This window comes from Salmonella sp. SJTUF15581, from assembly GCF_043356775.1.
In the GTDB taxonomy this organism is placed as follows: Bacteria; Pseudomonadota; Gammaproteobacteria; order Enterobacterales; family Enterobacteriaceae; genus Salmonella; species Salmonella enterica.
This window is the reverse complement of record NZ_JBEUJY010000022.1, coordinates 1-57671: the sequence shown is the minus strand read 5'-3', so window position 1 is coordinate 57671 and position 57671 is coordinate 1. Positions and strand designations below refer to the sequence as shown.

The 57671-nt window shown below is 52.1% G+C and carries 52 protein-coding genes, 2 tRNA genes and 4 other RNA genes (1 of these 58 running past the window's edge); 22 read left to right on the top strand and 36 right to left on the bottom strand.

The genetic code is table 11. From position 1 onward, the window contains the following. Positions 1–36, bottom strand: partial view of a potassium/proton antiporter gene (locus ABVN36_RS23510; protein ID WP_000338376.1) — the 5' end (the start) only. The gene continues 1698 nt to the left of window position 1, outside the view; the window shows 36 of its 1734 coding nt (coding positions 1–36); it begins with the start codon at positions 34–36; its stop codon lies off the left edge, out of view. 96 nt (positions 37–132) lie between these two features. Continuing rightward, the gene (gene ldcA / locus ABVN36_RS23505; RefSeq protein ID WP_023138860.1) at positions 133–1047 is read right to left on the bottom strand and encodes a muramoyltetrapeptide carboxypeptidase; all 915 of its coding nucleotides are present in this window, start codon (positions 1045–1047) and stop codon (positions 133–135) included. 170 nt (positions 1048–1217) lie between these two features. Between ldcA and emtA the strand changes: the two genes are divergently transcribed. Next, the gene (emtA, locus tag ABVN36_RS23500) at positions 1218–1829 is read left to right on the top strand and encodes a membrane-bound lytic murein transglycosylase EmtA (RefSeq protein WP_000776974.1); all 612 of its coding nucleotides are present in this window, start codon (positions 1218–1220) and stop codon (positions 1827–1829) included. A gap of 13 nt (positions 1830–1842) precedes the next feature. Here the strand turns inward: emtA and ycgR are convergent, their stop codons facing one another. Further along, positions 1843–2577: a flagellar brake protein YcgR gene (gene ycgR / locus ABVN36_RS23495; protein ID WP_000017415.1), complete on the bottom strand. Its 735-nt coding sequence runs from the start codon at positions 2575–2577 to the stop codon at positions 1843–1845. 168 nt (positions 2578–2745) lie between these two features. Here ycgR and ABVN36_RS23490 point away from each other — a divergent pair, with 168 nt between their 5' ends. Further along, positions 2746–3000, top strand: a complete 255-nt coding sequence (locus ABVN36_RS23490; RefSeq protein WP_000511323.1) for a GlsB/YeaQ/YmgE family stress response membrane protein — start codon at positions 2746–2748, stop codon at positions 2998–3000. Positions 3001–3062: 62 nt separating this feature from the next. On the opposite strand, the gene ABVN36_RS23485 is transcribed toward ABVN36_RS23490, so the two are convergent. From ABVN36_RS23485 to hyaA, 11 genes are all read right to left on the bottom strand, one after another. Next, complete coding sequence (locus tag ABVN36_RS23485; protein ID WP_000612818.1) at positions 3063–4775, bottom strand: alpha,alpha-trehalase; 1713 nt, start codon at positions 4773–4775, stop codon at positions 3063–3065. Positions 4776–4988: 213 nt separating this feature from the next. Continuing rightward, positions 4989–6263, bottom strand: coding sequence for a Glu/Leu/Phe/Val dehydrogenase (locus ABVN36_RS23480; protein WP_001526439.1), 1275 nt, complete (start codon positions 6261–6263; stop codon positions 4989–4991). Between the two features lie 394 nt (positions 6264–6657). Further along, entirely contained in the window at positions 6658–6747 is a 90-nt protein-coding gene (gene cbdX, locus ABVN36_RS23475) for a cytochrome bd-II oxidase subunit CbdX (protein ID WP_000270301.1), read from the bottom strand. Between the two features lie 12 nt (positions 6748–6759). Then, positions 6760–7896, bottom strand: a complete 1137-nt coding sequence (gene appB / locus ABVN36_RS23470) for a cytochrome d ubiquinol oxidase subunit II (protein WP_000888110.1) — start codon at positions 7894–7896, stop codon at positions 6760–6762. An 11-nt stretch (positions 7897–7907) separates the two neighbouring features. Then, positions 7908–9452 carry a cytochrome bd-II oxidase subunit 1 gene (gene appC / locus ABVN36_RS23465; protein WP_023138859.1) on the bottom strand — a complete coding sequence of 515 codons (1545 nt, stop codon included), beginning with the start codon at positions 9450–9452 and terminating at the stop codon, positions 7908–7910. A 74-nt stretch (positions 9453–9526) separates the two neighbouring features. Beyond that, positions 9527–10375: a hydrogenase expression/formation protein gene (locus ABVN36_RS23460; protein WP_000063377.1), complete on the bottom strand. Its 849-nt coding sequence runs from the start codon at positions 10373–10375 to the stop codon at positions 9527–9529. Continuing rightward, on the bottom strand, positions 10372–10776 hold the full coding sequence (gene hyaE / locus ABVN36_RS23455) for a hydrogenase-1 operon protein HyaE (protein ID WP_001262580.1): 405 nt from the start codon (positions 10774–10776) through the stop codon (positions 10372–10374). The genes ABVN36_RS23460 and hyaE overlap by 4 nt, the downstream gene beginning before the upstream one ends. Next, positions 10766–11362: a hydrogenase 1 maturation protease gene (gene hyaD, locus ABVN36_RS23450; protein WP_000993801.1), complete on the bottom strand. Its 597-nt coding sequence runs from the start codon at positions 11360–11362 to the stop codon at positions 10766–10768. The genes hyaE and hyaD overlap by 11 nt, the downstream gene beginning before the upstream one ends. After that, positions 11359–12090, bottom strand: coding sequence for a Ni/Fe-hydrogenase b-type cytochrome subunit (hyaC, locus tag ABVN36_RS23445; protein WP_000147031.1), 732 nt, complete (start codon positions 12088–12090; stop codon positions 11359–11361). Before hyaC ends, hyaD begins: the two co-directional genes overlap by 4 nt. Positions 12091–12108: 18 nt before the next feature. Then, positions 12109–13902: a Ni/Fe-hydrogenase large subunit gene (hyaB, locus tag ABVN36_RS23440; RefSeq protein ID WP_000070982.1), complete on the bottom strand. Its 1794-nt coding sequence runs from the start codon at positions 13900–13902 to the stop codon at positions 12109–12111. Then, positions 13899–15017: a hydrogenase 1 small subunit gene (gene hyaA / locus ABVN36_RS23435; protein WP_001058316.1), complete on the bottom strand. Its 1119-nt coding sequence runs from the start codon at positions 15015–15017 to the stop codon at positions 13899–13901. The genes hyaB and hyaA overlap by 4 nt, the downstream gene beginning before the upstream one ends. 494 nt (positions 15018–15511) lie before the next feature. Between hyaA and ABVN36_RS23430 the strand changes: the two genes are divergently transcribed. Further along, on the top strand, positions 15512–16777 hold the full coding sequence (locus ABVN36_RS23430) for a DUF4427 domain-containing protein (RefSeq protein ID WP_023138858.1): 1266 nt from the start codon (positions 15512–15514) through the stop codon (positions 16775–16777). A gap of 482 nt (positions 16778–17259) precedes the next feature. Here the strand turns inward: ABVN36_RS23430 and ABVN36_RS23425 are convergent, their stop codons facing one another. The 4 genes from ABVN36_RS23425 to pth all read right to left on the bottom strand — a co-directional run bounded on the left by ABVN36_RS23425 (position 17260) and on the right by pth (position 20924). Continuing rightward, a complete protein-coding gene (locus tag ABVN36_RS23425; RefSeq protein WP_023138857.1) occupies positions 17260–17715 on the bottom strand; it encodes a hypothetical protein in 456 nt (151 codons plus the stop codon). 38 nt (positions 17716–17753) lie between these two features. Beyond that, positions 17754–18374, bottom strand: coding sequence for a hypothetical protein (locus tag ABVN36_RS23420; protein ID WP_000376815.1), 621 nt, complete (start codon positions 18372–18374; stop codon positions 17754–17756). A 757-nt stretch (positions 18375–19131) separates the two neighbouring features. After that, entirely contained in the window at positions 19132–20223 is a 1092-nt protein-coding gene (gene ychF / locus ABVN36_RS23415; RefSeq protein WP_000505850.1) for a redox-regulated ATPase YchF, read from the bottom strand. Between the two features lie 116 nt (positions 20224–20339). Beyond that, positions 20340–20924, bottom strand: coding sequence for an aminoacyl-tRNA hydrolase (pth, locus tag ABVN36_RS23410; RefSeq protein ID WP_000985595.1), 585 nt, complete (start codon positions 20922–20924; stop codon positions 20340–20342). 275 nt (positions 20925–21199) lie between these two features. Here pth and ychH point away from each other — a divergent pair, with 275 nt between their 5' ends. Continuing rightward, on the top strand, positions 21200–21478 hold the full coding sequence (ychH, locus tag ABVN36_RS23405) for a stress-induced protein YchH (RefSeq protein WP_000823878.1): 279 nt from the start codon (positions 21200–21202) through the stop codon (positions 21476–21478). A 44-nt stretch (positions 21479–21522) separates the two neighbouring features. On the opposite strand, the gene dauA is transcribed toward ychH, so the two are convergent. The 4 genes from dauA to lolB form a co-directional block, all read right to left on the bottom strand. Then, complete coding sequence (gene dauA, locus ABVN36_RS23400; protein WP_001037181.1) at positions 21523–23208, bottom strand: C4-dicarboxylic acid transporter DauA; 1686 nt, start codon at positions 23206–23208, stop codon at positions 21523–21525. Between the two features lie 124 nt (positions 23209–23332). Then, positions 23333–24280: a ribose-phosphate diphosphokinase gene (gene prs / locus ABVN36_RS23395; protein WP_001518537.1), complete on the bottom strand. Its 948-nt coding sequence runs from the start codon at positions 24278–24280 to the stop codon at positions 23333–23335. A gap of 265 nt (positions 24281–24545) precedes the next feature. Continuing rightward, the gene (gene ispE / locus ABVN36_RS23390; RefSeq protein ID WP_023138856.1) at positions 24546–25397 is read right to left on the bottom strand and encodes a 4-(cytidine 5'-diphospho)-2-C-methyl-D-erythritol kinase; all 852 of its coding nucleotides are present in this window, start codon (positions 25395–25397) and stop codon (positions 24546–24548) included. Further along, on the bottom strand, positions 25394–26017 hold the full coding sequence (gene lolB / locus ABVN36_RS23385) for a lipoprotein insertase outer membrane protein LolB (protein ID WP_000174481.1): 624 nt from the start codon (positions 26015–26017) through the stop codon (positions 25394–25396). The genes ispE and lolB overlap by 4 nt, the downstream gene beginning before the upstream one ends. Before the next feature lie 313 nt (positions 26018–26330). On the opposite strand from lolB, the gene hemA reads away from it, so the two are divergent. The 6 genes from hemA to kdsA are packed head-to-tail and all read left to right on the top strand — an operon-like array spanning position 26331 to position 31634. Next, positions 26331–27587, top strand: coding sequence for a glutamyl-tRNA reductase (hemA, locus tag ABVN36_RS23380; protein WP_000173208.1), 1257 nt, complete (start codon positions 26331–26333; stop codon positions 27585–27587). 40 nt (positions 27588–27627) lie between these two features. Further along, a complete protein-coding gene (gene prfA / locus ABVN36_RS23375; RefSeq protein ID WP_000804703.1) occupies positions 27628–28710 on the top strand; it encodes a peptide chain release factor 1 in 1083 nt (360 codons plus the stop codon). Next, positions 28710–29543, top strand: a complete 834-nt coding sequence (prmC, locus tag ABVN36_RS23370) for a peptide chain release factor N(5)-glutamine methyltransferase (protein WP_023138855.1) — start codon at positions 28710–28712, stop codon at positions 29541–29543. The genes prfA and prmC overlap by 1 nt, the downstream gene beginning before the upstream one ends. Continuing rightward, complete coding sequence (sirB2, locus tag ABVN36_RS23365) at positions 29540–29929, top strand: invasion regulator SirB2 (protein ID WP_023138854.1); 390 nt, start codon at positions 29540–29542, stop codon at positions 29927–29929. Before prmC ends, sirB2 begins: the two co-directional genes overlap by 4 nt. 3 nt (positions 29930–29932) lie before the next feature. Further along, complete coding sequence (gene sirB1 / locus ABVN36_RS23360) at positions 29933–30742, top strand: invasion regulator SirB1 (RefSeq protein WP_001257065.1); 810 nt, start codon at positions 29933–29935, stop codon at positions 30740–30742. 37 nt (positions 30743–30779) lie between these two features. Beyond that, positions 30780–31634 (top strand): 3-deoxy-8-phosphooctulonate synthase, encoded by an 855-nt coding sequence (gene kdsA, locus ABVN36_RS23355; RefSeq protein WP_000811046.1) that lies wholly within the window; start codon positions 30780–30782, stop codon positions 31632–31634. 53 nt (positions 31635–31687) lie between these two features. Here kdsA and chaA read toward each other — a convergent pair whose 3' ends face one another. Beyond that, positions 31688–32788, bottom strand: a complete 1101-nt coding sequence (gene chaA / locus ABVN36_RS23350) for a sodium-potassium/proton antiporter ChaA (protein ID WP_000148418.1) — start codon at positions 32786–32788, stop codon at positions 31688–31690. 266 nt (positions 32789–33054) lie between these two features. Here chaA and chaB point away from each other — a divergent pair, with 266 nt between their 5' ends. Further along, positions 33055–33285 (top strand): putative cation transport regulator ChaB, encoded by a 231-nt coding sequence (gene chaB, locus ABVN36_RS23345; RefSeq protein ID WP_001146392.1) that lies wholly within the window; start codon positions 33055–33057, stop codon positions 33283–33285. A 79-nt stretch (positions 33286–33364) separates the two neighbouring features. On the opposite strand, the gene ABVN36_RS23340 is transcribed toward chaB, so the two are convergent. Then, positions 33365–33718, bottom strand: a complete 354-nt coding sequence (locus tag ABVN36_RS23340; protein WP_001179791.1) for a DsrE/DsrF/TusD sulfur relay family protein — start codon at positions 33716–33718, stop codon at positions 33365–33367. Positions 33719–33894: 176 nt separating this feature from the next. On the opposite strand from ABVN36_RS23340, the gene ABVN36_RS23335 reads away from it, so the two are divergent. Further along, positions 33895–35319 carry a YchO/YchP family invasin gene (locus tag ABVN36_RS23335; RefSeq protein ID WP_023138853.1) on the top strand — a complete coding sequence of 475 codons (1425 nt, stop codon included), beginning with the start codon at positions 33895–33897 and terminating at the stop codon, positions 35317–35319. Here ABVN36_RS23335 and narL read toward each other — a convergent pair whose 3' ends face one another. Both narL and narX read right to left on the bottom strand, forming a co-directional pair. Beyond that, positions 35320–35970, bottom strand: coding sequence for a two-component system response regulator NarL (gene narL, locus ABVN36_RS23330; protein ID WP_001064598.1), 651 nt, complete (start codon positions 35968–35970; stop codon positions 35320–35322). It abuts the gene before it with no gap. After that, the gene (gene narX, locus ABVN36_RS23325; RefSeq protein WP_000476244.1) at positions 35963–37759 is read right to left on the bottom strand and encodes a nitrate/nitrite two-component system sensor histidine kinase NarX; all 1797 of its coding nucleotides are present in this window, start codon (positions 37757–37759) and stop codon (positions 35963–35965) included. The genes narL and narX overlap by 8 nt, the downstream gene beginning before the upstream one ends. A gap of 340 nt (positions 37760–38099) precedes the next feature. Here narX and narK point away from each other — a divergent pair, with 340 nt between their 5' ends. The 6 genes from narK to ABVN36_RS23295 all read left to right on the top strand — a co-directional run bounded on the left by narK (position 38100) and on the right by ABVN36_RS23295 (position 48315). Beyond that, positions 38100–39497, top strand: a complete 1398-nt coding sequence (gene narK / locus ABVN36_RS23320; RefSeq protein WP_000019848.1) for a nitrate transporter NarK — start codon at positions 38100–38102, stop codon at positions 39495–39497. Between the two features lie 387 nt (positions 39498–39884). Further along, entirely contained in the window at positions 39885–43628 is a 3744-nt protein-coding gene (locus ABVN36_RS23315; protein WP_112324628.1) for a nitrate reductase subunit alpha, read from the top strand. Next, positions 43625–45160, top strand: a complete 1536-nt coding sequence (narH, locus tag ABVN36_RS23310; protein ID WP_023138851.1) for a nitrate reductase subunit beta — start codon at positions 43625–43627, stop codon at positions 45158–45160. Before ABVN36_RS23315 ends, narH begins: the two co-directional genes overlap by 4 nt. After that, positions 45157–45867, top strand: a complete 711-nt coding sequence (gene narJ / locus ABVN36_RS23305; protein ID WP_000571667.1) for a nitrate reductase molybdenum cofactor assembly chaperone — start codon at positions 45157–45159, stop codon at positions 45865–45867. The genes narH and narJ overlap by 4 nt, the downstream gene beginning before the upstream one ends. Continuing rightward, complete coding sequence (gene narI, locus ABVN36_RS23300) at positions 45867–46544, top strand: respiratory nitrate reductase subunit gamma (RefSeq protein WP_023138850.1); 678 nt, start codon at positions 45867–45869, stop codon at positions 46542–46544. Before narJ ends, narI begins: the two co-directional genes overlap by 1 nt. 241 nt (positions 46545–46785) lie before the next feature. Further along, positions 46786–48315, top strand: coding sequence for a tetratricopeptide repeat protein (locus ABVN36_RS23295; protein WP_079917305.1), 1530 nt, complete (start codon positions 46786–46788; stop codon positions 48313–48315). Between the two features lie 102 nt (positions 48316–48417). Here the strand turns inward: ABVN36_RS23295 and ABVN36_RS23290 are convergent. The 8 genes from ABVN36_RS23290 to ABVN36_RS23255 all read right to left on the bottom strand — a co-directional run bounded on the left by ABVN36_RS23290 (position 48418) and on the right by ABVN36_RS23255 (position 50840). Next, positions 48418–48549, bottom strand: a non-coding RNA gene (locus ABVN36_RS23290) — RtT sRNA. Positions 48550–48593: 44 nt separating this feature from the next. Next, positions 48594–48724: non-coding RNA, RtT sRNA (locus ABVN36_RS23285), on the bottom strand. 44 nt (positions 48725–48768) lie between these two features. Then, positions 48769–48853: transfer RNA gene (locus ABVN36_RS23280), tRNA-Tyr, on the bottom strand. A 34-nt stretch (positions 48854–48887) separates the two neighbouring features. Further along, positions 48888–49019: non-coding RNA, RtT sRNA (locus ABVN36_RS23275), on the bottom strand. Between the two features lie 44 nt (positions 49020–49063). Beyond that, positions 49064–49148, bottom strand: a tRNA-Tyr gene (locus tag ABVN36_RS23270). Positions 49149–49176: 28 nt separating this feature from the next. After that, a non-coding RNA gene (locus tag ABVN36_RS23265) (RtT sRNA) lies at positions 49177–49318 on the bottom strand. 170 nt (positions 49319–49488) lie between these two features. Beyond that, positions 49489–50331 (bottom strand): formyltetrahydrofolate deformylase, encoded by an 843-nt coding sequence (gene purU / locus ABVN36_RS23260; RefSeq protein ID WP_001191156.1) that lies wholly within the window; start codon positions 50329–50331, stop codon positions 49489–49491. A 50-nt stretch (positions 50332–50381) separates the two neighbouring features. After that, positions 50382–50840: a YchJ family protein gene (locus tag ABVN36_RS23255; RefSeq protein WP_001540172.1), complete on the bottom strand. Its 459-nt coding sequence runs from the start codon at positions 50838–50840 to the stop codon at positions 50382–50384. A gap of 110 nt (positions 50841–50950) precedes the next feature. Here ABVN36_RS23255 and rssA point away from each other — a divergent pair, with 110 nt between their 5' ends. The 3 genes from rssA (at position 50951) to galU (ending at position 54071) form a co-directional block, all read left to right on the top strand. Next, entirely contained in the window at positions 50951–51856 is a 906-nt protein-coding gene (rssA, locus tag ABVN36_RS23250) for a patatin-like phospholipase RssA (RefSeq protein ID WP_001230575.1), read from the top strand. Positions 51857–51946: 90 nt separating this feature from the next. Beyond that, positions 51947–52960: a two-component system response regulator RssB gene (rssB, locus tag ABVN36_RS23245; RefSeq protein ID WP_000193432.1), complete on the top strand. Its 1014-nt coding sequence runs from the start codon at positions 51947–51949 to the stop codon at positions 52958–52960. 202 nt (positions 52961–53162) lie between these two features. After that, positions 53163–54071, top strand: a complete 909-nt coding sequence (gene galU / locus ABVN36_RS23240) for a UTP--glucose-1-phosphate uridylyltransferase GalU (RefSeq protein WP_000729450.1) — start codon at positions 53163–53165, stop codon at positions 54069–54071. 132 nt (positions 54072–54203) lie between these two features. Here galU and hns read toward each other — a convergent pair whose 3' ends face one another. Next, positions 54204–54617 carry a histone-like nucleoid-structuring protein H-NS gene (gene hns / locus ABVN36_RS23235; protein WP_001287383.1) on the bottom strand — a complete coding sequence of 138 codons (414 nt, stop codon included), beginning with the start codon at positions 54615–54617 and terminating at the stop codon, positions 54204–54206. Between the two features lie 662 nt (positions 54618–55279). Between hns and tdk the strand changes: the two genes are divergently transcribed. Further along, positions 55280–55897 carry a thymidine kinase gene (tdk, locus tag ABVN36_RS23230; RefSeq protein WP_000068097.1) on the top strand — a complete coding sequence of 206 codons (618 nt, stop codon included), beginning with the start codon at positions 55280–55282 and terminating at the stop codon, positions 55895–55897. Between the two features lie 196 nt (positions 55898–56093). On the opposite strand, the gene ABVN36_RS23225 is transcribed toward tdk, so the two are convergent. Further along, the coding region (locus tag ABVN36_RS23225; RefSeq protein ID WP_393921111.1) for an iron-containing alcohol dehydrogenase at positions 56094–57671 on the bottom strand (1578 nt) is incomplete at its 5' end.

The following is a 57671-nucleotide window of genomic DNA, read 5'->3' as shown; positions in this document are numbered from 1 at the left end:
TAAAATAAATAGACTAATAATTGTTGCAGCATCCAACGTTTTATATCTCCTGACTCACACGACTTCGTATTATTTAACATTAACATAATAACGGCCAGGGCAGCGTTTTACTTAGCCTGTCGGGGACTTTTTTTACAATTGCAGCGTAGGATGTCCAGATAAAGTGAGTTGAGTCCCCTGGCGCGTATTTTTAAGCGTCGCGTTTGCCCCGATAGGGAGCGTCACCGTACGCTGTTCATGCCCGAAGTCGAGACCGGTAATCAGCGGAACGGACAGACGGGAACGTAAAAACGCGTAGACGCTCTCCAGAGAATAGCCGGCGTCATACTCGTTGGGCGCCGCGCCGCTAAAGCTGCCGAGAACGATGGCGCTCTGGCGGTTTAAAATTCCGGCGTACTCCAGTTGCAAAAGCATACGCTCCACCCGGAAAGGATGCTCATTGACATCTTCCAGCACTAAAATTCCTTTATCGATAGTCGGCATCCAGGGCGTACCGATAAGGGAAATCAACATCGCCAGATTTCCGCCCCATAAGGTGCCTTGTACGTCGCACTGAGGGCCGTCGCCTTGCCACTCTACGGTAAATTGCGCCTTGCGTAGCGCCAGCCAGAAATGTTGCTCGGTGAACGTATTCAGCGTTTCGGAGCCAAAATTTGCCGCCAGCATAGGACCGCTAAAGGTGATGACATTGGCCTGCGCCAGGAGTCCAGCCTGAATCGCCGTAAAATCGCTATGACCGCAAATCAGTAAGGGATCGCGCTGTTGCCGGGAGGCGAGCGCCTGCCAGTCGATACGATCCAGCAAGCGGCTGGCGCCATAGCCGCCGCGAACCGGCATGACGATCGTATCCGGCGAAGTTAGCGAGGCCAGCGAATTAACATCGGCCAGCCGTTCCGCGTCCGTACCGGCAAAACGCTGATAGCGGCGACGAATCACCTCGTCATTCTCCACCTGATGACCCGCGTCAGTCAGGCGCTGAACGCCGCGTAACGCGGCCTGTTGGTTAATACAGTAGCCCGAGGGGGCGATTAAATGAAACAGAGACATGGTAATTCCTTGCTGACAATAGAATGCAAATGTATATCATGCCGCATATATTAGGCGATGTCCCTCGTTGTGCGACGTTTCTGGATGCGCACCAGGGAGGCAACCTAAGTGCCTGGCCGGGGCGGTATGACCTCTTCGGCAGATAAGTTACGGCTATAAGGATAGATGACGTGAAATTAAGATGGTTTGCTTTTTTGGTAGTAATACTGGCTGGCTGTAGCTCAAAACAGGATTACAGGAATCCGCCGTGGAATGCCGAAGTGCCTGTAAAGCGTGCGATGCAGTGGATGCCCATCAGTGAAAAAGCCGGGGCGGCATGGGGGGTTGATCCGCATTTAATCACCGCGATTATCGCCATTGAATCCGGCGGCAACCCTAACGCGGTCAGTAAGTCCAATGCGATTGGCCTGATGCAGTTAAAGGCGTCGACCTCCGGGCGCGACGTTTACCGTCGTATGGGCTGGCGTGGCGAACCGACCACCAGCGAGCTGAAAAACCCTGAGCGTAACATCTCAATGGGCGCGGCGTATCTGAGCATTCTGGAAAATGGGCCGCTGGCCGGCATCAAAGATCCGCAGGTGATGCAATATGCGCTGGTCGTCTCTTATGCTAACGGCGCAGGCGCGTTATTGCGTACTTTTTCATCCGACAGGAAGAAGGCGATAGAAAAAATTAACGATCTGGATGCGGACGAGTTTTTTGAACATGTTGTTGATAATCATCCCGCGCCGCAGGCGCCGCGCTATATCTGGAAGCTTCAGCAGGCGCTGGACGCCATGTAGTTTAGCGTGAAGATTATTCTCGCACTTTATTCGCTCTTTCTCGGGCCTCGCGCTCAAGCGAAAAAATAATCCGCTGCAACTCCCGCTCCACCGCCGGGCTAACGTTAAGGAAACGAAAGCTCAGGCGGGGAGTGGTGATCGTTTCATTTTTCCCATCAATCACCTTACGCTCGCTGATGGAGATAAGCTGGGCGTCAACGTGAAAAATCCCCCATGGCCCCATGTTCAGTTCAACCTGCGAAAAGCGTGCGCCTTCGATTAGTCCGTCGGGGATGGCGGATTCCAGTAGCGCGCCCATGCCGCCCAGGGAAAGATCAAACAGGCGAAAACGTAACGTACGGGTGTCCGGTAGCGTGGTGACGCCGTAATAAGGCGGATACAGCGGCGCGCCAATACGAAAATACTCCCGGCGCTGGACAAACCACAGTGACGACGGCAGGGGCGTGATAAAGGCCGGCAGCCGCTGATATTCACCTGTAACGAGTTGCGGCAACGTGAACTCGACTTTTGCGCCCTGCGTTTCTGCGATAATGGCTACCTGCCCGGCACGTAATACGGCGCTATTTTCGTATTCCTGGCTGCCGTAATCCACGATGAGTTTTTCCGGGTCTACCGCCAAAATTTTACTGATGAATTGACCATGCGCCCATGAAATACGCAGTGGAACCTGATTTTTATTTAAATCCCGTAGCACGCCTAATATCGCTAATGGATTTTTTTTCAGGAACTGCTCATTGTAACCACTCACACGAAATAACCCCTGATACGCAGACTATCGTTGGGTTATCGGCATCGGTAGAAAGAACTTAATAGCGATAAATAAATTTTTATGTCCGCGAGATAAATCAGTGTTCAGAAATGCGACGCTCGACTTTGCCTATACTTAAAACGTTTTTACTGGAAAGAGGGTTCGCAAATGGGAATTATCGCCTGGATTGTTTTTGGTTTGATTGCCGGCGTTATCGCCAAATTGCTTATGCCGGGGCGCGATGGCGGGGGATTTATCCTGACCTGTATTCTCGGTATCGTCGGGGCGGTCGTTGGCGGATGGTTGGCGACGATGTTTGGTATTGGCGGCAGTATCAGCGGCTTTAATCTGCACAGTTTCCTGGTCGCCGTGGTGGGCGCGATTGTGGTGCTGGTGATTTTCCGCCTTCTGCGACGCGGCTAACCGCTGCAGAACGTGTAAGCGTTGACCCGGTCAGCGCCGGGTCAACCTACTATAAACACGCGTTACTGCGTCGCTGCAGACGGCGTTTTTGTCGGCGTTGCGCTTAACGATGCCGGACGAGTAGACGGTACGCTATCGCACGGTTTTTCCTGCGGACAAATCAGATCGAGCATTTTCAGCGTCACGCCGTTGGTCCAGCCAAAGCCGTCCTGAAGGGGATATTCGCCGCCGCCACCGCCGGTTCCGGTACTGCTGACGTCATATTTTTCGACCAGTTTTTTCTCGCGATCGTAGGTGTGCTGCACATTGGTTAAAAAGCGCCAGGTGACTTCCATTGCCACGTCATCCTGCCCATAATTTTGCAATCCTTCGGCAGCGACCCATTGTAACGGCGCCCAGCCGTTTGGCGCATCCCACTGCTGTCCGCTTTTAACCGAGGTGGTAGCCAGCCCGCCAGGCTGTAGCAGATGCGCCTGGGCCGCCGCCGCCACTTTCGCGGCGCGATCTTTCGCGGCGGCGTTTACATAGAGCGGGAACAGCGCGGCAGCGGTGAGTTGGTTGCGGATTTTATTGTTCTGCAGATCGTAGTCGGCATACCAACCCTCTTTGTTATTCCACAGATGCATTTCAATGGCTTTTTGCCGCGCGTTGGCCAGCGCGTCATATTGCGAGGCTTTGGCCCGATCGCCCGCCGCAGCGCTGGCGCGGGCGAGGGTTTTCTCCAGCTGATACAGCAGAGCGTTAAGATCGACAGGGACAATCGTGGTGGTACGAATGGTACTGAGCTGCTGCGGATTATCCATCCAGCGGGAGCTGAAATCCCAGCCGGAGGCGGCGGCAGATCGGAGGTCCCGATAGATCTCCGTTGCCGGGCGGTTGGGGTTGCTTTTGGCGGTAGCGATATCTTCAACCCAGGATTCAGGGCGGGGCGTATCCCGATCGTCCCAGTAGCGGTTGAGAACGCTGCCGTCTTCCAGTTTGACGACGCGTTGGTTTTGTTGCCCTGGCTGCAATGTCTCAACGCCCTCCATCCAATAGGCGTACTCTTTTTGCAGTTGCGGCAGGTATTCTTTCAGCGCATCGTCACCTTCATGTTCCGCCAGTAACTCAACCATAAACGCAAAGAAAGGCGGCTGCGAACGACTCAGGTAGTAGGTACGGTTGCCGTTGGGAATATGCCCCCAGGCGTCAATTTCGTAACCAAAGTTCGCCACCATATCCGCCACCTTATCCCAGTGCCCGCTTTCCGCCAGCCCCAGCATCGTAAAATAGCTGTCCCAGTAGTAAATCTCTCTGAATCGTCCACCCGGCACGACATAGGATTCAGGCAACGGCAAGAGCGAGTCCCACTTTTCGACGTTTTTAGTTGAACGGGTCAGCACCGGCCACAGGCCATCAATATGTTCACGCAATGACTGCCCGGCAGGCGGGACATATTTTTCACCCGCTTTCGGCAGGGTGAAGTTAACATCAACAAAATGACGCAAATCGAAGCCGGACTGGTTCCGCTGCATACGATAATCCGCAAGAATCATGAGCGGATCGCTATTAGGTATGGCGTCAGCAAAGGTTTTCTGATCGGGGAAGAGTTTTGCATTCTGGACATCATTAAAGAGCGGGCCAAGCAAAATATCCGGCGGCTGCGGAGTTTCAGTGTCGGAAGACGGGTCTGCGGCAGTCGCCGAAAACGATGCAAACGTCAGCAGCGTCCCTGCCAGCGCCAGTTTTATGGCTTTCTGTAGTAGAACAGAACGGCGAATCTCTGGGGGTATCATCAAGTTATCTCCTTAGCGGTGAGCCAAAGCCAACGGCATTTACCATGACAAAACCTTAGTCTACGATGACCAGATACGCGTGATTGAACCGCTATTTTGCGAACAAACAGACATTTTATTGAGACAGAATTTATCGGCGCGCGCGTGGAAAACGGGGTATACAGACAAAAAATCCACGCCGGGACGTGGATTTTAGCGCAATAACTTGTAGCCTTAACCCGGATAGATACCGCGATCTTTACGGGCCAACAGAATGCGCTCACAGGCGACAATATAGGCTGCGGTGCGCAGAGAACAGGATTTCTCAGCCGCTTTCTCCCAGACATGGACGATCGCGTCGGTCATGATTTTGTCCATGCGCGCGTTGATCTCTTCTTCGCTCCAGAAGAAGCTGGCCATATCTTGTACCCATTCGAAGTAGCTGACGGTTACGCCGCCTGCGTTACAGACCACGTCAGGCACCACAAGGATACCACGGCTGGCCAGAACATCATCAGCATCCGGATAGGTCGGGCCGTTAGCCCCTTCCAGCACCAGCTTACACGTCAGGGCTTCCGCGCGCTGACGAGTTATCTGGCCTTCAAGCGCCGCCGGGATCAGAATATCCATCTCCAGACGCCAGAACGCATCGCTGGCGATAGTTTCCGCGCCCGGGAAACCGGCTATCTGTTTGTGTTCTGTCTGCCATGCCGTGAGCGCCTTCATGTCAATACCGGTGGCGTTAAACAGCGTTGCGGTATGATCCTGAATCGCCACGACACGGGCGCCAGCGCCTGCAAACAGACGCGCGGCTTCGCTGCCGACGTTACCAAAACCCTGAACCGCAACGCGAGCGCCTTCAACGGCGATATTCGCCCGACGCGCGGCTTCCAGCCCGCTGACGAAAACGCCGCGCCCCGTCGCTTTTTCACGGCCCAGCGAACCGCCAAGATGGATAGGCTTACCGGTGACGACGCCAGTGACCGTCGTGCCATGATTCATGGAATACGTATCCATCATCCAGGCCATCACTTTACCGTTGGTGCCGACATCCGGCGCAGGAATATCTTTCTGCGGCCCGATGATAATGCCGATCTCGCTGGTATAGCGGCGGGTCAAACGCTCCAGTTCACCTTCCGACAGCGAGAACGGATCGACGCGGATGCCGCCTTTGGCGCCGCCGTACGGCAGATTCAGCGCGGCACATTTGATGGTCATCCATGCTGACAGGGCCATCACTTCATTGAGATCAACGTCAGGATGGTAGCGAACACCGCCTTTACCCGGACCTCGGGAGAGGTTGTGCTGCACGCGATATCCTTCGAAATGACGAATAGTGCCATCATCCATTTGTACCGGAATATCGACGATCAGAGCGCGTTTTGGGTGGCGCAGAGTATCCACCCAGGGGGATAACTCGCCCAGATAAGGGGCCACACGCTCGATTTGTTGCAGGTAGGTATTCCAGGCAGATGTGCTGCTATCTGAAGCGTAAGATAACTTATCCATGATAAACCTTAGTGATAAAAGTAATATGTTCTTTAATTGACCGTGGTACATAGTAGATCACACCATGTAGCGATAAATTTAACACTTTTTTAAACAATTAACTCAGATCAAAAATGGCAGGCAGTTGGATTTTCGTTATGTTTTTGGATGAGAAGTGGTTAACTATCCGTTATAAGAGGTGATATATCGCTAATTATGCAATTATTTGCTTAAATATGCGCAATATGTGCAAGGCGGCTATTTGTCATAATTATGACGCACCTCTAAAAGTAAACGTTATGATAACGACATGTATCAATGTTATGTCGTCCTGTCGGCGGGGAAACGTCTTCGCCAGGCGCGTAAAAAGATAAAAATAACCGGAGTCAGACGGCGCTGGCCCCGGTTTACCTCTTTATTGTTGACGCGACTCAAGCCATACCAGCGCCAGCGTCGACAGTGAGCACATCAGCAGAATGCCGACAAACCACAGTAAATACCACATCGCTCCCGCTCCCTAATAAAGTTCATGATCGTTGCGGCGGAGGGTCTCCAGGTTGATACGCCCCAACATTTTGTAATAGCTCCATAGCGTATAGAGCAGTACGATCGGCAGAAAAATCAGCACAATCACCAGCATGATTTCGAGCGTCATCTGGCTGGAGGTGCTGTCCCACACCGTCAGGCTGGAGAGAGGACTAACACTCGACGGCATCACAAAAGGAAATAGCGTTATTCCGGCGGTAAAGATGACGCAGGCCTGGGTCAGGGAAGCGAACAGAAATCCACGAATAGTCTGACCGCGAAGGCAGGCATAGAAAGCCAGAATCGGCAGGATCATACCGAGCAACGGGATGATGAGCAGTAGCGGCGAGCGTATAAAGTGGTTCATCCATGCGCCAGGGAGTATCGCCACGCCTTTTAAGAGCGGATTGGAAGGGCCGTTGGCATCCTGCGTGAGTAAGACAAAGCCATCAACGCCGGCCCACAGCCAGTAACCGGCCAGCAGGAAGCAGATCACGATCAGCAGCGCGCTGTGGCGGGTGGCCGACAGAGCCCGTTGACGAATAACGCCCTCCGTTTTCAACTGTAACCAGACGCCTCCTTGCATAATCACCAACGACAGACTCAATAATCCACACAGTAGGGCAAAGGGCGAGAGTAACTGCCAGAAGGTGCCAAAATAGTCAACATGAAGCTGCGGCGTGAAGGCAAACGGCACGCCTAAAAACAGGTTGCCGAACGCGATGCCGAATACGACTGGGGGCACCAGGCTGCCGATAACCAGACCGGTATCCCACAGCGCGCGCCAGCGGGCATTGGCGATTTTACCCCGATAATCAAAGGCCAGCGGGCGAAAGAAGAGGGCACACAGCACCAGGATCATCGCCACATAAAAACCGGAAAACGCGGCGGCATAGACCCGTGGCCAGGCGGCGAATAATGCCCCGCCCGCGAGAATCAACCATACCTGGTTTCCTTCCCAGTGGGCGCCGACGCTATTGATCAATACCCGGCGTTCGTCATCGTTGCGCGCTATCAGCGGGAGCAGGCAACCGACACCCATATCAAACCCGTCAGTTACCATAAATGCCACCAGGATGACGCCGATCAGCAGCCACCAAATGAACCGCAACGTTTCATAATCCAACATGATTGTCTCCTTTATCCCTGTTGTTGCGCTTGTTGTTGATGTTGCATGGCGCTCGGCCCAAGACGCGCGTACTTCTGCATCAGATAGACTTCCGCGATTAAAAACAGGGTGTAAAGCCCGAGGATAAGCCCCATTGAGAAGGCCAACTGGCCCGGCGTCAGCGCGGAGTGAGCGTACCAGGTCGGCAGAATGTCCTGAATCGCCCAAGGCTGACGGCCAAACTCCGTCATAAACCAACCGGCTTCAATGGCAATCCACGGTAACGGCAGGCTCCACAGCGTCATACGCAATACCCAGCGATGCTGGTCGATACGCATTCGCAGCGTCTGTATCAACGCAATCAACATCACCACTAACAGCAGCGAACCGCAGCCGACCATAATACGGAAACTCCAGAACACCGGCGCCACCTGAGGAATAGCGCCACGCTGGGCCGCACGATATTGCTCCGGCGTCACATGGTTCATATCCGGGGCATATTTCGCCAGCAGAATGCCGTACCCCAGATCGCCCTCAACGGCGTGAAACGCATTCAGCACCTGCGGCGAGCGATTGCCTTGCGCTATCTCCTGCATGAGTAGCCAAGCCTCCCGGCCACGCTTCAGGCGCGGCAGAGTGTCGTCCATCAGGTTTTTTAACCCCGGAACTGGCGTATCCAGCGAATGGGTGGCCAGAATACCCAGCAGAGCAGGGATCTTCACGGCAAACGCATTACGCTCCTGTTCCTGCTGCGGCCAGGCAATCAGATGAAACGGCGCGGGCGCGGGTTCGGTTTGCCATTCGCCTTCCATCGCCGCCAGTTTCACCGGCTGAATTTGGGCGACCTCGTAGGCCGAACTGTCCCCCAGTTGCAGGGTTCCCAGAATGGCCAGGGTGCCGAATACTGAGCTGATAGCAAACGAGCGCAAGGCCACTTCACGCTCGCGGCCACGTAGCAGATACCAGGCGCTGATGGACATAATAAACATGGCGCCGGTGACATAACCGGACATGACGGTATGGACGAATTTCACCTGGCTCACCGGGTTAAAGACCAGATCGCTGAAGCTGCTCATTTCCATCCGTAATGTATCGATGTTGAAATGAGCGCCGGTAGGATGCTGCATCCAGCCATTGGCATTCAGAATCCATAATGCTGAAATATTGGAGCCGAAGGCCACCAGCCAGGTGACCAGCAGGTGTTGGTATTTATTCAGCCGCTGCCAGCCGAAAAAGAACAGGCCGACAAAAGTGGATTCGAGAAAGAAGGCCAGTAACGCTTCCATCGCCAGCGGCGCGCCGAAAATATCGCCCACATAGTTGGAATAGAGCGACCAGTTAGTCCCGAACTGAAACTCCATGGTCAGGCCGGTAGCCACACCGAGAGCAAAATTGATCCCGAAGAGCTTGCCCCAGAAACGCGTCATATCGCGGTAGACGGTTTTCCCCGTCACCACATAGATCGTCTCCATGACGGCCAGCAAAAAAATCAGCCCAAGCGTAAGAGGAACAAATAAAAAGTGATACAGCGCGGTCAGCGCAAACTGCCAGCGCGATAAGTCAATGACATCCCACATGCTAACTCCTGTAGGCAGAAAGAGAGTAAAAAGCTAATCAGTACCGGACACCGGTGACGTTCCTGTTGAGAGCGCTAGCGCGTCTCCAGCCATCGGCAGACTTCATCCAGGCGCTGGCGCGAATCGGCCAGATCTTCCGGGGCCGCCAGTACCAGCTCCGGCAAAGGACAAATCTCATAGCTATCGAGCAACGGCCCTTTAAGGGCGTCCAGACAGCGCACATGCCAGAGATGGCGCAATGCTGTGGCGTTGATTTGGCTTTCGCCATACCCGGAGATGCGAATCTGGATGTTCCCGTGTCCGCATAAACGCGCCAGAAAAAGACGATCGGCCTCGCTGAGCGGCAGTTGGGTCAAATTGATGCTGTGAGGTTGCAACGCCGGATCGCGTACGTGCGCCAATAATTCATGGGCCAGCGGCAGTCCATTCATCAGGCCAGCGACAGGCGGAGGCAGCAGAGAGTCGTCAGGCAGCGTATCGGCAGTCGCCGCTTGCCATAATGTCAGGGGCGCGCTACCCGCTTCCAGACGATCCGTCAGCAGACGTCGGTTATGCAGATGGCGTACCCGCCACAGGCCGCAGAAGATGGTCTCCTGGATCTCGCTTTCACTCCCGTCCGGATGCTGAATGCGTACCGAGACTTCGCCTTCGCCCAATAGCGTATTGAGGAATGAGAGATCATCGGCATTCAGGGGAGATAACTCCCATCCCAGCACGTCGCCGACTTCCGGGATGCGCCGGGCAAGCTGACCTCGCAGATCGGTCAACAATGCCATCACCGCCGGGCTGTGAGCGCAGCGCTCCAGCGCCGCCATACTTGGGTCGCCATTGACCTGACAGGTGAGCGGTAAGGGATTCATCGAGAAACTGGCGTCATCAGGCTGCGTACCTGGCCCCAGCAGATGAAAAAAGGCGTTGCTCATTGTACTGTCTCCTGCGCTGCGGGAGTGTCAACCATCGAACGCATCAGCGTGAGCAGTTCAGCCCAGGGATGAATGCCGCTGAGCGCGCCGCGTAGCTCGCCGTCTGTAAAAACTAACGTCGCCGGAAACCGACGAACATTAAAGCGATCGCCGATAGCTTCGCTTTGTTCAAGGTCGGCCACCGCCACCTGCCAGTCAAACTGCGGGAACTCACGCAGGAGTTCGGCAATCATCACCGGGTTATCGCTGACTTCCGGCGTACGCCGCGGATCGCTACTTAACAGGATGACGCCATCTCCAACCCGTTTGATCCAGTCGTCTACCGTGGAAGCCTCTACCGGTTGCCATCCACGGGTTAACAGGCGTTGCCATAGCGCAGAGAACGGGGTGTCATTCGCCACTTCTTTTGCCCTCCAGACGTGTCTGATACTGACGTATGCGCACTCCCTCATAATTTTCCATCGACAGGCATTTATAGTTCAGGCAGCGTGCGACCTCGTTTGCCTGCGGTACGATCCCCCAGGCGGCCAGTTGCGCCAGGGCGGCCTGTTCCGCCGCCGGTAGCTGGCCGCGAGCTATTTCGCTCAGGCTACCGCCGTAGTCGTCCAGTAGCGCCGGTTGCAGGCCGACCAGAGCTATGTGACAGGGCAGATGCCCGCGGATGTCGGCCAGCGCCAGAACTTCGGAAAAACTGTTTTGATGCAGGCTCATTTTTTTGGCGCTGAGATACGCGGGGATTTTCTCGCCGGCATAGGTTCGCAGGCTGCCCGGCGCCAGGCCGTAATCGATCGCGTCAAGGAGCAGGAGATGGCTGGCTTGCTCAACATAACCTAACAGGTTTAGCCCTTGCGTACCGCCGTCCACAATTTCTACCTCTTCAGGCCAGTGATATCGGGCATACAAACGCTCCGCGACCCGGATACCGAATCCTTCATCGGCCCACAGCAGGTTTCCTAACCCCATCACCACTACGCGTTGCGCATTCATGAGGGCTCCTTGTCGTGCGGTTTGGGGAATTTATGGCTGCGATAGCCATTGATCATGGTGGAGATCACCGTATCGTCGGACATAATGTCTTCCCGGATAGCGAGGTAAACGTGCCCGACGATGAAGGCGGCGATCAGCCACATGCCCAGTCGGTGCCAGCTGTGAATATCGATGGAGTTGCCGCCGGTCCAGTAGAAAAATTCAACCACATAGCGGAACGGCGCAAAGATCGCGTACTGGCTATGCTCCCCAAACAGAGCGAAACCGGTGAGGATCATAAATACCGACAACAGGAAATAGCCGAACATCGCGGCCTGCGCGACAGGGTTATGTCCGATGTCGCTCCCCGGTTTTTTCTCCAGAAACAGATACCAGCGGACCACGGAGAAAGCGCCTTGCCACCAACTGCGACGCCAGACCGGGACGATAAACAGCTCTCGTGAATAGCGGTTGCCGACACAGGCCCAATAAATTCGCCCCAGCAGTAACACGGTAAAGATCATCGCGGCGGCAAAGTGGATCAGCCGGATATAGCCCATATAAAACAGATAGGTCGCCTCGCCACTCACCGACGGCAGCGGTCGGCCAATGAAGTAGCCTGTTACCATCAGTACCAACATGCAGGCCACCGTTAGCCAGTGCCACAGGCGTACCGGCGCTTCAAACACATAGTGGCTGACGGCAGTATCACGCGCCTCCCCGACGCGTGGAGATAGCTTTCCAGTCATCGTTCTTTTCCTTAACGCTTAGCGTACCTGGACGGCAATCAGTTCGCTGCCGTCGTCGCCGAGCACGTGGGTTGAACAGGCGAGGCAGGGGTCGAAGCTGTGCAGCGTCCTCAGGATTTCTAACGGTTGGTCGGGAATCGCCATTTGCGTTCCCATCAATGCCGCTTCATAGGCGCCGATCTGTTTTTTAGGATCGCGCGGGCTGGCGTTCCAGGTGGTGGGGACCACGCACTGATAGAGTTCAATCTTCTGATCGCGTATTGACGCCCAGTGTCCCAACGCTCCGCGAGGCGCTTCGGTAAAACCGATGCCGCGGCAGTGCTGCGGCCAACTGGCCGGTTCCCATTTCTCGGTATTGGCGGTGGCCAGGTCGCCGTTTTTCAGGTTGGTCATAAGCCTGTCGAAAAAATACTGCAGCTTACCGACGGCCCATTGCGCTTCGTGCGCGCGGCATAAAATACGGCCAAGCGTAGACTGGATACCGGAGAGCGGCAGTTTAAGGGCGGACATCATGCGATCTACCGACTCTATGGTGGCGGCATCCCCTTTGTGGTACGCGATAAGCGTTCGGGCAAGCGGGCCGACTTCCATGGCATGACCCCGCCAGCGCGGCGCTTTAATCCAGGAGTAACGTTCCTGCTCGTTGAGCTGCTGGATATGCGTATCGCTGCCTTTGACATCACCCGGGTTGTACCAGGGATCGGTAATGCCGTCAAAAGGATGACGCCCCAGCCGATCGTCCGGATAGCGGTACCAGGCGTGATCCACAAACTCCTGTATCTGCTGCGGATCGGCCAAATCTACCGGCATGACATTTTTAAAATCGCCATTGACCACCGCGCCGCCCGGCATTAACAGGCTTTGCTGGCTGAAGTCGTTGGCAATGTCCGGAAATGCGCCGTAGCTCAGCACGCATTTATCCGACAGACCGGTGCCAATTTGACTCCATGCTTTATTGAACTGGCCGATAGCCAGCGCGTCCGGAACCATCACGTTGTTAATGAAGTCGGCGGTGCGGGTGATGATCGACTGCACCAGGTTGAGGCGCTCCATATTGATAGCCCCGACCGCGCCGCTTTGATCGAGATTGATCGCGCACGGCATTCCGCCGACGATCCAGTTAGGATGGGGGTTCTTACCGCCAAATATGGTATGGATTTTGACGATCTCGCGCTGGAAGTCGAGGGCTTCAAGATAGTGGGCAAACCCCATCAGATTAGCCTCTGGCGACAGTTTGTACTGTGGATGTCCCCAATAGCCGTTACGGAATATCCCAAGCTGGCCACCATCGACAAATTTCTTTAATCGATTTTGTACGTCAAAGAAGTAGCCCGGCGATGACATCGGCCAGGCGGAAAGGCTTTGCGCCAACTGCGAGGTGGCGCGCGGATCGGCTTTCAGCGCATTCAGAACATCAATCCAGTCCATACCGGCTAACTGATAAAAATGGACCAGATGATCGTGACACCACAACGTAGCCAGCATGATGTTACGTATAATATTGGCGTTATCCGGCACCTGGATACCAATCGCATCTTCGATAGCGTACACCGATGCCAGAGCATGTACCCCGGTACATACACCACAAATACGTTCAACAAACGCCCAGGCGTCACGCGGGTCACGGCCTTGCAGAATGATCTCCAGCCCGCGGAACATCGTGCCGCAGGAAACGGCATTGGTAATGACGTTTTGCTCATCAATGTTCACTTCGCAGCGCATATGCCCTTCGATGCGGGTAATCGGGTCCACGATCAGACGACGGCCGGCGTCGTTAACGGTATAACCCTGGGTTTGATACTGGTTACTCATGCCTGTTTATCCTCATTGTCCGGCTGTTGTTCGGCTTGCGCTAACTGTTGTTTGTGGCGTTTACGTTGGTTGAGCGCGCTGGCGACAGCGTGACCGCCAACGCCCGCCGCGACCACGCCCAGCGCGGTCAGCCCCACCGTATCGGCGGTTGAATGGGTACCCATCTGGGGAATATCCACCACGCGGCTATAAAACGAGCCGCGATCCCAGAAACCATTTTCTGAACATCCCAGACATCCGTGACCGGACTGGATAGGAAAGGATACGCCGTCATTCCAGCGTGTGGAGGAGCAGGCGTTATAGGTGGTTGGCCCTTTACAGCCCATCTTGTACAGGCAGTATCCCTTGCGGGCGGCGTCATCATCCCAGCTCTCGACAAATTCACCGGCGTCAAAATGGGCGCGGCGGTAGCATTTATCGTGGATACGCTGACCGTAGAACATCAGTGGACGGCCCATGCGATCGAGTTCCGGCAGACGATCAAACGTCACCATATAGGTGATAATGGCGCTCATGACATCCGGGATTGGCGGACATCCAGGGACTTTCACGATCGGCTTGTCGGTGATCACTTTATCGATAGGCGTTGCCTGGGTTGGATTGGGGCGGGCGGCCTGGACGCAACCCCAGGAAGCGCAGTTTCCCCAGGCAATAATAGCGCTGGCGCCCGCGGCGGCTTTCTTCAGTTTTTCAATAAACGGGCGACCGCCGCTGATGCAGAACATCCCTTGTTCTCCTAACGGTGGATTGCCTTCCACCGCCAGAATGTATTTCCCGGCGTAGCGAGTGGTAATATCGTCAAAGACTTCTTCGGCCTGTGCGCCGGCGGCGGCCATCAGGGTGTCGTCATAATCGAGGGAAATCAGCGAGAGGATCACATCTTTGGCTAGCGGGTGCGAGGAACGGATAAAGGATTCGGTACAGCAGGTGCATTCCAGTCCATGAATCCAGACCACCGGAATCCGCGGTTTATTCTCCAGCGCCCAGGCGATCTTTGGCGTCATTCCGGCGCTCAGTCCCAGCGATGTGGCGGCAAGGCTACAGAATTTGAGAAAGCTGCGTCGGGTCACTCCCTTACGACGCATGGCTTGATAAAAGGTCTCCTCGTTATTCATAACGCGTATTTTTTCTCCTTTTTGCACCACGCTCCGCCAGGGGCATAAGGCGCTTTTGCGGGTCCGTTGACGTTCCGCCAGCAAGGCAAATCATTGGGTTACGCGCGAGCGCGGAAACGAGCCCGATTCACTTTGCACCGGCGTATATCGCCAGAAATAATGTAAAAAAAGCGTATCGGATTAACGATAAGAAACAATGTGAAGTGTGTGGGTATAGCTTATAGCGGTATATTTATACCCATTATCGGTTTTTCGGCGAAAGGGCCGTGGCGGGGAAGGACGGTTGAGCTTGTTCCAGGATGAGGTTTTCAGTGAGCAACCTCGGGTAGATTTAGCCTGGTCTCGCCATTTCAGGGATACGTAAGTTGACGCAAAAGGAGGGAGGGTTTGATGTCATCGTTAAAAGAAGCATACTTCGTGATGATTTTTATATAAAATGATGGTGCTGGTTTTAAAGGAATGCAAAAAAGAGACCATTTGAAAGAGGGCGCCCCATGAAAAATAACATCAGATTTGACTTATCCGATTATTTGATTCATTTTTTTCGGGACGTTAATTTAGAGACCGGTAGCCATATTTATTTGCCTGAACACTGTGGTTTTAATAATCAGCACCACGCCTGTTTCATTGATGCTAAATATTTACTTCGATTATCTTTACGCAGTCATAAAATTTTCTCGTCCTGGTCATACCGAAATGGGCAACGAACCGTATATGGTGACTCCCCGGTGGTATGCTTTACAGATATGCCGATTGCAGCTTATTTAGAAACTGGTGTTCGCCGATTAGAACGAAATGAAAAAATCGGTTTATATGCAATCGTTTTACCTAAAGAGCAAATGTTTAATTATGGGGCAAGGCCAGTCATATATGGGTTGGATGAGCATAACAATGCTCGATGCTCGCAAGGCAGAAACGGGGAACGTATTCTTGATGAAACTGCTCTTCCTTTGATTGAACAATATAGATATGTTACTTATGTTCCAGGTAAGATTGACTGGACACATGAACGCGAATGGCGATGGCCATATCGTGGCGATATTAAAAATTTCCTTAATCATATTAAAGAGTATGGTATTCCGGAAAACATTGAAAGTACCCCAGGGTTTGATTTTAGATCAAGCGAAATAAGTGGTGCGGGAATAATAGTCCCATTTGCAGAAGATATCTCTACCGTAGCTCACGATATTTTAACTTTAATTGACCGGGGTGTCATTGGAAGAAATACTTTCAAATTCATTATAGCTGTAGAGAGTTTACAATCATGGACCCAGCTCTCGGAACCGGGCGCGTTACTGTCTTGTATTAATGATAATACTTTCGGATTTGAATCTTTTTTTGATTTATCTGCATCTAAAGTAAAAAATTATGCTGATTCTATCAATGATTATGTAAATGAATTATACTCAAAAAAAGATTTTCTAAATGATAGTTATGCAATGGAATTTGGAAATGCTTGGGTCTGGATTCATGATAACCAATCCCAGGTGGTACGGGCGTTACTGCAGGCTGGAATGATCAACGTTAATAAAGAAGGGCGGTACTTATTAGATGTTAATTTGGCTTCTGTTGATTGGCCATTAAGAAGAAAAGAAGCTTTCGCAAGTCATATTGCGGGATGGCTAAAACATCGTTTTGATATCGAAGCGGGAAGGTATTCCGTTTGGGGAAAAGATGATTATGATGCGATCCCAAGTTATGAGACGCCGCTAAAGGACCAGCATCCTTTTTATAATCATACAGTGAATGTCGACTGGTAATTAAGAAAAGAACTTACTGTAAATAGACTCGTTTTAGTTCCATGCATTTTTGAGATCCCGGCCAGATTGATCCTGGCCCGATCTCTGACGAAAACCCTGAATCTTCGATGTTTCCAATTATGAATTTCTACACCAGTCTTTAAGTATCAATGCATTGTACCTGGTGCGCTGCTATAACTATGTAAGAGGGATTGACGCTTAGAGCCTATCCCATTAGGGCTATTTTACTTGCCATTTTGAACCTGGCAGTGCTCGCCAAAACGCGTTAGCGTTTTGAACGCCGCTAGCGGCGGCCCGAAGGGCGAGCGTAGCGAGTCAATCCTCACGTACTACGTGTACGCTCCGGTTTTTGCGCGCTGTCCGTGTCCAAACTGGCTGCGCCAATAACGCCTGGTGGGATCGGCTCTTAGTGTTAATGTACACCAATACACCAAAGGTCGATGTGTTTACCGCACTTGTGGCTTGGTATGCAGTGTGTATAATTATTGTGTGAATGTTTTCATAAATTGATTTGTCTCTTCTTTGGCCTCTTCTATTGATTTATGTTTATATATTTTTGATTGGTATGTGTATTTTTCTAACGCAGGTAAGTACTTAGAGACGTCGTTACCTTTTTTGAAATCTATAGGCATATGAATACTCGCATATAATATATTTATTCTCTGCGATGGCGTTAGCTCAGAATAATTTATACCTTGTTCATAATAAGAAAGCATCACATCATTGCAGATCCTGTCTTTATACGACTGCCCTATGTATGCGATGATAAGTCCATATATAAGTAGCAATCCAAAAGCGACACCTGCTTTGTGGCTATGAAGAAAATTATATGGTAGCCCAACAAAAAAAAGCACTTTTCTGATTAAAACAAGAATAAATGGTAAGGAAAATAAAAAACAACCGAAGTACATAATCACTTCGCCTGAATTCTGAAACATTTTATACCTTCCTGATAAATAATGGGTTAATTATCTGGTTAATATTCGTTGCCTATTATTTCTTTTATAAACATAGACGATTCTTTGAAATTTTTTTTGAAACTGGAGTAATTGCTAAGTGTTTTCGGTATGCAAAAGATGACTCGCCCATTTTTTACTATGGCATAATATCTTGGATACATTAGCGCTTCTTCTTTTGTGTTTGGAACACCGTCATAGTCTATTTTTTCATCAATAGAGTCAAGTTGGCTAAATAAAAAGACTCTTTTCCTTAGCAAAGTATTATGAACAATAGCATTTTCATATATATCAAGTGAGATTGTAAGACTCAATGCAGCAAATGAAAGTAATGCAATGATGGAAATTGTTAATATTGCTAATGACAAGCCTTCCAGGCAATATAAAACAAGACAAAAGAGTGGGATTGCAGGGAGGTAAGTGACCAACGGGTAAAAACGATCGATTTTTAAATGTGATATGATATTCTGAGGAGATGTGACATGGTCCTGAACGCCCTTGTTAAAGATAATGCTGTAAAGCGTCAAACTATTGTCAATTTTATTTATTGCTTTAGCTTTTATTCTTTGTGTGAATATAAAAAATGCTATCAAAAAGGCAATAAATAAGAAAATGATTAAATTAGAAATAAAACTATCCACGGCATCATCCTGTATATCTACCGAAATTTCCATGGTCACTATTCTACTATTATTAATGAATGTCAATATAAATTTGATGATAGTGCGTTCAACCGGTTGGATTTGATCTAAAATAAAACTTTCGGTATTTCTCTATAGTCACAGAGCAAACAGAGTTGATTCTTTGTTAAAAAATCATCTCAATATTTTAATATGAATTCCTTCACGCGATTCTGGAGTATTACAGTCTACGATTTTAATGATTTTTTATTCATTCATTATGCGTATTAAATTAATGGCAGTGCAATCACAAATTATATTTAGTTTCAGAATTGCAAAATGATTATAGTTTTATAGTTCATGAAGTTGGCCTAAGCTCCTCGGTGGTGAGTGTAGGGGGAACGCCTGAACAAGATCTGAGGCTATGTGCGATACTGTGATATGAGTTAACACAAACAGGCCATACGGTATCTATACCTTTCTAAAAAGCTTTTCGCTGGTATAGAGTCAAAACCTTAGACGAAACAACATTCACACTATGGCCCTGGCAGTGCGGCATTGCGTATCGGTGAGCATAACGGGGCCTTGTTTATTTATTATACCGTTCTAGTACTTACTTAAAATGAAGATGGAAGACTGTTGTACTCATTTTTGACAGCATTGTTACGAGATGAGTTGAGACATTATGAAATGAAAAATCCACGCAATGGCGTGGATTTTATAGCTTTTTGTGATTCTTATGAGATTCAGCGAAACCTCATGAGGCAACAGAAACGAATTAGACGTTGAACAGGAAGTTCATTATATCGCCATCTTTAACGATGTAATCTTTGCCTTCCGCTCGCATCTTACCGGCTTCTTTCGCGCCTTGTTCACCTTTATAGGTAATAAAGTCGTCAAAGGCGATAGTTTGGGCGCGGATAAAGCCTTTTTCGAAGTCGGTATGGATTTTACCTGCTGCCTGCGGCGCGGTTGCGCCAACCGGAATGGTCCATGCGCGAACTTCTTTCACCCCGGCGGTAAAGTAGGTCTGGAGGTTCAGCAGGCGATAACCCGCGCGAATAACGCGGTTCAGCCCCGGCTCTTCCAGACCCAGTTCAGCCATAAATTCGTCGCGCTCGTCATCATCCAGCTCAGCAATATCAGCTTCGACGGCGGCACACACCGGAACCACGACCGAACCTTCTTTGGCGGCGATTTCGCGAACCTGGTCCAGATACGGGTTATTTTCAAAACCGTCTTCATTGACGTTAGCGATATACATTGTCGGCTTCAGCGTCAGGAAGCTTAAATAACGGATAGCCGCTTTATCTTCGTCCGTCAGGTCCAGCGAACGCAGCATCCCCGCTTCGGCCAGGTGCGGCAGGCATTTTTCCAGCGCGGCCAGTTCCGCTTTGGCGTCTTTATCGCCGCCTTTGGCTTTCTTCTGTACGCGATGGATAGCGCGCTCGCAGGTATCGAGGTCAGCCAGCGCCAGTTCGGTATTGATAACATCAATATCTTCTGCCGGGTTTACTTTACCCGCCACATGGATGATATTGTCGTTCTCAAAGCAGCGAACCACGTGACCGATAGCTTCAGTTTCACGGATATTGGTCAGGAACTGGTTACCCAACCCTTCGCCTTTGGACGCGCCTTTTACCAGACCGGCGATATCCACGAACTCCATCGTGGTTGGTAGAATGCGTTGCGGTTTAACAATCTCAGCCAACTGGTCCAGACGCGGATCGGGCATCGGCACGACACCGGTATTCGGTTCGATAGTGCAGAACGGAAAGTTTGCCGCTTCAATACCGGCTTTTGTCAGCGCGTTGAACAGGGTGGATTTCCCGACGTTGGGCAGACCGACGATACCGCATTTGAATCCCATGATTTAACTCACCTTAATATCTTAATAATCAACCTGTTATAGAAAACAGATTGCAGAAATGGAAATAACTTCGCCTATTATACACGGCGTGCGGCAAAAATGCCGCACATCACTGGTTATTGCGCCTTAAAGGTATGCAAACGGCTTGTTGCTTTGGCCAGACCCTCTTTGAACCACAATTCCGTACAGCGTGCCGCTTCGTCAATGGCCTCATCAATTAATTTTTGTTCAGAAACAGGGGGTTTACCCAGCACGAAACCAACAACTTTATTTTTATCGCCTGGATGACCAATTCCAACGCGTAAGCGGTGAAAGTTGGGATTATTGCCCAGCTTGCTGATGATGTCTTTCAGACCATTGTGGCCGCCGTGGCCGCCGCCAAGTTTAAATTTCGCGACGCCCGGAGGGAGATCCAGCTCGTCGTGAGCGACCAAAATTTCGTCCGGCTGAATACGGTAAAAACTGGCCATTGCGCCAACTGCTTTACCACTGAGGTTCATGAACGTGGTGGGTACCAGCAGGCGAACATCTTCCCCTTCCAGCGTGATGCGTGAGGTATAACCAAAGAATTTAGGCTCTTCACGCAACGGCGCGCGCAGGCGCTCCGCCAGTAAATCGACGTACCATGCGCCTGCATTGTGTCGCGTCGCGGCATATTCCGCACCGGGATTCGCCAGACCAACAATCAATTTAATTGCCACGTTTTTTGTCCTGAGTAGATCCATAACTGGCGCGTAGTTTACTGTCTGTCTGCCCGCTTGACAAAACACAGCGACACTCTGAAGTAAATTAAATAATTGCCAGCATTGATTATTAAAAATGTAAACTGTTCAGTGTGTTATTTGTAAAGTTTTGTTAAATGAAACTTTACATTTGTGATCACACCCGCACTTACAAATGGAAGTGTTGTCTATACTTTACACATAAAGTTTAGGGGGATTTCCTAAAAACAACCCAAAAGTTCCGGAGGTGACATATGAAACGCAAAAACGCTTCGTTATTCGGTAACGTGCTGATGGGGTTGGGGCTGGTCGTGATGGTTGTCGGCGTGGGTTACTCTATTTTAAACCAACTGCCGCAGTTTAATTTGCCGCAATTTTTTGCGCATGGCGCAATACTGAGTATTTTTGTCGGTGCAGTTCTTTGGCTGGCAGGGGCTCGTGTAGGGGGGCATGAGCAGGTAAGCGACAAATATTGGTGGGTACGTCACTATGACAAACGTTGCCGCCGTAACGATAATCGTCGTCATAGCTAACCGGTTCAGGCCCGGTAAGCGTTATCGCCACCGGGCATTGTCCATTAACTGAGTAAATCCGCTAACGCCTCCGTCCTGTTCGGGAAGAAGGTCAGACGCCCAGGAATAGGTTTGATACCGGCACGCGCCATTGTGCGCAGCGGTTGGAACTCCAGATTACTGATACGCAATTCGCAACCCTCCGGCAGACGCTTCACAAAACGCTGAAAAGCATCAAGCCCGCCTGCATCCAGCACTGGTACTGCGTCCCATTTCAGAACGACGATACGTTTGCCCTTAATACGTGACTCAAGGTCAGTAAACAGTCCTTCCGCCGCGGCGAAAAAGAGTGGACCGATAACACGCAGCACCAGCACATCATCAGGCACATCGACATTGACCGGCGCAAGTCGAGTCATTCGCGCAATACGGCGCATAAACAGCAGGGAAGCAAGGACAATCCCCACGCTGATGGCGATGACCATATCAAACAGAACCGTTAATGACATGCACAGCAGCATAACGATGATGTCGTCTTTCGGCGCATGGCGTAACAGATCCACCACTTTATGGGCTTCACTCATATTCCATGCCACCATCAGCAGTAGCGCCGCCATCGCGGAAAGCGGCAGCCAGGAGAGTAGCGGGGCCAAGACCAGTAGCGCCAGAATGACCAGGATAGCGTGAATTACCGCCGAGATGGGAGAGGTCGCGCCAGCGCGGACGTTGGCGGCAGAGCGGGCAATCGCGGCGGTGGCGGTGATGCCGCCAAAGAACGGCGCGACCATATTCCCCAGTCCCTGGCCGATAAGTTCGCTGTTAGCTTTATGTTTGGTGCCGGTCATGCCGTCCAGCACGACGGCGCAGAGCAATGATTCGATTGCCCCCAGCATTGCCATCGAGAAGGCCGCTGGCAGCAGCGCGCGCAGTGAATCCCAGCTTAGCGTGAAATCGGAGCCAGGAAGACTCCACGGCAGCATCAGTTGCGGCAGGAGCTGCGGGATGCCGTTGCCCTGAGTGCCGTCAGCCAGAACATAATGGAACTGTGAGCCGATAGTCGCCACATTGCCGCCCAGCAGATTAACGATCCCCATCACGGCGCAACCAGCCAGCAGCGCGGGAAGATGTCCTGGCAGACGAATACCGAGACGCGGCCAGAAAATCAACGTTCCCAGCGTTACCACGCCAATGGCGGCATCGCCAATATTGACGGTGGGCAACGCCATAAACAGCGCGCCGACTTTCTGCAAATAGTGCTCTGGCACATGGGCCATCTGCAGACCAAGAAAATCTTTAATCTGCATGGTACCGATGGTAATACCAATCCCTGAGGTAAAACCCAACGTGACCGACACCGGGATATATTCAATCAATCGCCCCAGTCTCGCCAGGCCGAAAAGGATCAGGAAGAAGCCCGACATCAGCGTGGCGACCAGTAGGCCCGCCAGACCAAACTGTTGCGATACCGGATACAAAATCACCACAAACGCGGCGGTAGGGCCGGAAACGCTAAAGCGCGAGCCGCCGGTTAGCGCGATCACGATCCCGGCGACAGCGGAGGTATAGAGGCCATACTGCGGCGCAACGCCACTGCCAATTGCCAGCGCCATCGCCAGCGGGATAGCAATAATCCCGACGGTGATCCCGGCTATCACATCACGGGTGAACCGGGAGGCGGTATATTTTTCTTTCCAGCAAGCATCGATGAGAGCGCGGAAAGGCATCACATGTGAGGAAAATAATTTGTTCACAATAATGTTTCATCCATGAGCGCATCATCTGTCAACTAAATGGCAGGTGAAGGAGGCATAAGTCATACAAAAGGGTGTTACAGACAAAAAAACCCGCCGCAGCGGGTTTCAGATCCGGGTTCGATCAATGCTCGAACATGGCGGAAATCGATTCTTCGTTGCTGATACGGCGAATCGCTTCGGCCAGCATACCTGACAGGGTCAAGGTACGCACGTTCGGCAGCGCTTTGATTTCGTCGGTCAGCGGAATGGTGTCGCAGACAACGACTTCGTCAATAACGGAGTTGCGCAGGTTGTTTGCCGCATTGCCTGAGAAGATCGGGTGCGTCGCGTAGGCAAACACGCGTTTAGCGCCACGTTCTTTCAATGCTTCTGCTGCTTTGCACAGAGTACCGCCGGTATCGATCATATCATCAACCAGCACGCAGTCACGGCCAGCGACGTCGCCGATGATGTGCATCACCTGAGAAACGTTCGCGCGCGGACGACGTTTATCAATGATAGCCATATCGGTATCGTTCAGCAGCTTAGCGATAGCGCGGGCACGAACCACGCCGCCAATATCCGGAGAAACCACGATCGGGTTATCCAGATTCAGTTGCAGCATATCTTCGAGCAGGATTGGGCTACCGAACACGTTATCAACCGGAACGTCAAAGAAGCCCTGGATCTGTTCAGCATGCAGATCTACGGTGAGAACGCGGTCAACGCCGACGCTGGACAGGAAGTCAGCGACAACTTTTGCGGTAATCGGCACACGGGCGGAACGTACGCGACGGTCCTGACGTGCATAGCCAAAGTAGGGGATAACGGCGGTGATACGACCTGCGGAAGCACGACGCAGGGCATCAACCATAACGACCAATTCCATCAGGTTGTCGTTGGTTGGGGCACAAGTGGACTGGATGATGAAAATATCACCACCGCGTACATTTTCGTTGATTTGTACGCTGACTTCGCCGTCGCTAAAGCGACCTACGGCGGCGTCGCCGAGAGAAGTGTACAGGCGGTTGGCAATACGTTGTGCTAGTTCCGGGGTGGCGTTACCAGCAAAAAGCTTCATATCAGGCACGAGAAGAACCTCAGGCATGCGTCCATTGGTGGAAAGAATCTGCCGAAAACTGTGCGGGCCAGGCAAAATCCTATCCAGGCGGTGTATTAAAGAGCGCGATGCAACGTCTGGAACAAGGTGACGTTGTCACCGAAGCTCAGCTTGCCCGGCTTACTCGTCTTCATTCACGTTTCATGTGCGCTGGTATCGATGCCTCACACCGGTCAAATACGGCATATATGACCGGCGATTCGTCATTTCGCCATCTTCCTGAAACCCGAATGCGTTAGAGTAACTCTCGATGCAATGGGGAGAGGTTGACACCCTTCGCCACAAAAGCATTGAGCCATTCCGGGGCTTGCTCAAGCACCTGGCGAGCACAAGACTCTGTATCGAATTCAGCAAAGACACAGGCCCCTGTCCCAGTCAGGCGCGACGGCGCGTATTCTAACAGCCAGGAAAGCGCCGCATCAACCTCGCGAAAACGTTTTCTTGCGATAACCTCGCAATCATTGCTGAATTCACATTTTAGTAACGTATCTATTGACCTTTTTGGCGTATTACGCGGCAATTGAGGATCTTTAAAGATAACCGGCGTCGGAATGCTTACGCCAGGGTGCGCGACCAGATACCATTTTTCCGGCGGATTCACCGGCGTTAATATTTCGCCTACGCCTTCGGCAAACGCGGCGTGGCCACGAACAAAGACCGGGACGTCGGCGCCGAGCGTCAGGCCGAGCGTCGCCAGTTCATCAATGGAAAGCCCGCATTGCCAAAGATTATTGAGCGCCACCAGAACGGTCGCGGCGTTAGACGAGCCGCCACCCAGACCGCCGCCCATGGGAAGGCGCTTCTCAATGCTGATATCCGCACCGCTTCCGGCGGGCAGGCGTCCACTCTCCGAGGCGACTTTCATCAACAGCCGCGCGGCGCGGACGATCAGATTTTCTTCATTTTCAACGCCGGTAACCGGCGTTAATAAATGGATTTCGCCATCGTGACGCGGTTCGATGTGGAGTGTGTCGCCATAATCCAGAAACTGAAACAGCGTCTGCAGCGTGTGGTAGCCGTCTGCACGCTGTCCGGTGATATATAAAAACAGGTTTAATTTTGCCGGAGAAGGCCAATGGGTCATCATTTCACAATCCAGTTATCCATTTTCAGCTTAATGCGCTGACTGCCGTCTGAAAGCTCCATATTGGCAGGCATGGCAGGCTGCGTTTTGCTGTCATAGCCACCGTAAACCACTTTCCAGTTTTTACCATCCTGGCGGTAGTTCACTTCGCTCAGGCGGTACTGGTCGTCCAGTTTGTAGTCGGTGGCATCGCCAGGCAGACCGAGGATCCACTGCCGCAGGCTGTTTAACGGAATCGGCATCCCGGTGAGTTTGCCGATCATCTCTTCGGCGTCATCGGCGGTATAACGCTGGCCTTTGTTATCCACCAACTGGACGTTGCCCGGCTGGGCGTTAAGCTCCAGCTCGGTGCTGCCCAGCGGGTTGGTAAGCAGCAGGCGGTAGCGATCCTGTCCGGTCTGTTGCCAGAAGAAGCGCGCATAGACTTTCTGATCATCTGAGATGTAAGCAAAGGCGCCGCGCGTCTGGTATTGATTCAGATGACGCACCTCTTGCTGATGCTGGCGCCACTGAGGAGAATCCGGGCTCTTGCCCGGGCCTTCATGCCCAGGAAGCGTACAGGCGGTGAGAACCAGGCTTGCTAACGGCAGTAGACGAATCAGGCGAAAATCGGGCAGGGTCATAGTGATGACGAATCCTTGTGATACGGTGCAATAATTGTCTGATGGCGTTACGCTTATCAGGCCTGAAAACTGAACCTGCAGGCTGTAAAAACGTTCGCGCCGCGATTCGGCAAATTTTTGCTATCGGTTACAGTTATAGCCTTTAATGCTAGCGCCGCCTGGTGACATCGTCTACTTTCAAGTTGTCTTAAATCATCAAATTAGCGAGCGCTGCCAATTACTCCAAAAGGGGGCTCTCTCTTTTATTGACCACGCGCATCCTGTATGATGCAAGCAGACTAACCATATCAACGCTGGTACTACTCCCGCAGACATGACCCTTTTAGCGCTCGGTATTAACCATAAAACGGCACCTGTATCGCTGCGAGAACGCGTAACGTTTTCGCCGGACACGCTTGATCAGGCGCTGGACAGCCTGCTTGCGCAGCCAATGGTGCAGGGTGGGGTCGTGCTGTCAACCTGTAACCGTACAGAACTGTATTTGAGCGTGGAAGAGCAGGATAACCTGCAAGAAGCGTTGATCCGCTGGTTATGCGATTACCATAACCTGAACGAGGACGATCTGCGCAACAGTCTGTACTGGCATCAGGACAATGACGCCGTCAGCCACCTGATGCGCGTCGCCAGCGGTCTGGATTCACTGGTGCTGGGCGAACCGCAAATCCTCGGTCAGGTGAAAAAAGCGTTTGCGGATTCGCAAAAAGGCCACCTTAACGCCAGCGCGCTGGAGCGAATGTTTCAGAAGTCGTTTTCCGTCGCCAAGCGAGTGCGGACTGAAACCGATATCGGCGCCAGTGCCGTCTCCGTCGCGTTTGCCGCCTGTACGCTCGCCCGCCAAATCTTTGAATCGCTGTCGACGGTCACTGTACTGTTAGTTGGTGCGGGCGAAACTATTGAACTGGTGGCGCGTCACCTGCGCGAGCATAAAGTACAAAAGATGATTATCGCCAACCGAACCCGCGAGCGCGCGCAAGCCCTGGCGGATGAGGTTGGCGCTGAGGTTATCTCGCTCAGCGATATCGACGCCCGTTTGCAGGATGCCGATATTATCATCAGTTCGACCGCCAGCCCGCTGCCGATTATCGGTAAAGGCATGGTGGAGCGCGCATTAAAAAGCCGTCGCAACCAGCCGATGCTGCTGGTGGATATCGCCGTACCGCGCGACGTTGAGCCGGAAGTCGGCAAACTGGCGAACGCTTATCTTTATAGCGTCGATGATTTACAGAGCATCATTTCGCATAATCTGGCGCAGCGTCAGGCTGCGGCGGTGGAAGCGGAAACGATTGTTGAGCAGGAAGCCAGCGAGTTTATGGCCTGGCTACGCGCCCAGGGGGCCAGCGAGACCATTCGGGAATACCGTAGTCAGTCGGAGCAGATTCGTGACGAACTGACTACCAAAGCGCTGTCGGCCCTTCAACAGGGCGGCGATGCGCAAGCCATCTTGCAGGATCTGGCATGGAAACTGACCAACCGCCTGATTCATGCGCCAACGAAATCACTTCAACAGGCTGCCCGTGACGGGGATGACGAACGCCTGAATATTCTGCGCGACAGCCTCGGGCTGGAGTAGCAGCACACACCACACTTTTTTACAGGGTGAATTTACGCCTATGAAGCCTTCTATCGTTGCCAAACTGGAAGCCCTGCACGAACGCCATGAGGAAGTTCAGGCGTTGCTGGGCGATGCGGGAATTATCGCCGACCAGGACCGCTTTCGCGCATTGTCGCGCGAATATGCGCAATTAAGCGACGTTTCTCGCTGTTTTACGGACTGGCAACAGGTTCAGGACGATATCGAGACGGCTCAGATGATGCTCGACGATCCTGAAATGCGGGAAATGGCGCAGGAAGAACTGCGCGAAGCGAAAGAAAAAAGCGAACAACTGGAGCAACAGTTACAGGTACTGCTGCTGCCGAAAGATCCGGACGATGAACGAAACGCGTTCCTTGAGGTTCGCGCCGGCACAGGCGGCGACGAAGCCGCGCTGTTTGCCGGCGATCTGTTCCGCATGTACAGCCGTTATGCCGAAGCGCGCCGCTGGCGCGTGGAGATCATGAGCATGAGCGAAGGCGAGCATGGCGGTTATAAAGAGATCATCGCCAAAATCAGCGGCGACGGCGTGTATGGCCGACTGAAATTTGAGTCCGGCGGACACCGCGTACAGCGTGTTCCGGCGACCGAGTCGCAGGGGCGTATCCATACCTCCGCCTGTACCGTCGCCGTGATGCCGGAGCTGCCGGAAGCCGAGCTGCCTGATATTAACCCGGCGGATCTGCGCATTGATACGTTTCGTTCTTCCGGCGCGGGCGGTCAGCACGTTAACACCACCGACTCCGCTATCCGTATTACCCACTTGCCGACCGGCATCGTGGTGGAATGCCAGGACGAGCGTTCGCAGCATAAAAACAAAGCGAAAGCGCTCTCGGTGCTCGGGGCGCGCATTCACGCCGCCGAAACGGCAAAACGCCAGCAGGCCGAGGCGTCAACGCGCCGCAACCTGCTTGGCAGCGGCGATCGCAGCGATCGTAACCGGACCTATAATTTCCCGCAGGGGCGCGTGACCGATCATCGTATTAATCTGACGTTATATCGCCTTGATGAAACGATGGAAGGTAAGCTGGATATGCTGATTGAGCCGATTGTTCAGGAACACCAGGCTGACCTGTTAGCCGCCTTATCCGAGCAGGAATAATGGATTTTCAGCACTGGCTACATGAGGCGGTAAACCAGCTCCGGGACAGCGACAGCCCCCGGCGCGACGCCGAGATCCTGCTTGAGTACGTTACGGGCAAGGGGCGGACGTATATCATGGCCTTTGGCGAAACGCCGCTTACCGACGTCCAGCAACAACAGCTCGCGGATCTGCTGCAGCGGCGTAAACAGGGCGAACCTATTGCGTACCTGACGGGCTTACGCGAATTTTGGTCGCTGCCGCTCTTCGTTTCTCCCGTCACGCTAATCCCGCGCCCGGATACCGAATGTCTGGTTGAACAGGCGTTGGCGCGATTGCCGGTCAAAACCTGTCGTATTCTGGATTTAGGCACCGGAACCGGCGCGATTGCGCTGGCGCTGGCCTGCGAGCGACCGGATTGCGAGGTGACTGCGGTCGATCGTATGCCTGATGCGGTTGCGCTGGCGATACGCAACGCGGAACATTTGGCTATCCGGAATGTGCGTATACTGCAAAGTTGTTGGTTCAGCGCGCTATCGGGGCAGCAGTTCGACATGATTGTCAGCAATCCGCCCTACATTGACGCGCAGGACCCGCACCTTAGCGAAGGCGATGTACGCTTTGAACCGCGCTCGGCGTTGGTGGCGGACGAAAACGGTATGGCGGATCTTACGCATATTATCGATAACGCCCGCCAGATGTTAACGCCCGGCGGCTTCCTGCTGCTGGAACACGGTTGGCAGCAGGGCGAAGCGGTAAGAGCGGTTTTCAGGCGGTCTGGTTACTCGGATGTAGAAACGTGTCGTGATTATGGTGGTAATGAACGCGTGACCTGCGGACGTTTTACGCCATGACAATTGCAATGTTGCTCACGCTTCATCTTATCTGTGTTGCGCTCTCCGTCAGTTTGTTTGTCGCTCGTTACTGGTGGCGCTATTGCGGCCATGCGTTGGCCGACGCGCGCTGGACACGAATCGTGCCTCCCGTCATAGATACCCTGTTACTGCTTAGCGGTATTGGGTTAATCGTTAAAACGCACATCCTGCCATTCACGGAGTCGGGCTCATGGCTGACTGAAAAACTGTTTGGCGTTATCATCTACATCGTTTTGGGTTTTATTGCGCTTGATTATCGTCAGGCGCGCAGCCAGCAGGCGCGTTTTATCGCTTTCCCGCTGGCGCTGGTGGTGCTGTACATCATCATTAAACTCGCCACCACAAAAATACCGTTACTGGGGTAAGTCATGAGGTCGTTAGCTGATTTCGAATTTAACAATGCGCCGCTGTGTGATGGCATGATCCTGGCATCAGAGATGATTCGCCTGGATTTTCCCACGCAGTTTGTCTACGACGAACTGGAACGTCTGGTCAGTCTGGCGCAGGAAGAAATTAGCCAGCTCCTGTCTCAGGATGAGCAACTGGAAAAATTGCTGGCACTTTTTTACGGCGAGTGGGGGTTCACGGACTCCCGCGGCGTCTACCGTCTTTCTGATGCTTTATGGCTCGATAAAGTCCTGAAAAAACGCCAGGGTAGCGCGGTATCGTTGGGCGCTATTTTATTATGGATAGCAAACCGTCTTGATTTGCCGTTGGTGCCCGTTATCTTCCCAACGCAGCTGATTTTGCGTATTGAATCGCTGGAAGGGGAAATGTGGCTGATTAACCCGTTCAACGGTGAAACGCTTGATGAACATACTCTGGAAGTCTGGTTAAAAGGCAATATTAGTCCGGTCGCCGAGTTGTTTAACGAAGATTTGGACGAGGCGGATAACGCCGAAGTGATTCGTAAGCTACTGGATACGCTGAAATCCTCGCTGATGGAGGAACGGCAAATGGAGCTGGCGCTGCGCGTTAGCGAAGCATTGTTGCAATTTAACCCGGAAGATCCTTACGAAATCCGTGACCGCGGGTTGATCTACGCGCAGCTTGAGTGTGAACACGTTGCGCTGACTGATTTAAGCTACTTCGTTGAACAGTGTCCGGAAGACCCGATCAGCGAAATGATTCGTGCGCAGATCAACACCATTGCGCACAAGCAAATTGTTCTACATTAATTAACCGACATTTTACCTATAAGTGTAAGGCGATCCTATGAAACAAAAAGTGGTTAACATTGGCGACATTAAGGTGGCAAATGACCTGCCGTTTGTGCTGTTTGGCGGTATGAACGTGCTGGAGTCACGCGATCTGGCAATGCGCATTTGTGAGCACTACGTAACCGTTACCCAGAAGCTGGGTATTCCTTACGTGTTCAAGGCCTCTTTTGATAAAGCCAACCGTTCCTCTATTCACTCTTACCGTGGGCCGGGCCTGGAAGAAGGGATGAAAATCTTCCAGGAACTCAAGCAGACATTTGGCGTAAAAGTGATCACTGACGTCCACGAAGCCAGCCAGGCGCAGCCTGTGGCTGATGTGGTTGACGTGATTCAGCTCCCGGCGTTTCTGGCGCGCCAGACCGACCTGGTGGAAGCGATGGCGAAAACCGGCGCTGTGATTAACGTGAAAAAGCCGCAGTTCGTAAGCCCGGGTCAGATGGGCAATATCGTGGATAAGTTCCATGAGGGCGGTAACGATAAGGTGATTCTGTGCGATCGCGGCGCGAACTTCGGCTATGACAACCTGGTGGTGGATATGCTGGGCTTTAGCGTGATGAAAAAGGTCTCCGGCAACTCGCCGGTGATTTTCGACGTTACCCATGCGCTGCAATGCCGCGACCCATTTGGCGCCGCCTCGGGCGGTCGTCGTGGTCAGGTGACCGAGCTGGCGCGCGCCGGTATGGCTGTCGGTCTGGCGGGCCTGTTCCTTGAGTCGCATCCGGACCCGGCTAACGCGAAGTGCGACGGTCCTTCCGCGCTGCCGCTGGCGAAACTGGAGCAGTTCCTGACCCAGATAAAAGCGATTGATGATTTGGTGAAAAGCTTCGACGAGCTGGATACCGAGAACTGATTGCGGTTTTTAGCTTGTGTAGGCCGGATAAGATACTATCCGGCTTTTTTATATCAGGCAAAAATCGTCATCAGATAGGCGGCAAATAAAGCCAGATGCGCCGCGCCGTTTAGCACGTTGGTACGTCCGGTAGAGAACGAAATATGGCACAGCACTAACGAGGCCACCATCACTACCATTTCCGGCGCACCTAAACCAAACACCAGATCATTACCTGTCGCCCAGGCGATGAGCGTGACGACCGGCACGGTTAATGAAATCGTCGCCAACACCGATCCGAAGAACAGATTCATTGCCCGCTGAACCTGATTATTCAGTACCGCCTTCAGCGCGCCCAGTCCTTCCGGCGAGAGAATTAACAACGCGACCAGGAAACCGGTAAAGGCGACCGGGGCGTTCATGCTGGTCAGCAACGCCTCCAGCGGGCTGGCATTCATTTTGGTAACGGCAATGACCGCAATTAAATGAATGAGTAACCAGACCGTATGCCAGCCGCTACTGTGCGCGGAGGGTTTACCGTGGTGTGGATTGTCATCATCGCCTTCATCTTCATGTTCATAGATAAATAAGCTCTGGTGCGTTTTGGTTTGAATCAACAAAAATACGCCGTACATCGCGGCGGAAATTAACGCGACCAATAATGCCTGACCGGTAGAGAAATTGGCTTGCGGCAATGCCATTGGAAAAACCAGCACAATAATCGCCAGCGGAAACAGCGCGATAAGATACTGCTTAATCCCAAATAAATTCATATATTGCGTTGCGAATTTACGCCCGCCCAACAACAACGAGAAACCGACCAGTCCCCCGGTGACAATCATAATAATAGAGTAGAGCGTATCGCGCATAAGCGTTGGCGCAGCATCGCCGGTAGCCATCAGCGCTGAAATTAAACTCACCTCAAGAATAACGACGGACAGGCTTAAAATAAGCGATCCATAGGGTTCGCCGAGTCGATGCGCTAATACATCGGCATGACGGACCACGCTAAATGCGCTGCTTAAAATACCAATAAGTGCAAGGATATTGATGCCAATAACCACTGGTAGTGACTGGCTGCTTCCCCAAAGGAACAGCACTACCAGCGCAAGAACCGGGAAAATAAGCGAAGTCTCCTTATGGCGGGTTTTCACCGCCTCACAGGCATGTGTCATGAGGGTCTCCCTTGTGCAGGTGTTAATATTTTGGAAAGAGTAAAGAAGGTAAAAATAGCAGAAATTTGTATTTTTTTAGTGGTTTTTTACGTAGTTTTACGGCGTAGACGATTTTTTTCTTTCAAGGTCAGTAAAACAAGCATCTTGTTTTAACAGTGTTTAAATAACAAAAAGTTAATTTCCGTAAAAAGCAAAAATCCTCCTCGACTGGCGTAATAACGCATTGTTTACCACACTTAATGTTTTCCCTGAAGACGGAGGCGCTGATGCCGTATAAAGCCAAAAGTGATTTACCCGATAATGTGCGGAATGTTCTTCCAGCCCATGCCCAGGACATTTACAAAGAAGCGTTTAATAGCGCCTGGGAGCAATATAAAGATAAAGCCGATCGTCGTGATGACGCCAGCCGCGAGGAAACCGCACATAAAGTCGCCTGGGCGGCGGTTAAAAACGATTATGAAAAAGGCGAGGATGATAAATGGCATAAGAAAAAATAAACGCGGTATTACTCGCGTGTTGGCCTGATTTTCTTGCCGGAAGTCTATCCTGACGCGGGAGCTTTTCCCGCGTACAGATTCAAAATGTCAGCACTTTGTCCGCCGCCAGCGTCCATTGCGCCAGCTCGACCAGCGTTCCGATTTCCACACCGTCAATCAGCGGCAGGGGAGTGATACCACGTCCGTCCGCACAGGTTTTGCATAATTTTACCGGTACGTTTTGCGCGGTTAGAATTTCCAGCATTTGCTGAATATTGTAGCCTTCGGCTGGTTTTTGACCGCGTAACCCTGCGGTTACGGCATCTGACATCAAAAACAGGCGTAAATCGAGATGGCTTTCCTGCTCGCACAGCGCAATGGCCAGACGCAGGCTATTAAATAATGATTCGCTGCCGTAGGCGGCGCCGTTAGCGATAATGACGATATTTTGCATGGATAACCCTTCTCCTTGAGAAATTTTGTCGGCAATGGCGTTATGTTACCTCGGGAACCGGGTACCGCCAAATGCGTGGATAAAATCCCGGGACGCTCTGCGGAAAAAATAAGGATATTCCTGGAAGCACGAGAAAAGGCTGCAAAACCTGTCCGGACACGTTATGGTTTACTCTGATGCCATTCCTCTTATCTTTTGTTGTAGAAGTTGCCGACACGTTGAGCCGTATTGTTTTTCGTTCATTCTCACTCTCGCTTCTCTTGCTGGCTGCCAGCGGTACGATCCGTGCGCAGGCGCAAGACCCTTTCACGCAAAACCGTCTGCCGGATTTAGGCATGATGCCGGAATCCCACGAAGGGGAAAAGCATTTTGCCGAGATGGCCAAAGCGTTTGGCGAAGCCAGCATGAAAAATAACGATCTGGATACCGGTGAACAGGCGAGGCAATTCGCTTTCGGACAGGTACGCGATGTGGTCAGCGAGCAGGTTAACCAGCAGCTTGAAAGCTGGCTATCAGCCTGGGGCAGCGCCAGCGTGGATATTAACGTCGATAACGAAGGTCATTTTAACGGCAGTCGCGGAAGCTGGTTTATCCCTTTACAGGATAAACAGCGCTATCTGACCTGGAGCCAGTTTGGTCTTACGCAACAGACTGACGGACTGGTAAGCAACATTGGCGTAGGACAGCGCTGGGCGCAGGATGGCTGGCTTCTTGGCTATAATACCTTTTACGATAATCTGCTGGATGAAAATCTGCAGCGCGCCGGCTTTGGCGCGGAGGCGTGGGGAGAATATTTGCGTTTATCCGCCAACTATTATCAGCCTTTTGCCGACTGGCAGACGCATACGGCGACCTTAGAACAGCGAATGGCGCGCGGATATGATATCAACGCGCAAGTGCGGCTGCCGTTTTACCAGCATATCAATACCAGCGTTAGTCTGGAGCAGTACTTTGGCGATAGCGTGGATCTGTTTGACTCCGGAACGGGGTATCACAATCCTGTCGCGTTAAAACTGGGTCTCAACTATACGCCAGTACCTTTGCTTACCATGACCGCCCAGCACAAACAGGGCGAGAGCGGGGTCAGTCAGAATAACCTGGGGCTGACGCTTAACTACCGCTTCGGCGTGCCGCTCAAAAAGCAGCTTGCCACCAGTGAAGTGGCGCAAAGCCAGTCATTACGCGGTAGCCGCTATGATACGCCGCAACGTAACTCGCTGCCGACAATGGAGTATCGGCAGCGTAAAACGTTAACGGTTTTTCTGGCGACGCCGCCCTGGGATCTTACGCCTGGTGAGACGGTTGCGTTAAAATTGCAGGTGCGCAGCGTGCACGGTATTCGTCATTTGAGCTGGCAGGGCGATACACAGGCCTTAAGTTTGACGGCAGGAACGGACACCCGCAGTACCGAGGGCTGGACAATCATTATGCCGGCCTGGGATCACCGCGAAGGCGCGGCAAATCGCTGGCGTTTATCGGTGGTGGTTGAGGATGAAAAAGGTCAGCGTGTCTCTTCCAATGAGATCACGCTCGCGCTGACTGAACCGTTTATCACGATGCCGGACGATAATCCGCATTGGCAACCGTTCCAGGAGCAATAATTAAAAGATGCGTTCCTGATGCACCCAGACGGCGGCCTCCACGCGCGATTTCAGCTTCATTTTCTTGAGCATATGTTTCACGTGCACTTTGACCGTACTTTCGGTGATATCCAGACGCCGGGCAATCATCTTATTTGGCAATCCCTGCGCGATGAGCTTCAGAATATCGCGCTCACGCGGGGTGAGTTGCGTTACATCGCGATCGGTGGTGGCGCGGTTGGCCCGCAGGCTGGCCGCCAGTACCGGCGTTAACGCTTCACTTAATACCATTTCGCCGGCGGCGGCCTGTTGTAACGCTTTGAGCAAGTCCTCCGGCTCCATGTCTTTCAACAGATAACCGTCCGCGCCGCGCTTTAGCGCCGTGACGACATCTTCTTCATGGTTGGATACGCTGAAAACGACAATACGTCCTGACAGCGCTTTTTCGCGTAATTTATCCAGCGTTTCGAGACCATTCATTCCCGGCATATTCAAATCAAGGAGGATCAGATCGGGATCGAGCGATTCCGCCAGGTCAATACCCTGCTCACCGTTGCTGGCTTCTCCGACCACGCTGATATCGGGCGCCATACTCACAAGCTGCTTTACACCCGTGCGTAGCATCGGATGGTCGTCAATTAACAGGATAGTTGCCGGTTCCTGATTATTCATGGGTATCTCCCTGGGTTTCTGTGAAGTTTGTTTCTGGAATAAAAGTAACAGTGACCTCTGTTCCGCCAGTCTCGCGTCGGCGTACCTGGCAATCGCCGCGCAAACTTTGCGCCCGATCGCGCATGATGATCATGCCGTAGTGATTACTGCGTTCGGCGTTTTCCGGGACGCCGCAGCCATTATCCTGCACTTTTAGTTTGACCTGTTTGCCACATTGCGTCACTGTCACCACCACATCGTCGGCATGAGAGTGTTTAAGGGCGTTGCTGAGGGCTTCCCTGGCAATTTGCAACAGGTGTATCGCCTGGTGTGACGGCACCAGGCGGGGGGGAAGCTGATAATCCAGTTTTACCGTAAAGCCAAACCTGGCGCTGAACTCCTGGCAGCTTGCTTCCAGCGCCGGACGTAGCCCGGGTTCCGTCAACTGTAAGCGGAAAGTGGTTAACAGTTCGCGCAGTTGCGCCCAGGAGCAGTTCAGCTCATTGCGAATTTGGCTGAGTAACTCACGGCTGCTTTCCGGTAACACGTCGCCCTGCATTTGCAGGCAGCTCACCTGCATCTTCATACAAGAGAGCGACTGGGCAATAGAATCATGCAGTTCGCGGGCAATGGTGGCACGCTCTTCCATGACAATCAACTGCTGCTGGCGCTCCTGATGCCTGTCGAGCGCCAGAGTCGCGGTAAGCTGTTCAACCAGCGTGTCCACCAACTGTTGCTGATCGTGGCTGAGATGGCGTCCATAGGGCAGCGTCGCCAGCAAAATACCGTATTGGGTGTGAGAGTCGGTGAGCCGCCATTTTAAGGTGGTGCCGCCGTTAATCATCGGCAGGGCGCTACGTGGGCAAAGGTGGCAGCCTTTATCATCGCAACTGATGTCCGACTGACAGGTAAATTCCTGGTGATTATCTTCATCTTCCAGGTCATAGACTCGCAGCTCAATATCATGCAACTGGGTTAAATTTTGCAGGCCATTCAGTACCGGTGAAAGACGCTCACATAGCGGAGCCTGTGAATGCAGTCGGCGGTTGGCTTGCCACAAAAACGAGAGAATCTGGTTTTTATGTTCCAGACCGGCTGTTTTTTCCTGTACGCGCTGTTCCAGTACCGCATAACTTTCGGCCAGTTCTTCAGACATATTATTGAGCGCAGAACCCAACGCGGCCATCTCATTGCGTCCACTGATATTGGCACGTTGGGTAAAGTCGCGCTGACTGACGGCGCGCGCCATTGATAATAACTGTTTCCAGGGCTGCAAAAGGCGAACACGTAGCCAGATAATCGTAAATACCAGCAATAGCGCCATAAAGATCGCCATTACCCGGTGAACTAATACCACGCGTTCGATACGCAATTCAGTAGTATGGTCGAACGACGTCACCAGGCGATCCAGGCCCGCCACAAAGCGCGTGACATCTTCTGCGACCGCGTGCGCGTTTTGCGCGTGCTGTAGCCCTGGCGAGAGTTCGTTATGCCAGTAATCCTGCAACGCTTTAAGCTGCTTCTGCTGCCCGTCTCGCTCAGCGGCGCGGGTTAGTTCCGGGCTGAATGCCGTTTGCTCCATCTCATCCAGCAGCTTTTGATCTTTAGCATCCAGCGGGACAGCTGCCAGTAGTCGATAGCTTTGCATACGCAATGAGCCCGCTTTATTAATCGCATGAGCGCTACCCTGTACGCCCTGAACCAGCCAGCCGGAAACCGCCATCCCCGCCACGCCGATAGCGGTAGAGAGCATGACAATCAGCGCCAGTTGGTTAACCAGCGTAAGAGGAGAGAAACACCGTTTAAACATGTTACCTTCTTTCTTCGGGGTAATGTCGCCGAAAAAACGTAGCAAAAAAGAGGGGCGTCAATCGGCTGTGCCGCTATTCTCAACGATACAGCGGAGTATACCCATACCTATAACGAGTTACTCCTTAATTGCCGCCGTAGAGAGGTATCTGCGACGGGAAGGAGTAGACAGACACAGCATGGTGAAAAACCACAGCTTTTTTACCAAAATAGCCTACTCATTAAGGGTAATAACTATTTTTAGTCGCCGGTGATGACGACTTTTCCTTTGATTTATATCAACTTACCTTCGGCAGTAAACCCTAATGTGGCAGACATCAAATCAAGAATCAGAGGTGTCTATGAGTCACTCATCCGCCCCGGAAAGGGCAACTGGCGCTGTTATCACGGAATGGCGTCCGGAAGATCCGGCATTCTGGCAGCAGCGCGGCCATCGTGTCGCCAGCCGTAATTTGTGGATTTCTGTCCCGTGTTTACTGCTGGCGTTTTGCGTCTGGATGCTATTCAGCGCAGTGGCGGTGAACCTGCCGAAAGTGGGATTTAATTTTACGACCGATCAGCTCTTTATGTTGACTGCGCTGCCATCTGTTTCCGGCGCGCTGCTACGGGTGCCTTACTCCTTTATGGTGCCGCTATTTGGCGGACGTCGCTGGACAGCGTTCAGTACCGGTATCCTCATCGTGCCTTGCGTATGGTTAGGCTTTGCGGTTCAGGATACCAGTACGCCATTTAGCACTTTCATTATTATTTCCTTGCTGTGTGGTTTTGCCGGCGCGAACTTTGCCTCCAGTATGGCGAACATCAGCTTTTTCTTTCCTAAACAAAAGCAGGGCGGCGCGCTGGGTCTGAACGGCGGTCTGGGCAATATGGGCGTGAGTGTGATGCAGCTGGTTGCGCCGCTGGTGGTTTCGCTCTCTATCTTTGCCGCCTTTGGCAGCCACGGTGTAGAGCAGCCGGACGGTTCTCAGCTCTATCTGGCGAACGCAGCCTGGATTTGGGTGCCTTTCCTGGCCATTTTTACGCTGGCAGCGTGGTTCGGCATGAACGAACTGGCGACGTCTAAGGCCTCGCTAAAAGAGCAACTGCCGGTGCTCAAACGTGGTCATCTGTGGATCATGAGTCTGCTGTATCTGGCGACCTTCGGATCGTTTATCGGTTTCTCCGCGGGGTTCGCTATGCTGTCTAAAACGCAATTCCCGGATGTGCAGATCCTGCATTATGCGTTTTTCGGTCCGTTTATCGGCGCGCTGGCGCGTTCGGCAGGCGGCGCAATTTCTGACCGTCTGGGGGGGACTCGCGTCACGCTTATCAACTTTGTCCTGATGGCGATTTTCAGCGGTCTGCTGTTCCTGACATTACCTACTGGCGGCGTTGGCGGTAGCTTTATCGCGTTCTACGGGGTATTTCTGGCGCTGTTCCTGACGGCTGGGTTGGGGAGTGGTTCTACCTTCCAGATGATCTCCGTTATCTTCCGTAAACTGACGATGGACCGGGTAAAAGCGGAAGGCGGGTCGGACGAAAGAGCCATGCGTGAAGCGGCGACCGATACGGCGGCGGCGCTGGGCTTTATTTCCGCGATTGGCGCGATTGGCGGCTTTTTTATTCCGAAAGCGTTTGGTTCATCTTTAGCCTTAACCGGTTCGCCAGTCGGCGCGATGAAAGTCTTTCTTATTTTCTATATCGCCTGCGTCGTTATTACCTGGGCGGTATATGGACGTCATTCTAAAAATAAAAAGTAACTTTTGATTATCCTTTGCGCGGCGTTAGACCGCGCTTTTTTTTACCCGCATTTAGTTACAACATACTTATAATCAAGAAGAGAGGCGCGACAGGGCTGACCACGCACATTTTTATCGGTCATCCAGGGGGATACCCCTTAATACCCACTTGTTGAAAATTTAACATTCATGTCGTGCGTAAATTTAATTTTATGTAATTAAATCAGTAAGATATATAAATAAAACTCCTCCTCCAAAAGGAGTATGCAGGAGGTTTGCGCGCCATTTGCATCCCTGTCCGCCTTGATCGTTATCAATTCTCACGCCCATTCAGCGCGTTACCTTCGCCCTTAGTTAAGCAATGTCGATTTATCAGAGAGCCGTAAGGTTCCACACAGGAGAAACCCGATGAGTAAATTCCTGGACCGGTTTCGCTACTTCAAGCAGAAGGGCGAAACCTTTGCCGATGGGCACGGCCAGCTTCTCGAAACAAACCGGGACTGGGAGGACGGATACCGCCAACGTTGGCAGCATGACAAAATTGTGCGCTCAACCCATGGGGTGAACTGCACCGGTTCTTGTAGCTGGAAAATTTATGTCAAAAATGGTCTGGTGACCTGGGAAACACAGCAAACCGATTACCCGCGCACCCGTCCTGATATGCCAAACCATGAACCTCGCGGCTGCCCGCGCGGCGCAAGCTACTCCTGGTATCTCTACAGCGCTAACCGACTGAAATATCCGCTAATGCGCAAACGTCTGATGAAGATGTGGCGCGAGGCGAAAAAACTGCATCGCGATCCGGTAGAGGCATGGGCCTCAATTATTGAAGATGCCGATAAAGCCAAAAGCTTCAAACAGGCGCGTGGTCGTGGCGGCTTTGTTCGCTCCTCATGGCAGGAAGTGAACGAGCTGATCGCCGCTTCCAACGTGTACACCGTGAAAACCTATGGCCCTGACCGCGTCGCGGGCTTCTCACCCATTCCGGCGATGTCGATGGTTTCCTACGCTTCCGGCGCACGTTATCTTTCGCTGATTGGCGGTACCTGCCTGAGCTTCTACGACTGGTACTGCGACCTGCCGCCAGCCTCCCCGCAAACCTGGGGCGAGCAGACCGACGTGCCGGAATCCGCTGACTGGTACAACTCCAGCTATATTATCGCCTGGGGCTCTAACGTGCCGCAAACCCGTACGCCGGACGCCCACTTCTTTACCGAAGTACGTTACAAAGGCACTAAAACCGTCGCGGTGACGCCGGACTATGCCGAAATCGCCAAACTGTGCGATCTGTGGCTGGCGCCGAAGCAGGGGACTGATGCGGCGATGGCGCTGGCGATGGGCCACGTCATGCTGCGCGAGTTCCACCTCGACAACCCGCGCCAGTACTTCACCGATTATGTCCGTCGCTATACCGACATGCCAATGCTGGTGATGCTTGAAGAGCGTGATGGTTATTATGCCGCAGGTCGTATGCTGCGCGCTGCCGATCTCGTTGATTCGCTGGGGCAGGAAAATAACCCGGAATGGAAAACCGTCGCCATTAACAGCAACGGTGAAATAGTGGCGCCAAACGGTTCAATTGGTTTCCGCTGGGGCGAAAAAGGCAAATGGAACCTCGAACAGCGCGACGGGACTACCGGTGCAGAAACTGAATTGCAGCTCAGCTTGCTGGGCAGCCAGGATGAGATTGCTGACGTGGGCTTCCCGTATTTCGGCGGCGAAGGTTCAGAGTACTTTAATCATGTGGCGCTGGATAACGTCCTGCTGCACAAATTGCCGGTTAAACGTCTGCAACTGGCCGATGGTTCTACCGCGTTAGTCACTACCGTGTATGACCTGACCATGGCGAACTATGGTCTGGAACGCGGCCTCAACGATGAAAATTGCGCCGCCAGTTATGATGATACCAAAGCGTATACGCCAGCATGGGCCGAGCAGATCACCGGCGTGCCGCGGGCGCAGATCATCCGTGTCGCACGGGAATTCGCCGATAACGCGGACAAAACGCACGGGCGTTCAATGATTATCGTTGGCGCCGGTCTGAACCACTGGTATCACCTCGATATGAACTATCGCGGGCTGATCAATATGTTGGTGTTCTGTGGTTGCGTTGGTCAGAGCGGTGGCGGTTGGGCGCACTACGTCGGCCAGGAAAAACTGCGTCCGCAGACCGGCTGGCAGCCGCTGGCGTTTGCCCTTGACTGGCAGCGTCCGGCGCGTCACATGAACAGCACCTCTTACTTCTATAACCACTCCAGCCAGTGGCGCTACGAGACGGTGACCGCCGAGGAGTTACTGTCGCCGATGGCGGACAAATCCCGCTATAGCGGTCATCTGATTGACTTCAATGTGCGCGCCGAGCGTATGGGCTGGTTGCCGTCGGCGCCGCAGTTAGGCACTAACCCGCTGTATATTGCGCGTGAAGCGGAAAAAGCCGGTATGACGCCGGTAGACTATACCGTCAAATCCCTGAAAGAGGGTTCGATTCGCTTTGCCGCCGAGCAGCCGGAAAACGGTAAAAACCACCCGCGTAACCTGTTCATCTGGCGTTCTAACCTGCTTGGCTCTTCCGGTAAAGGCCATGAGTACATGCTGAAGTATCTGCTGGGTACTGAGCATGGTATTCAGGGGCTGGATCTAGGTAAACAGGGCGGTGTGAAGCCGGAAGAAGTGGAGTGGCGTGACAATGGCCTGGACGGCAAACTGGATCTGGTGGTGACGCTGGACTTCCGCCTGTCGAGCACCTGCCTGTACTCCGATATCGTACTGCCGACCGCCACCTGGTATGAAAAAGACGATATGAATACCTCGGATATGCATCCGTTTATTCATCCGCTGTCTGCCGCCGTAGATCCGGCCTGGGAATCGAAAAGCGACTGGGAAATCTACAAAGGCATTGCGAAGAAATTCTCCGAAGTCTGTGTAGGCCACCTGGGTAAAGAGACTGACGTCGTGACGCTGCCGATCCAGCACGATTCTGCCGCTGAACTGGCGCAGCCGCTGGACGTGAAAGACTGGAAAAAAGGCGAATGCGATCTGATTCCAGGGAAAACCGCGCCGCACATCATGACCGTTGAGCGCGATTACCCGGCGACTTACGAACGCTTTACCTCTATCGGCCCGCTGATGGAGAAAATCGGCAACGGCGGGAAAGGGATTGCCTGGAACACGCAGAGCGAAATGGACTTGCTGCGTAAGCTTAATTACACCAAAGCGGACGGTCCGGCGAAAGGCCAGCCGATGCTCAACACGGCGATTGACGCGGCAGAGATGATCCTGACGTTAGCGCCGGAAACCAACGGTCAGGTGGCGGTGAAAGCCTGGGCGGCGCTGAGCGAGTTTACCGGTCGCGACCATACGCATCTGGCGACCAATAAAGAAGAAGAGAAAATCCGCTTCCGCGATATTCAGGCCCAGCCGCGCAAAATTATCTCCAGCCCGACCTGGTCTGGTCTGGAAGATGAACATGTGTCTTATAACGCCGGTTATACCAACGTTCACGAGCTGATCCCGTGGCGTACGCTGTCTGGTCGCCAACAGTTGTATCAGGATCACCAGTGGATGCGCGACTTCGGCGAAAGTTTGCTGGTGTATCGTCCACCGATCGACACCCGCTCGGTGAAAGCGGTGATGGGGCGTAAATCCAACGGTAATCCGGAGAAGGCGCTCAACTTCCTGACGCCGCACCAGAAATGGGGTATCCACTCGACCTACAGCGATAACCTGTTGATGCTGACCTTGTCGCGTGGCGGCCCGATTGTGTGGATGAGCGAAACCGACGCCAAAGATCTGGGCATTGAAGATAACGACTGGATCGAAGTCTTCAACAGTAACGGCGCATTGACCGCACGTGCAGTGGTCAGCCAGCGTGTACCGGCGGGCATGACCATGATGTACCACGCGCAGGAACGTATCGTAAACCTGCCGGGGTCGGAAATTACCCAGCAGCGCGGCGGTATTCATAACTCGGTGACGCGCATTACGCCGAAACCGACCCATATGATCGGCGGCTATGCGCAGTTAGCCTACGGCTTTAACTACTACGGTACCGTCGGCTCCAACCGCGATGAGTTTGTGGTGGTACGTAAGATGAAGAACATTAACTGGTTGGATGGCGAAGGCAATGACCAGGTACAGGAGAGCGTAAAATGAAAATTCGTTCACAAGTCGGCATGGTGCTGAATCTCGATAAGTGCATCGGCTGTCATACCTGTTCAGTCACCTGTAAAAACGTCTGGACCAGTCGCGAAGGTATGGAATACGCGTGGTTTAACAACGTGGAAAGTAAGCCAGGCGTTGGTTTTCCGAATGACTGGGAAAATCAGGAAAAATGGAAAGGCGGCTGGATCCGCAAAATCAACGGCAAACTACAGCCGCGCATGGGCAACCGGGCGCTGCTGCTGGGTAAAATCTTCGCTAACCCGCATCTGCCGGGCATCGACGACTACTACGAGCCGTTTGATTACGACTACCAGAACCTGCATACCGCGCCGGAAAGCAAACATCAGCCGATCGCGCGTCCGCGCTCGCTGATTACCGGCCAGCGGATGGACAAAATTACCAGCGGGCCAAACTGGGAAGAGATTCTGGGCGGCGAGTTCGAAAAACGCGCCAAAGACCAGAACTTCGAAAACATGCAGAAGGCGATGTACGGCCAGTTCGAAAACACCTTCATGATGTACCTGCCGCGCCTGTGTGAGCACTGCCTTAACCCGGCGTGTGTGGCGACCTGCCCGAGCGGTGCTATCTACAAGCGTGAAGAAGATGGCATCGTGCTGATCGACCAGGACAAGTGCCGCGGCTGGCGTATGTGCATCACCGGCTGCCCGTACAAGAAGATTTACTTCAACTGGAAGAGCGGGAAGTCTGAGAAGTGTATCTTCTGTTACCCGCGTATCGAAGCGGGTCAACCGACCGTTTGCTCCGAAACCTGTGTGGGTCGTATCCGTTATCTCGGCGTACTGCTGTATGACGCCGATGCGATCGAAAGCGCGGCAAGCACCGAGCACGAAAAAGATCTGTACCAGCGTCAACTGGACGTGTTCCTCGATCCGAACGATCCGGCTGTCATTGAACAGGCGCTAAAAGATGGCATTCCACTGAGCGTCATCGATGCTGCACAACAGTCTCCGGTTTACAAAATGGCGATGGACTGGAAGCTGGCGCTGCCGCTGCATCCGGAATACCGCACGCTGCCGATGGTCTGGTACGTACCGCCTTTGTCACCGATTCAGTCTGCAGCCGACGCGGGTGAACTGGGCAGCAACGGTATTCTGCCGGATGTAGACAGTCTGCGTATCCCGGTGCAGTACCTGGCGAACCTGTTGACCGCTGGCGACACCCAGCCGGTACTATTGGCGCTGAAACGGATGCTGGCGATGCGTCACTACAAACGTGCGGAAACCGTAGACGGTAAAGTGGATACCCGCGCGCTGGAAGAGGTGGGTTTAAGCGAAGCCCAGGCGCAGGAAATGTATCGTTACCTGGCAATTGCTAATTATGAAGATCGCTTTGTGGTGCCGAGCAGCCATCGTGAACTGGCGCGTGACGCATTCCCGGAGAAAAGCGGTTGTGGCTTTACCTTCGGCGATGGTTGCCACGGGTCTGATACCAAATTCAATCTGTTCAACAGCCGCCGCATCGACGCTGTTGATGTGACCAGCAAAACGGAGCCGCACGCATGATTGAACTCGTCATTGTTTCGCGTCTGCTCGAGTACCCGGATGCTGCCCTGTGGCAGCATCAGCAGGAGTTGTTCGATGCGCTCGCGTCATCTGAGAACCTGGATAAAGAGGATGCCCAGACTCTGGGCGTTTTCCTGCGCGATTTAACCGCGCAGGACCTGCTGGATGTACAGGCCGCTTATAGCGAACTGTTTGACCGTGGTCGCGCCACATCGCTGCTGCTGTTTGAACATGTACACGGGGAATCCCGCGATCGCGGTCAGGCGATGGTTGACCTGATGGCACAGTATGAACAGCACGGTTTGCAGCTCGACAGCCGCGAACTTCCCGATCATCTGCCGCTGTATCTGGAATACCTTGCGCAGTTGCCGAAAAGCGAAGCGTTAGGGGGTTTACAGGATATCGCGCCGATTCTGGCGCTGCTCAGCGCACGTTTGCAACAGCGTGACAGCCGTTATGCGGTGCTGTTCGATCTGCTGTTAAAACTGGCGAATACCGTTATCGACAGCGACAAAGTGGCTGAAAAAATTGCGAATGAAGCACGTGATGATACCCCACAGGCGTTGGATGCGGTCTGGGAAGAAGAGCAGGTGAAATTCTTCGCCGATCAAGGGTGTGGCGAGTCGGAAATCTCCGCTCACCAGCGTCGTTTTGCCGGTGCCGTGGCGCCGCAATATCTGAATATCACCACCGGAGGACAGCACTAATGCACTTCCTGAATATGTTCTTCTTTGATATCTACCCGTACATTGCCGGATCGGTATTTCTGATCGGTAGCTGGTTACGTTACGACTACGGCCAGTACACCTGGCGGGCGGCTTCCAGTCAGATGCTGGATCGCAAAGGAATGAACCAGGCGTCAAACCTGTTCCACATTGGGATTCTGGGTATTTTCGCCGGTCACTTCCTGGGCATGTTAACGCCGCACTGGATGTATGAAGATTTTCTGCCGGTCGACGTGAAGCAGAAGATGGCAATGATTGCCGGCGGCGCCTGCGGCGTGCTGACGCTGGTTGGCGGTATTTTACTGCTCAAGCGTCGTCTGTTCAGCCCACGTGTCCGCGCCACCACTACCGGCGCAGATATTTTGATTCTCTCATTGCTGGTGATTCAGTGCGCGCTGGGCCTGCTGACCATTCCGTTCTCCGCCCAGCATATGGACGGGAGTGAAATGATGAAGCTGGTCGGGTGGGCGCAGTCAGTTGTGACCTTCCACGGTGGCGCATCCGCACATCTGGACGGTGTGGCCTTTATCTTCCGTATGCACCTGGTACTGGGGATGACGCTGTTCCTGTTGTTCCCATTCTCGCGCCTGGTGCATATCTGGAGCGTGCCGGTCGAGTATCTGACCCGCAAATACCAGATTGTACGTGCGCGTCACTGATTTTCTCTCGATGCCCTAAACTCCGCTTCGGCGGAGTTTTTTTATGGCTGTTTGCCGGAGTGCGGCATAAATGCCTTATCGACCGCCGCCTTGTTTCGTTTACAGCGGATCTGCCATGTCTGGCATCTGAATCCGGACTCTTTGTTTCTGAGTTTATTCAGCATCTGTGCGAGTTTTTTGTAAGCAGAAAAAGGATGATGCAGCATATAATCACGCCATAAACGACAATAAGGATAGTTGTATGCGTTTTTCATCAATTTTCAAAATAATAATATTAAATATATTTATTTCAAAAATGGCTCACGCTGCTGTCTGCGAGGATCGCTATCCCCCCGACTCGGAAGAATGCCAGTACGTTCAGGAATTAGAGCAAAAAGCGGAACAAGGAGATGAAAGCGCGCAGTTCTCGCTTGGAAGCTGGTATGCGGAGGGGCGATATGTTAAGCCTGATTATAAACTAGCCATAAAATGGCTGGAGAAAGCGGGTAAACAAGGTTCTGATTTTTCCTATTTCATCCTTGGCTATCATTACAACTATGGTGAAAATTTTCCACTTAGTCGACAAAAAGCGCTGGAGTGGTATCGCAAGGCGGCAGAGCTAGGGGATAGTAGTACGCAAGAAATCCTCGGTGATGCCTATATGTATGGCGATGGGTTTCCCCAAAATACCCAGCTAGCGCTGGAGTGGTATCGAAAAGCCGCCTCTCCAACCAATGATGCGGGCGTTGTCCGCGGACAGGGTTCAGCTTCGTCAGCACAATTTAAGCTTGGAGTAATGTACGCCCACGGTCAGGGCGTTCCTCAGGATTATCAGCAAACGGCGATCTTGATGCGTAAAGCGGCGGAAAATATGTACTACCCCGCGCAACTTTATCTCGGCGTTGCCTATTTTTATGGTGAAGGCGTGCCTCAGGATTATCGTCAGGCAGTTTACTGGCTTAATGAAGGTATACCAAGCAGCTATACGCCAGGCCACATTCCGCTGAATGCGCTCTATGATAAAGCGCATCCCGCTGACCGGGTTCACTCTCAGACGTGGTATCGAAAAACAGCGCAACGCGTGATGGCAAAGGTACAGTACAATTTTGGCGTATGGTATTACAACGGTTATCACTTATTGAAAGATCACAACCTGGCGCTGGAGTGGTATCGCAGAGCTGCAGCGCAGGGATTGGCCGAGGCGCAGGATGCGATCGGCGTGATGTTTATGCAGGGTGAGGGCGTTTCTCAGGACTACCAACAGGCGCTGGCGTGGTATCGCAAAGCCGCACGCCAGGGACTGCCTGCTGCGCAAACGCATCTTGGCATCATGTCTGCATTTGGTCGCGGCGTCGCGCAAAGCGACAGACAGGCTATCGCATGGTATCGAAAAGCAGCAAAACAGGATTTTGCGAAAGCGCAATATCAGCTTGGCGTGGCATATAGCACGGGAAGAGGCGTGCCTGAAAATAGCCGGAATGCGCTGAAGTGGTACCTTAAAGCGGCAGAACAGGGGTTTACTCCGGCACAATCAGCGCTTGGGGAAATTTATGCTCATGGGCGCCAGGGTGTGCCTAAAGATAATAAGCAGGCCTATATTTGGTATTACATGGCAAGTATGTATACGGAAAAATCTAAGGATGATTGTTCAGCGCTCATTGCCGAAAGAAACCGACTCAAGGGAACGCTCACCCCAGATCAACTTAGCGAGACATATGCCGCCTTTGATCTCATCAGGCGAAAAATCAACCAATCAAAGGAGGCGAAAAAGATTGCCAGGAAGAAGTATTGATAAGATAACCAATAAGCTATGGCGCCATGGTGTGAAGTCTGCCTGTGGGGTAAGGATATGGGGCAGTGCTGATTGATTTGAAATTGGTGCTTTATGAAGTCATGGTGGTGGGGGAAGGATGACTCAGCGCTGCGCGCTTCGCCCTTCGGGCCGTTGCCGTTGGCAACGTTCTCTCGCTTTCGCTCGAATCGAACCTTAGTCGAAGCTTCTCATCCTTCCTCGTACGGAGAGATATGAGACACTATGCTTAACGGGGATAAGATACGCGACGGAAGTGATGGTGGTGGGGGAAGGATGACTCAGCGCTGCGCGCTTCGCCCTTCGGGTCGTTGCCTGCGGCAACGCTTTCTCGCTGCGCTCGAATCGAACCTTAGTCGAAGCTTCTCATCCTTCCCCGTACGGAGAGATATGAGACACTGTGCTTAACGGGGATAAGATACGCGACGGGAGTGATGGTGGTGGGGGAAGGATTCGAACCTTCGAAGTCGATGACGGCAGATTTACAGTCTGCTCCCTTTGGCCGCTCGGGAACCCCACCAGGGGTAATTCAAATTGTAGGTAAAGCTTGAAGATGGTGGTGGGGGAAGGATTATTCGTCGCTTCGCTCCTCACCCTACGGGCCGTTGCCGTTGGCAACGTTCTCTCGCTTTCGCTCGAGCCGAACCTTAATCGAAGGTTCTCACCCTTCCCCGACAAGTGCAAACTTCTGCATTGCTCATCGAGTTAACTACATCGCTGTAGTGAATAATGGTGGTGGGGGAAGGATTCGAACCTTCGAAGTCGATGACGGCAGATTTACAGTCTGCTCCCTTTGGCCGCTCGGGAACCCCACCACGGGATAAATTCATTATGCTGCTTGCATTCTATATCGGGAAGGATTATTCGGAGCTAAAGCTTCTCACCCTTCGGGCCGTTGCCTGCGGCAACGTTCTCTCACTATTGCTCGAGTCGAACCTTGAAGTCGATGACGGCAGATTTGCAGTCAGCTCCCTTATGATCGCTCGGGAACCCCACCACGGGGTAATGCTTAATACTGGCCCGCTTCCTTTCGGGAAGCGGGGCGCATCATATCAAATGACACGCCGCTGTAAAGCATTCCTTTGCCTGAAATGAACTGTTTGCGTACTTTTCATCCGTAACGGATTAAAGCTAATCAATTCATATTACTGACGATTAAAGAATAATCGTCCGATTGCCGTAAACAAAGACCCGCTGCGCCAGAACCTGATACAGCGCGCGGCTTAATACGTTTTTCTCAACGTCGCGCCCGGCACGCATCATATCTTCTGCGGTGTAGGTGTGATCGACGTGAATCACGTCCTGCATAATGATTGGGCCTTCATCCAGATTATCATTCACATAGTGCGCGGTAGCGCCGATGATTTTCACGCCGCGCTCATAGGCCTGATGATAAGGACGCGCGCCGATAAACGCCGGCAGGAATGAGTGGTGGATATTGATAATTTTGTTCGGGAAGCGCGCCACAAAACCTGGCGTCAAAACACGCATATACTTGGCCAGCACTACATAGTCCGGTTGATGGGCATCAATGGCGTCCGCCATCTTCGTGTCATGCTCTTCACGCGTTAATCCCTCATGGCTGACCAGTTCGAAAGGGATCTCAAAACGTTCAACCAGCGAGCGTAACGTTTCATGGTTGCCAATGACCGCGGCGATTTCAACATCCAGCCCGCCATAGTTGGCTTTCATCAGCAGGTCGCCCAGACAATGCGCCTCTTTGGTAACCAGAATCACTACCCGACGGCGTCCGGCGGGATTGAGTTCACGAACAGAGCCTTCCGGTAAGGCGCTGTCCAGATCGGCCAGAAGAGTGGAATCATTGAAGATGCCTTCCAGCTCGGTCCGCATAAAAAAGCGTCCGGTGCGATGGTCCACAAATTCATTGTTTTGCACAATATTAAGCTCGTGCTTATAGCAAATGTTGGTAATCCGCGCGATAAGGCCTTTTTGATCGGGACAAATAGTACGCAGAACTTTACGTTGTAGTGATTGCATTGCCGGAAAAATCCTGTTGAGAGTGTTTGCTGTATCGATACTGTCAGGCGTCACTGGCCGCAGCACTTTTTAAATTTTTTGCCTGAACCGCACGGGCAGGGATCGTTTCGACCCAACTGCGGGCGGGTACCGTCAATATAATACCACTGACCGTTTTCTTTGATAAAACGAGAACGTTCGATAATCGCCCCGGTTTTCCCTTGTTCGGAAAAACGCGCGATAAAACTAACATACCCTGTATTTTCTGCTTCTGACCAGGTATGTTCAAAAATAGTCAGGCCGAGCCACCTGGTATTGGCAAATCCGGCGATGATATCATCACGAAACGCGGCCGCATTGCAGGTTGGATGCCAGCTCTTAATTAAGTAATCTGCGTCTTTCATCACAAAAGCGCAGTAACGAGAGCGCATGAGATGTGACGGATCGGGTGCTACTCGTTCTCCGGACACAATACGACCACAACATAGGCTATACTCGTCAGCGCTACCACAGGGACAAGGCTGAGACACAATAATCTCCCTGAATATAAAAAACGGCGTTGAACGCCAGGGTGGCATTATGTTAACTGAGCAGTGGCGATGTTGCTACGTCTTGAAGCCAGGGGAAGTCGTTAAGTACGATGAGAAAAATGAAAATAGGGCTGGCGCTGGGATCTGGCGCAGCGAGAGGATGGTCTCATATTGGGGTCATCAAAGCCCTCAAGCAAACAGGCATTGATATTGATATCGTTGCAGGATGCTCAATAGGTTCACTGGTCGGCGCCGCGTATGCCTGTAATAAATTATCGGCGCTTGAACAGTGGGTATGTTCATTCCGCTACTGGGATGTTTTACGCCTGATGGATGTATCCTGGGGCAGAGGAGGGTTGCTTCGCGGCGAACGCGTATTTAATCACTATCGGGATATTATGCCCGTCACGGATTTTGACCACTGTTCAAGACGTTTTGGCGCGGTCGCGACGAATCTTAGCACTGGACGAGAGCTATGGTTTACTGAAGGCGATCTACACCTTGCCGTACGCGCGTCGTGCAGTATGCCAGGGCTGATGTCTCCGGTTGAGCATAACGGTTACTGGCTGGTAGATGGCGCAGTCGTTAATCCGGTACCTGTTTCGTTAACCAGGGCGCTGGGGGCTGATATCGTTATTGCGGTAGACCTGCAACATGATGCCCACCTCATGCAGCAAGATTTGCTCTCTGTAAATGTCGGGAATATCAATGAAGAGAGCGATGATGCGCTGCCCTGGCATAAGCGTTTAAAAGAACGTTTCAGCAGCCTGACTTCACGCCGTGGCGTGAGTTCGCCTGGGGCAATGGAAATCATGACAACCTCCATCCAGGTGTTGGAAAATCGTCTTAAACGTAACCGTATGGCTGGCGATCCGCCTGATATTCTCATTCAACCATTCTGTCCGCAAATCTCTACGCTGGATTTTCATCGCGCCCATGCCGCTATTGCGGCGGGTCAGTTAGCCGTAGAGAAAAAGATGGACGAACTTATACCCTTGGTGCGTACCGACGTTTAATGTACCTTTTACGATCACTTAAGCAAATTCTGACAGGCGCAAGCGGCAATACCATGCCACTATTGATTAAAGCCAGTCAGGGGAGAGAACATGACGCAGCCATTGGTCGGAAAACAGATTCTTATTGTTGAAGACGAGCCTGTATTTCGCTCGCTTCTGGATTCGTGGTTTTCCTCTTTGGGAGCGACAACGGCATTGGCAGGCGACGGGGTGGATGCCCTGGAGTTGATGGGGCGTTTTACCCCTGATCTCATGATATGTGATATCGCGATGCCGAGAATGAACGGTCTCAAACTGGTAGAAAACTTACGTAATCGCGGAGACCAGACGCCTATTCTGGTTATTTCCGCAACAGAAAATATGGCGGATATCGCCAAAGCGTTACGCCTTGGGGTTGAAGATGTCTTGCTGAAGCCGGTAAAAGATCTCAACCGCTTGCGGGAAACCGTATTCGCTTGCTTATACCCTAATATGTTTAACTCGCGGGTTGAAGAAGAAGAACGCCTGTTTCGTGACTGGGATGCAATGGTGAGTAATCCAACCGCCGCAGCGCAATTGTTGCAGGAATTGCAGCCCCCGGTACAGCAGGTGATTTCCCATTGCCGCATTAATTACCGGCAGCTCGTCTCCGCCGATCAGCCTGGACTGGTGCTGGATATTGCGCCGCTATCTGATAACGAACTGGCATTTTATTGCCTGGATGTCACCCGGGCGGGCGATAACGGCGTGTTAGCCGCATTGTTGCTGCGAGCGCTATTTAACGGCTTATTGCAGGATCAGCTCGGCCAACAAAAGCACCGTTTACCGGAGTTAGGCGCGCTATTAAAACAGGTAAATCATCTGCTCAGACAAGCCAATTTACCTGGGCAATTCCCGCTATTTGTCGGCTACTATCACAGTGAGCTCAAAAATTTGATTCTCGTCTCCGCCGGATTGAACGCCACCTTAAATACGGGCGCTCATCAGGTTCAAATTAGCAGCGGCGTGCCGCTAGGAACATTGGGTAACGCCTACCTTAACCAATTAAGCCAGCGTTGCGACTCGTGGCAGTGTCAAATATGGGGCGCAGGAGGGCGCCTGCGATTGATGTTGTCTGCGGAATGACCAAACGGAAGAGTGAGCGGAAATTGCTTTACCGGCCTTTCCCGACGAGTGTTACTATCTGCGGCAGATTTATAAGTATTTGTCTTAATTATACCAATATAAGTCCTTTTTGGACCTGAGGCTTGTTCTGGTACTGATATACTGGAACACGATACAGATTAATGAACACGTTCAATACATGAACAGTCCAGGAGAATTTTAAATGGCTGCCCTTAATTCGAAAGTCAAAAAAGCCGTTATCCCGGTCGCGGGATTGGGAACCAGGATGCTGCCAGCGACCAAAGCTATCCCGAAAGAGATGCTGCCGCTGGTTGATAAGCCATTAATTCAGTACGTCGTGAACGAATGTATCGCTGCTGGCATTACTGAAATCGTGCTTGTTACGCACTCGTCTAAAAACTCTATTGAAAACCACTTTGATACCAGTTTTGAGCTGGAAGCGATGCTGGAAAAACGCGTTAAGCGTCAGCTTCTGGAGGAGGTTCAGTCTATTTGCCCTCCGCATGTCACTATTATGCAGGTACGTCAAGGGCTGGCAAAAGGCCTGGGCCATGCCGTATTGTGCGCGCATCCCGTTGTCGGAAACGAACCTGTCGCTGTTATTCTGCCAGACGTTATTCTTGACGAATATGAGTCCGACCTGTCTCAGGATAACCTGGCTGAAATGATCCGCCGTTTCGATGAAACCGGCAATAGCCAGATTATGGTTGAGCCAGTAGAAGATGTGACTGCATACGGCGTGGTCGATTGTAAAGGCGTTGAGCTGGCGCCGGGCGAAAGTGTGCCGATGGTTGGCGTGGTTGAAAAACCAAAAGCGGATGTCGCGCCGTCTAACCTTGCGATTGTCGGGCGTTATGTGTTGAGCGCGGATATCTGGGCATTGCTGGCGAAAACCCCTCCGGGCGCCGGGGATGAAATTCAGTTGACCGATGCTATCGATATGCTGATCGAAAAAGAAACGGTTGAAGCCTACCACATGAAGGGTAAAAGCCATGACTGTGGTAATAAGTTAGGATATATGCAGGCATTCGTTGAATATGGCATCCGTCATAATTCGCTGGGTGCTGAATTTAAAGCCTGGCTTGAAGAAGAAATGGGTATTAAGAAGTAACGATACGTTATAAATTTTTTAACAGAAGCGCTGGTAAATCCGGCGCTTTTTTTATGCCTGGGGTCGTCAGCGGAGAACTCAGGCAAAAAAAAATCCCGCCAGCGGCGGGATTTTAAGCATCCAGGAAGTAAATTATTCCTTGATCAGGAAATCTTCCAGTTGCTTACCTTGTTCTTCCATTGCTTTTTTGATTACAGCCGGTGTACGACCCTGGCCAGTCCAGGTTTTAGTTTCACCGTTTTCGTCAACATAGCTATATTTAGCCGGACGAGCTGCGCGTTTAGCTTTGGTACCGGATTTAGCGGCAGCCATGCTATTCAGCAGTTCATTCGGGTCAATGCCGTCGGCAATTAACATTTCACGATACTGTTGCAGTTTACGAGTGCGTTCTTCCACTTCAGCAGCAGCAGCGCTTTCTTCTTCACGACGCTCATTAACGACAACTTCTAATTTTTCCAGCATTTCTTCAAGCGTTTCCAGAGTACATTCTCTTGCCTGCGCACGAAGAGTACGGATGTTGTTCAGAATTTTAAGTGCTTCGCTCATTGTAGTAATCTCAAACTTATATTGGGGTGGTTTGTTGAGCTAATAATAGAGCGATAAATTCAGTTGTGCAATAGCCAGGAATGTAAGGAATTCAAAATTACGCTTTATTAAGCACACGTTTTAATTATCTCAACTTAAATTTTCCTTGAGGCGCCGCACAAAAAAGAGCTTATTGGCAGGGGGGATACTCACCGTCTGTCGCTAAAAATTTAGGAGTCAGGTCACATTTTATCATGATGAAATACGATCTCATTGCAGAGATATCAATCTCTTGTATTAGCTTTCCTTACAAGAAAACCCTATTACTTTGCACCGGGTATGAGTAACGGTAACAATAAGTACAAGGTTTTCATATTGGCGGGTGATGATAAGCATTGTTGATGAATTTTAACGGCATAATTTGTGAAGGAATGTGTATATACCCTTCATACTTCAAGTTGCTTATGTGTTGGCTACGCTCGCTCACCCCAGCCACATAGTTATCTATGCTCCTGGGGACCCACTCCCTTGCCGCCTTTAAGCAACTCGAATTATTTTGGGTATAGTGAGCGATGTTTGTACAATTCTTAATACTCACCGGAGCGCGAGCCGCGCCGTCGCGTCGGTAAATTATGGTACAATCCCGCCAATCTTTATTTCACTCAGGTGAGGTCCTGCGACCAATGGCACAGCTATATTTCTACTATTCGGCAATGAATGCGGGTAAGTCGACTGCACTGCTGCAATCTTCATACAATTATCAGGAACGCGGGATGCGTACCGTCGTATATACGGCGGAAATCGACGATCGTTTCGGCGCAGGCAAAGTCAGCTCTCGTATCGGTTTGTCGTCGCCGGCAAAATTGTTTAACCAAAATACATCCTTGTTTGAAGAGATTCGTGCCGAGAGCGCGCGGCAGACAATACATTGCGTGTTAGTCGACGAAAGCCAGTTTTTGACTCGCCAGCAGGTTTATCAATTATCCGAGGTTGTCGACAAATTAGATATTCCAGTACTTTGCTATGGGCTACGAACAGACTTTCGTGGGGAGCTCTTTGTCGGCAGCCAATACTTGCTGGCATGGTCAGATAAGCTGGTGGAGTTAAAAACTATCTGTTTCTGCGGTCGTAAAGCCAGTATGGTTCTGCGCCTTGATCAGGACGGCAGGCCTTATAACGAAGGCGAACAGGTGGTTATTGGCGGGAATGAACGCTACGTTTCAGTTTGCCGTAAGCATTATAAGGACGCGCTGGAGGAGGGCTCACTGACGGCGATTCAGGAGCGTCATCGGCACATATGATACCTGAGGTAAAGATCGGCTTATAAAACGCCCTGTAGCGCTTTGGAGGTCATTATTCAGGCCTCCTGACGAAGGGCGTGCCGTGAGCACGTAGGCCAGATGATCAGCATAGCGCCTTCAGGCATCAGATAAACAGGTAAAACAAAAAAACGGCCTCAATTGAGGCCGTTATTGTCATGCTAAAACAGATAACGAATTAAGCGGATTTTTTCGCTTTTTTCTCTGCTTTCGGTGCGGCAACGACGTCTTTCTTCGCTGCAACTTCACCTTCGGTGAAATCACGACCGTAGTAGGTATCCAGCAGAATCTGTTTCAGTTCGGAGATCAGTGGATAACGCGGGTTAGCGCCGGTGCACTGGTCATCGAAGGCATCTTCAGACAGTTTGTCAACGTGTGCCAGGAAGTCAGCTTCCTGCACGCCTGCTTCACGGATAGACTTAGGAATGCCCAGCTCAGCTTTAATGCTTTCCAGCCATGCCAGCAGTTTTTCAATCTTAGCGGCGGTACGGTCGCCCGGCGCGCTCAGGCCCAGGTGGTCAGCAATTTCAGCGTAACGACGGCGTGCCTGCGGACGATCGTACTGGCTGAAAGCGGTCTGCTTGGTCGGGTTGTCATTCGCGTTATAGCGGATAACGTTACAAATCAGCAGGGCGTTCGCCAGACCGTGCGGAATGTGGAACTGAGAGCCCAGTTTGTGCGCCATGGAGTGACATACACCGAGGAAGGCGTTGGCAAACGCGATACCGGCGATAGTCGCTGCACTGTGAACACGTTCACGCGAAACCGGATTTTTAGACCCTTCGTGGTAAGACGCCGGCAGGTTTTCTTTCAGCAGTTTCAGGGCCTGCAGAGCCTGACCGTCAGAGAACTCAGAAGCCAGTACGGAAACATAAGCTTCCAGAGCGTGAGTTACCGCATCCAGACCACCGAACGCACACAGGGACTTCGGCATATCCATCACCAGGTTGGCGTCGACAATCGCCATATCCGGGGTCAGGGCGTAGTCAGCCAGCGGATATTTCTGACCGGTTGCATCGTCGGTCACAACCGCAAACGGTGTGACTTCAGAACCGGTACCGGAAGTGGTGGTGACGGCGATCATTTTCGCTTTCACGCCCATTTTCGGGAACTTGTAGATACGTTTACGGATGTCCATAAAGCGCAGCGCCAGCTCTTCAAAGTGGGTTTCCGGATGTTCGTACATGACCCACATGATTTTCGCGGCGTCCATCGGGGAACCACCGCCCAGCGCGATGATCACGTCCGGTTTGAAGGAGTTCGCCAGCTCAGCGCCTTTGCGAACAACGGAAAGCGTCGGGTCGGCTTCAACTTCGAAGAAGACTTCGGTTTCAACGCCAGCCGCTTTCAGCACAGAGGTGATCTGGTCTGCGTAGCCGTTGTTGAACAGGAAGCGGTCAGTCACGATCAGCGCACGTTTGTGGCCATCGGTAATCACTTCATCCAGCGCGATGGGCAAAGAGCCACGGCGGAAGTAGATAGATTTCGGAAGTTTGTGCCACAACATGTTTTCAGCTCGCTTAGCAACGGTTTTCTTGTTGATCAGGTGTTTCGGACCAACGTTTTCAGAGATGGAGTTACCACCCCAGGAACCACAACCCAACGTCAGGGAAGGTGCGAGTTTGAAGTTGTACAGGTCACCGATACCACCCTGAGAGGCCGGGGTGTTGATCAGGATACGCGCGGTTTTCATCATCTGACCGAAGTAAGCAACGCGTTCTGGCTGGTTATCCTGGTCAGTGTACAGGCAGGAGGT

What these genes read in the sequence shown, in the direction of transcription:
- ABVN36_RS23295 (WP_079917305.1), top strand. Translation starts at nt 46,786, where the DNA reads ATGCGTTTTTCATCAATTTTCAAAATAATAATATTAAATATATTTATT.
- appC (WP_023138859.1), bottom strand. Translation starts at nt 9,452, where the DNA reads ATGTGGGATGTCATTGACTTATCGCGCTGGCAGTTTGCGCTGACCGCG.
- prfA (WP_000804703.1), top strand. Translation starts at nt 27,628, where the DNA reads ATGAAGCCTTCTATCGTTGCCAAACTGGAAGCCCTGCACGAACGCCAT.
- narK (WP_000019848.1), top strand. Translation starts at nt 38,100, where the DNA reads ATGAGTCACTCATCCGCCCCGGAAAGGGCAACTGGCGCTGTTATCACG.
- kdsA (WP_000811046.1), top strand. Translation starts at nt 30,780, where the DNA reads ATGAAACAAAAAGTGGTTAACATTGGCGACATTAAGGTGGCAAATGAC.
- ABVN36_RS23425 (WP_023138857.1), bottom strand. Translation starts at nt 17,715, where the DNA reads ATGTTTCAGAATTCAGGCGAAGTGATTATGTACTTCGGTTGTTTTTTA.
- rssB (WP_000193432.1), top strand. Translation starts at nt 51,947, where the DNA reads ATGACGCAGCCATTGGTCGGAAAACAGATTCTTATTGTTGAAGACGAG.
- prmC (WP_023138855.1), top strand. Translation starts at nt 28,710, where the DNA reads ATGGATTTTCAGCACTGGCTACATGAGGCGGTAAACCAGCTCCGGGAC.
- narJ (WP_000571667.1), top strand. Translation starts at nt 45,157, where the DNA reads ATGATTGAACTCGTCATTGTTTCGCGTCTGCTCGAGTACCCGGATGCT.
- chaA (WP_000148418.1), bottom strand. Translation starts at nt 32,788, where the DNA reads ATGACACATGCCTGTGAGGCGGTGAAAACCCGCCATAAGGAGACTTCG.
- hyaA (WP_001058316.1), bottom strand. Translation starts at nt 15,017, where the DNA reads ATGAATAACGAGGAGACCTTTTATCAAGCCATGCGTCGTAAGGGAGTG.
- ispE (WP_023138856.1), bottom strand. Translation starts at nt 25,397, where the DNA reads ATGATGACCCATTGGCCTTCTCCGGCAAAATTAAACCTGTTTTTATAT.
- appB (WP_000888110.1), bottom strand. Translation starts at nt 7,896, where the DNA reads ATGTTGGATTATGAAACGTTGCGGTTCATTTGGTGGCTGCTGATCGGC.
- hyaC (WP_000147031.1), bottom strand. Translation starts at nt 12,090, where the DNA reads ATGACTGGAAAGCTATCTCCACGCGTCGGGGAGGCGCGTGATACTGCC.
- hns (WP_001287383.1), bottom strand. Translation starts at nt 54,617, where the DNA reads ATGAGCGAAGCACTTAAAATTCTGAACAACATCCGTACTCTTCGTGCG.
- purU (WP_001191156.1), bottom strand. Translation starts at nt 50,331, where the DNA reads ATGCAATCACTACAACGTAAAGTTCTGCGTACTATTTGTCCCGATCAA.
- ABVN36_RS23335 (WP_023138853.1), top strand. Translation starts at nt 33,895, where the DNA reads ATGCCATTCCTCTTATCTTTTGTTGTAGAAGTTGCCGACACGTTGAGC.
- cbdX (WP_000270301.1), bottom strand. Translation starts at nt 6,747, where the DNA reads ATGTGGTATTTACTGTGGTTTGTCGGCATTCTGCTGATGTGCTCACTG.
- galU (WP_000729450.1), top strand. Translation starts at nt 53,163, where the DNA reads ATGGCTGCCCTTAATTCGAAAGTCAAAAAAGCCGTTATCCCGGTCGCG.
- ychH (WP_000823878.1), top strand. Translation starts at nt 21,200, where the DNA reads ATGAAACGCAAAAACGCTTCGTTATTCGGTAACGTGCTGATGGGGTTG.
- ABVN36_RS23490 (WP_000511323.1), top strand. Translation starts at nt 2,746, where the DNA reads ATGGGAATTATCGCCTGGATTGTTTTTGGTTTGATTGCCGGCGTTATC.
- narX (WP_000476244.1), bottom strand. Translation starts at nt 37,759, where the DNA reads ATGTTTAAACGGTGTTTCTCTCCTCTTACGCTGGTTAACCAACTGGCG.
- narL (WP_001064598.1), bottom strand. Translation starts at nt 35,970, where the DNA reads ATGAATAATCAGGAACCGGCAACTATCCTGTTAATTGACGACCATCCG.
- hemA (WP_000173208.1), top strand. Translation starts at nt 26,331, where the DNA reads ATGACCCTTTTAGCGCTCGGTATTAACCATAAAACGGCACCTGTATCG.
- hyaD (WP_000993801.1), bottom strand. Translation starts at nt 11,362, where the DNA reads ATGAATGCGCAACGCGTAGTGGTGATGGGGTTAGGAAACCTGCTGTGG.
- ABVN36_RS23485 (WP_000612818.1), bottom strand. Translation starts at nt 4,775, where the DNA reads ATGATACCCCCAGAGATTCGCCGTTCTGTTCTACTACAGAAAGCCATA.
- lolB (WP_000174481.1), bottom strand. Translation starts at nt 26,017, where the DNA reads ATGACCCTGCCCGATTTTCGCCTGATTCGTCTACTGCCGTTAGCAAGC.
- ABVN36_RS23430 (WP_023138858.1), top strand. Translation starts at nt 15,512, where the DNA reads ATGAAAAATAACATCAGATTTGACTTATCCGATTATTTGATTCATTTT.
- rssA (WP_001230575.1), top strand. Translation starts at nt 50,951, where the DNA reads ATGAGAAAAATGAAAATAGGGCTGGCGCTGGGATCTGGCGCAGCGAGA.
- ABVN36_RS23480 (WP_001526439.1), bottom strand. Translation starts at nt 6,263, where the DNA reads ATGGATAAGTTATCTTACGCTTCAGATAGCAGCACATCTGCCTGGAAT.
- sirB2 (WP_023138854.1), top strand. Translation starts at nt 29,540, where the DNA reads ATGACAATTGCAATGTTGCTCACGCTTCATCTTATCTGTGTTGCGCTC.
- chaB (WP_001146392.1), top strand. Translation starts at nt 33,055, where the DNA reads ATGCCGTATAAAGCCAAAAGTGATTTACCCGATAATGTGCGGAATGTT.
- tdk (WP_000068097.1), top strand. Translation starts at nt 55,280, where the DNA reads ATGGCACAGCTATATTTCTACTATTCGGCAATGAATGCGGGTAAGTCG.
- narH (WP_023138851.1), top strand. Translation starts at nt 43,625, where the DNA reads ATGAAAATTCGTTCACAAGTCGGCATGGTGCTGAATCTCGATAAGTGC.
- ABVN36_RS23460 (WP_000063377.1), bottom strand. Translation starts at nt 10,375, where the DNA reads ATGAGCAACGCCTTTTTTCATCTGCTGGGGCCAGGTACGCAGCCTGAT.
- hyaB (WP_000070982.1), bottom strand. Translation starts at nt 13,902, where the DNA reads ATGAGTAACCAGTATCAAACCCAGGGTTATACCGTTAACGACGCCGGC.
- ldcA (WP_023138860.1), bottom strand. Translation starts at nt 1,047, where the DNA reads ATGTCTCTGTTTCATTTAATCGCCCCCTCGGGCTACTGTATTAACCAA.
- ABVN36_RS23315 (WP_112324628.1), top strand. Translation starts at nt 39,885, where the DNA reads ATGAGTAAATTCCTGGACCGGTTTCGCTACTTCAAGCAGAAGGGCGAA.
- ABVN36_RS23340 (WP_001179791.1), bottom strand. Translation starts at nt 33,718, where the DNA reads ATGCAAAATATCGTCATTATCGCTAACGGCGCCGCCTACGGCAGCGAA.
- sirB1 (WP_001257065.1), top strand. Translation starts at nt 29,933, where the DNA reads ATGAGGTCGTTAGCTGATTTCGAATTTAACAATGCGCCGCTGTGTGAT.
- ychF (WP_000505850.1), bottom strand. Translation starts at nt 20,223, where the DNA reads ATGGGATTCAAATGCGGTATCGTCGGTCTGCCCAACGTCGGGAAATCC.
- narI (WP_023138850.1), top strand. Translation starts at nt 45,867, where the DNA reads ATGCACTTCCTGAATATGTTCTTCTTTGATATCTACCCGTACATTGCC.